Here is a 57,671-nt window from a genome sequence, read left to right on the forward strand (position 1 = left end):
TTAACATCTATACCCAAAATATTGGTGCAAATATGCTTAAATACATATTTTAATCTTGGGGTTATTTTGTGAGTGTAAACTAATAGCATATATAATGTTTAGCTGAGCTTTGTAACTATTTTAATATTTTGGAGTTCTTTTTGGAAACGTTTGCTTTTTTTTAATTTATGTTATAACATGGAGGCATCGGCAAAACTATAGTAAGCCTTTTCTGTTATAATTAAATGATCTAAAACTCTAATATCTATACTTTGAGCTGCCGTTTTTAACTTTTGAGTAATTTGTATATCGGCTTCACTGGGTTTTAAAGTTCCTGAAGGATGATTATGCACCAAAATTAAACCAATTGCTCCAAATTGCAGCGCATTTTTAAGAACTAAACGCACATCGACCAAAGTACCTGTTATACCTCCTTTACTCAATTGATTTTTTTGAATCACTTTATTAGAATTATTCAGATAAATAATCCAAAATTCTTCGTGTTCCAACTCACCTATTATAGGCTGCATCAATTCAAAAACCGATGTACTCGAACTAATTTTATATTTATCTAAAGCCGCCTCACTTCTTCGTCTTCTCCCTAATTCCATGGCTGCAACTACGGTAATAGCTTTAGCTTCGCCAATGCCTTTAAATGCCATTAATTGCTCTACAGACAGTTTACCTAGCTCACTTAAACTATTATTAACACTAGCAAATATGCGTTTGCATAAGGCTACAGCACTTTCTTCCCTATTGCCAGAACCTATTAAAATAGCAAGCAACTCTGCATCGCTTAAAGCAACTTTACCTTTGTGCAGTAATTTTTCACGTGGCTGATCGTCTTGTGCCCAATTTTTAATTGATAATGATGATGATTTCTCTATAGACATGTGATAAATATAATTATTGTAAATTTATAAAATTGTAATAACTATAAATAAATTCTTAAACCCAGTTGAAATATCCACCGAAACACTATCAAGAAAACAATATTAATCACCTAATAACCGTGATTAAAACCTATCCCCTAGCAACGCTAATTTCAGTAGAAAACAAGATGCCGCTAATAACACATTTACCTTTAATTTATAATAAAAAGGGGAAGCTTATTGGTCATATTGATAAAAACAACCCACAAGCAAAATTACTGAAAGACCAAATACCCATTAACGTTATCTTTTCTGGTCCTGACTGCTATATTTCTCCTAATGTTTGCAAAAGCTCTGAGTTGCCGACTTGGAATTACATAAAAGTACATTTAAAAGGCCAAGTAAGCGCCATTAATAGCACAGAAACCCTAAAACAAAGTTTAGTTGATTTGACAACATTTATGGAACATCCAGAACATCAATTCAAATTAGACATAAACCACCCCAAAATGCACAGTTTGATACATTATATACAGGGTTTTGAAATTGATATTACCCATTGGGAAGGAAAATTCAAGCTCTCGCGAGACAAAAACATTACAGACATGAGCCATGCCAAAGAAGAACTTATAAGAGTGCATCAAACGAGTATCAGATCTTTTTTAGACTCCATATTTAGTCGTTAAATACACCTTGATAGGATAAGGCTATATTGGTTTTGCCTAATTAAAAACCCCTATAATTTGAACGCTATTTGAAAAAGCAAGAAATGAGCTTTTAAAAAAACCTATTATTTTGTGTTGTTACTTAGAAACACAGAGAATAATGTCAAGTCTTTATTCACAATTATCTTGTAAATATTTATCATGCCAACCTAGCACTACAAAAAATAAGGTTGACACCAAAGCTTGAAAGAATTAAATGTTAAACTCAAAAAGGATTTAGATGATTCTAAAATAAATCATCTAAATCCCAAATCGCCTTAAAATGGCGCTTGTCCAATTGCAGAAAGATTTTCGTTTATTTCAAAAACCCTGCCTTTTATGTCTGTATATCCAAAGTTTTTTAAACGTTCGGAATGCATTTTAAGATACTGCTCTGCATGTTCTCGAGTGTCGAACATATACACACCACCCGCCATATTCTCTTTCTGGTTCTCCGTCCAAAATTTCCAAATAAAACCAGGTTCTTTAACAATACTTTCTGCAAGATCCTTCATTTGATTTGCCATTTCTTTTCCCCATACATCTTTATGCGGAAAATCTACATACATGATTACTGCCATAATATTTTAGTTCTAAATTAAGCCACAAAGTTATATAGAACACCTTATATTTCTGCAAAGAATACCATAAAATTAAGTACGATGCTTAAAACGATTTAGAACACATTTAAAATCACTAATGTCCGATTAAAAATATTGTGATGCTGTCAATCCTTTTAAAATAAAGAACTTTGCACATTTTTTTAAATGTACCTTGCTTATTTGAAACAATTATTATGATGATTATTCGCTTTATGTCATAAACCTATAAGTTAGTAACTTATGATGACATCTTTCTGCCGACAGGAAAATAAATATTTATTTTTATTCCGCGATAATCTTCGGAATATGCGGGATAATTCTCTCTTATCTATATTTGTTTTCTCGCTGATTTCGCGGATGAACGCAGATTTTTTCGTCGTATGACGAAAAACAGACATACAGATTAAGATTTAAAGGAGATTTTTTTTAATTAAAGTACTTCTGTTTATCAGCTAGTTAGAATCAAGTCTTTGTTCTTAATTCTAAAAGCGAAGCGGTCTTATGTCTGTTATCGGACATTGATGATTTAAAATAGTTATTGCCTAACCGTGTTTTTTAGGTTTAAACCGAGATGACTTCTTATTAGCTTAAAAATTCTTTACTTTTGCAAGACGTAAATCAAACGAAAAAGAAAAATTAAAATCAACACTTTTTATGAAATCTATAAAAATTTTATTTGTTTTTGCCTTAAGCCTATTTGTAACCGATGCTTTTTCTCAAGACGATAAACTAAAGTTTAAAACAAAATGGGATAACGGTTTAAAAATTGAAAGTGAAGATGAACAATTTAAATTAAAATTTGGTGGAAGAATAATGGCCGATTATTCTTTGTTTAATCAAAATAACGACTTAGATAATGCTTTTAATAAGCTAGAAATAACAGAAGCTTTAGAAATTAGAAGATCTCGTTTCTTTTTGTCGGGTTCTATTTACAACAATACAGCCTTTAAATTACAAATAGATTTCACCGATAAAAAAGTATCTCTTAAGGATGTTTACATACACCTCAAAAACATTCCTATTGTAGGAAATTTGCAGGTTGGTCATTTTAAAGAACCTCTTAGACTAGAGTCTCTAACAACCAATAAGTACATTACGTTTATAGAAAGGGCTTTCCCTACAGATTTTACTCCAGAAAGATCGAATGGGATAATGATTTTTAATGATTTTTTAAACCGTAGATTATCGGCGCAATTAGGTTATTTTAAGCCTTCAAACAACAAAGGACGCGCAGTAACAGGCCGAATTACGGGCTTATTAGTAAATAATGAAGCTGATAACAACATACTACATGTTGGTGCAGGATTTAGCCATAGAAATATTGATACCTACTCGATAAGTGCTAAGCCAGCACATCTAGCCCCAGAGTATATTGATACCGGTGATATCTTAAATGTTAAACACGTTAACATGTTAAGTTTAGAGGCCGCATATATAATCAAATCTTTTACACTGCATGGTGAGTATATGTCATCTGATGTTAAAACCGACATAAATAACTATAACTTTTCAAGCTACTTTGGTCAAGCCAGTTATTTTATAACAGGAGAATCTGCTAATATTGCAAGTTCTTATCACGGTTTTGGTAGAGTTAAACCAAACAAAAACCTTGGTGATGGCGATGGGTTAGGTGCTTGGGAATTAGCGTTTCGTTTTACTAGTGCAAACCTAGACTCCAAAAGTATTATTGGAGGACAACAAGAAAACATAAGCATTGGTTTAAACTGGTATTTAAACTCGGCAACCAGAATAAAATTTAATAATGTATTAGCCAATGTAAAAGGAAAAGGGAATGCCAATGTTTTTCAAGTTAGATTTCAAATCGATTTTTAAGTCGTAAAAAGGATTATATTTTGCAGACCTTTAGAATGTAGGTATGTGGGGCTTAAATTTAAAACTAAGGCCTCTGTACCTACATTTTTGTTTTAAAAACCACCTCCTGTAATATCACAATATAAAGCTACTTTTATTTTAAGCCTACCAGCCACTTCTCCATTTTTTTTCTGTTAACAACTATCTTAATAAGATATTTTTCTTTCTAATCTTCAAATAGAATTATTGGTTATGTTTGACCTTGAATTTGGTGCTTTTACAATACCATTATTGTATAGGATTAAAAGGGAATTAGGTGAAAACCCTAAACTGTTCCCGCAGCTGTAAGCTCTAAAACAAGGTTTCACATTCTTTAGTCACTGTCCAATTTACACGGATGGGAAGACGTGAGACTAGAGCGAGTCAGAAGACCTGCCAAATTCGTGAACATGCTAAACTTTCGGGACAAAAGTTACTGGCAGAAAATAGTCTTATGTTGCATAAGCCATAGGTTTCTCAATATAGTTTATAAATCGTAAAAAAGATGGCTGGGTTTACCCTGTTATCTCATTTACACAAAGCCATATCATGTATTATCACAGCCTACAAATAGTGTTACAGGAAGTGCCTGGAGAGGTTAGTATTTGCTTTAGCATTTCAGGTTGCAAGATTCGCTGCCAAGGGTGTCATTCCCCATTTTTGTGGAAAGAAAAAAGCGGAACAGCACTCACACCTTCCTTATACAACGATGTGCTAAATAAATATAAAGGTTTTGCAACCTGCGTGTTATTCATGGGAGGCGAATGGCACAAAAATAGCCTAATTAATTATTTAGAGCTCGCTCAAAAAAAAGGCTATAAAACTTGCCTGTATACTGGTGAAGACCGTATTGACAACAAGATCTTGAAATCTTTAGATTGGGTAAAAACCGGTAAATGGATTGCCCACCTTGGAGGTTTGGAGTCTAAAACAACCAATCAAAAATTTATAGAAGTCAAATCAAACAAAATATTAAATCATTTATTCTTAAAACCTATTGAGTCATGATTAGATTAACCCAAGAACAAGTAAATCAAAAAATTAGTTTTATTAGTAATTATATAAACGCTAATAACGCCGCAGATGGCTCGAAAATGGATGCCAACGCTAATGTATCTTCTAAAAATATTGCCACCCTAGAAGCCGAGCTCAATAAAGACATTAACGTACAAGTAAACCGACAGTTAGTAAAAAACAAAATTGCACAACTTTTTGGAGACGATTTAGCTAACGAATATGTAAGACAAATAGAAAATCATGAGATTTATGTGCACGATGAAACTTCTCTAAAGCCTTATTGCACTTCTATAAGTATGTATCCTTTTTTGTTTGATGGTTTAACAAAATTGGGTGGCGAAAGTAAAGCACCACAGCATTTAGAAAGTTATTGTGGCGAATTTATAAACCTGGTTTTCGCAATTAGTTCTCAATTTGCAGGCGCCCTAGCTACTGTAGAGTTCTTGTTGTACTTTGATTATTTCGCAAAAAAAGATTATGGCGATAACTACCTCATTACCAAATCGTCAACCATAGAAAATCATTTACAACACGTTATCTATTCTATAAACCAACCCGCTGCAGCTAGAGGATATCAATCTGTATTTTGGAATATTTCACTATACGACGAAAAATATTTTAACAGCCTCTTTGGCGATTTTGTTTTTCCAGATAACGCTAAACCTAATTGGGAAACTTTAAAAAAACTACAACAATTCTTTATGACCTGGTTTAATAAAGAAAGGGAAAAAGCGGTATTAACATTTCCTGTAGTTACGGCCGCTATGTTAGTAAAAGAAGGAAAGCCTGTAGACCATGAATTTGCAAATATGTGTGCTAGCGAATTAAGCGAGGGGAACTCTTTCTTTATATACCAGTCGGAAAGTGCCGATAGTTTAGCATCTTGCTGCCGATTAAGAAACGAAATTAGCGATAATACCTTTAGCTATTCGCTTGGTGCTGGTGGTGTTTCTACAGGTTCTATAAATGTGATAACGGTAAACATGAATCGTTTAATTCAACAAGATAAAGACCTTAAAATTGAAATAGACAAAATCCAAAAGTACCAAGTCGCTTACAGAAAGTTAATTGAAGAATACAAAAATGCTGGAATGTTGCCGGTTTACGATGCTGGTTTTATTTCTTTAGACAAGCAATTTTTAACAATTGGCATTAATGGTATGGTTGAAGCTGCCGAAAGCCAGGGCATAAAAGCAGAAAACAGTGAGGCTTACAAAAATTTTGTGTCTAAAAACCTAGAAGTTATTTACAACGCCAATAAAGCGGCAAAAAAAGAATACGGATACATGTTTAACACCGAATTCGTTCCTGCCGAAAACCTAGGCGTAAAAAATGCGAAATGGGATAAAGAAGATGGCCTATTCGTGCCTCGCGATTGTTACAATTCTTATTTCTATCCAGTTGAAGACACCTCAATAAACACATTAGACAAAATCATACTTCATGGCAATGAAACCATTAAATATTTAGACGGAGGTTCTGCACTACATTTAAATTTGGAAGAGGCACCGAATAAAGAAGGGTTTTTAAAACTGATAAATGCCACGGCCTTAGCAGGCTGTAATTACTTTTGTTTTAATATAAAAGTTACTATTTGTAACGATTGTGAAAACATAGATAAACGCACTTTACAACAATGTAGCAAGTGCCATTCTAAAAATATAGATTACGGCACTAGGGTTATAGGGTATTTAAAGCGTATATCTAACTTTAGTTCTGCGAGACAACATGAGCACGATTTAAGATTTTATCACCTTAACAACCCTAAAATATCTGAACCTCAACATTTAGAAACCGAAGTCATACCAAATTAGCCATGTCATGCCGCATATAATTCGTTTACTCACATCTTTCTATTTTATAAATAGGAGTTCGTGATGTGCTTCGCAGTTCTTTTTCGCCCATATTTCGGTATAAAATAAAACCATAACTCAGGCTATGCTTTGATTTTAGCTCACGCTTCTATTATAGTAAAAAAAAGAGTTCGTGAATCTGCGATTTCTATCTCATCTGGACAAAAAATAATTCAAATTAATAAAACGACATTTCAAAACTAAATTGGTATAATACCAAATTAACAATACAACATTTCAAAATTAATTTGGTATAATTTAAAAACACGGAGACCACAACAAATCATATTCTAGTGTTATAGGTTAAGCTAAAAAAACCTTTATAAGTTTGAGAACGTTTATATGTTATAGGCGTTCTCAAATTTGAAATCGCTAAAAGATGGTGTTATTTTTTTCTTTCAATTACATAATTCACCATAAGTTTTAGTGAATTTTTATATGGAGAATCTGGATAAGTTTCTAATAATTCTAGGGCTTCAGCTTGATACCTTTTCATCTTATGCACCGCATAGTCTAAACCCCCATTGTTTTTCACAAAAGCAATAACCTCTTTGACGCGCTTTTTATCTTTATTATGATTTTTTATAGAATTAATTAACCAGCGTTTATCTTGTTTATTAGCATGATTTAGGGCATAAATTAACGGCAAGGTCATTTTTTGCTCCTTAATATCAATACCTGTAGGCTTGCCTATTTGGGTTTCACCATAGTCGAACAAATCGTCTTTTATTTGAAAGGCCATACCTATAAGCTCTCCAAATTTGCGCATTTTTTCTACATCTTCAGATTGTGGTTTAACTGATGCTGCTCCCAAGCTACAACAAGCCGCGATAAGTGTTGCGGTTTTCTGACGGATAATCTCGTAATAAACCTCCTCGGTAATATCTAATTTGCGAGCCTTTTCGATTTGAAGCAGCTCACCCTCACTCATTTCGCGAACGGCAATAGATATAATTTTAAGTAAATCGAAATCGTTATTATCAATAGACAATAACAGGCCTTTTGAGAGCAGATAATCGCCAATTAAAACAGCTATTTTGTTTTTCCACAAGGCGTTTATAGAGAAGAATCCGCGGCGGCGGTTGCTATCGTCCACGACATCGTCGTGAACTAATGTCGCCGTGTGTATAAGTTCTATAACCGATGCGCCTCTATACGTGCGCTCGTTTACCTCGCCGTTAGTTACCATTTTAGACACCAGAAACACAAACATTGGCCGCATTTGCTTCCCTTTACGATTAACAATGTAATGTGTAATGCGATTTAGTAAAGCCACTTTACTAGCCATAGATAATTGAAACTTTTGTTCGAAAAGTTCCATTTCGTCAACTATAGGCTGTTTTATTTGTTCTACTATTTTCATTGAAAAATTAAAGATACCACTTCAAATACAATAGGATATCTAACTTAAAGAAAGTCCTAACTAGGTAAAGATATCGCATTAACTCTTGTTAGCCAATTGCCCACAAGCAGCATCGATGTCTTTACCTCGGCTTCTACGTACGTTAACTACTATTCTATTTTTTTCTAAACTGCTTATATAGTTTTCTAAAGCACTATTGGAAGCCTGTTGGAAGCGCCCATCGTCAATAGGATTATATTCGATAATATTAACTTTACAAGGCACGTGTTTACAAAACTCAATTAAAGCATCGATATCTTTTTTGAGAATCGTTAATATCTTTCCAAACCACATATTCGTAGCTAATTTTACGACCAGTTTTTTGATACCAATACTGTAAGGATTCTTTTAAATCTTTTAACGGAAAAGTTTCGTTAAACGGCATGATAGACGTGCGAACCTCATCGATAGCAGAGTGCAAGGACACGGCTAAATTGAATTTTACCGCATCGTCTGCCATTTTTTTAATTATTTTAGGAACACCAGAGGTTGAAACTGTAATACGTTTGGCCGACATGCCTAGCCCTTCAGGAGAAGTGATTTTATCGATGGCTTTAATAACGTTATTATAATTCATAAGTGGCTCACCCATACCCATAAACACAATATTGCTCAACGGTCTATCGAAATACAATCTACTTTGGTTGTCGATAGCGACAACTTGATCGTAAATTTCGTCTGGGTTTAAATTACGCATACGTTTTAAACGCGCTGTTGCACAAAATTTGCAATCTAAACTACAACCCACTTGACTGGACACACAGGCTGTTGTTCGTGTTGGTGTTGGTATTAAAACCGACTCAACAATTAAATTATCGTGTAAACGTACCGCATTTTTAACTGTACCATCGCTACTGCGCTGCATATTATCAACCTGAATATGGTTAATAACAAAGTTATCTTCAAGCATTTTTCGGGTTTCTTTCGAAACATTGGTCATGTCTTCAAAATTATAAACCGATTTTTGCCAGAGCCACTCGTAGACTTGATTACCTCTAAATGCGTTATCACCTTGCTTTACAAAGAACTCCCGAAGTTGTTCTTTGGTAAAGGCTCGTATGTCTTTTTTCTTAATTTCCATCTCGTTGCAAAAATAGTGAAAGGATTTCGATTGACGCAGTACCGTTAGTACTTTTAATCTATGCTAAGCTTTGCATTAGGGATTGATGCGGCATCCTTTTTAAAACGGTTTAAAACCTAATTCTTTATTAAACCAACAATGGGCCAATAGAACGGTTAACTCCGTTTGGCAATGCCCTTTTTAAAAAGATATAGCGGAAAGCCCGACCCTTTTTAGGGTAATGCCAAAAACATGAATATATTTTTAATTTAAAGCATAAAAAAGCCTTGTAAAAACAAGGCTCTTAACTTTTATATAATTAGCATGGCATCACCATAACTATAAAATTTATATTTTTCTTTAACGGCTTCTTCGTAAGCGCGTTTTGCAAAATCGTATCCAGCAAAAGCCGAAACCATCATTAACAATGTAGATTTTGGTGTATGAAAATTAGTAACCATACAATTTGCAATACTAAAATCGTATGGTGGGAAAATAAACTTATTGGTCCAACCATTAAACTCGTTTAGCTCACCGTTTGTAGATACCGCACTTTCTATAGCGCGCATTGAGGTAGTCCCAACTGCACAAATGCGCTTTTTGTTTTTTAAGGCATTGTTAACAATTTTAGTTGCTTTTTCTTCAATTATTAACTCTTCGCTATCCATTTTGTGTTTAGAAAGATCTTCGACCTCTACAGGATTAAATGTGCCTAATCCTACGTGAAGCGTAACTTCTGCAAAATCGACACCTTTAATTTCTAAGCGTTTTAATAAATGTTTAGAAAAGTGCAAACCTGCCGTTGGAGCAGCAACAGCACCTTCGTTTTTGGCAAAAATAGTCTGGTAACGATCTTCGTCTTCCGGCTCTACCTCTCTCTGGATATATTTTGGGAGTGGTGTTTCGCCCAATTCGGTTAATTTTTTACGGAATTCCGTATACGATCCGTCGTATAAAAACCGAAGAGTACGTCCTCTAGACGTCGTATTATCTATAACCTCGGCAACTAAACTCTCGTCTTCACCAAAATATAGTTTATTTCCAATTCTTATTTTTCTTGCTGGATCTACCAAGACGTCCCATAAACGTTGCTCTTCATTTAATTCTCTTAAAAGAAAGACTTCTATTCTCGCTCCCGTTTTTTCTTTATTTCCAAATAGTCTTGCTGGAAATACTTTGGTGTTATTGAGAATCATAACGTCACCTTCATCAAAATAATCAATGAGATCTTTAAACATTTTGTGTTCGATGGTTTGTTCTTTTCTGTTTAAAACCATTAAACGCGATTCGTCTCTGTTCTCTGCTGGATATTCAGCTAATAACTCGTCTGGTAACTCGAAACCAAATTGTGATAACTTCATGTATATTTATTTAATTAGGCGAAATTGCTTTGTAAGATTGCAAATATACAATCTGCGCATAGGCCTTGTCAAGTATTTCAGTGTATATTATTTAAAATAGCTCTTAATATGGGAAATAATAATCCCATACCCGATAATGTGATTGTTTTTAAAAAGTACAAGAACATCTAAACACCTATGCCATTAGTTCGATGTTATTTTAAACCCCAGTGCTTTTAAATCGTCCCAATACGTGGGATACGATTTCGACACTACCATAGCGTCTTCTATAATAAGCGACTTCTTTAGTGCTAAAGGTGCAAAAGCCATGGCCATTCTATGATCGTGATAGGTGGCAATAGATACCTTATCGTTAATTATGTTTGAAGGGTGTAAATACAAAGTATCGTTTGTAATATCGACTTGCCCCCCTAATTTTTCAATTTCGGTTTTTAAAGCAACTAGTCGATCTGTTTCCTTTATTTTAAGGGTATGAAGACCCTGTAAATCACAGGCCACCCCTAATGCGAAACAAGTTACTGCAATCGTTTGTGCAATATCGGGTGCGTTTATTAAATTGAAGCTTTTGGCTTCTTTATGTTCTGAAACTTTTGTTAGTGTTATGCTGTTGTTAGAAAAACTAGTTTCTACTCCAAATTCTTTATAAATACCCACTAAAGCCGAATCGCCTTGCAAAGAATTTTTGTTATATGAAGACAACATAATTTCTGTTCCCAAATCGCTCAATGCCACTATACTAAAAAAATAGGATGCCGAAGACCAGTCTGATTCCACAGTTAGTTTTTTAGTGATTGGTTTTTTGGTATTCGGTTTTACCGTTATGGTATTGTTAATAAACGTAGACTCTACCCCAATTTGATCCAACAAACTCAAGGTCATTTTTATATAAGGGATAGACGTGATTTCACCTTCTAAAGTTAATTCGATACCGTTTTCGAGTTTTGAAGCGATTAATAATAACGCAGAAATATACTGACTACTCACATTGGCTTGTAAGGTTACTTTGTTTTTAGTCAGTTTTTTTCCTTTTATCTTTAGTGGCGGAAACCCGACCTTTTCTACGTAACTAATGTCTGCTCCCAACTCTTTTAAGGCCTCTACCAAAATTTTAATGGGACGTTCTTTCATCCTATGGGAACCTGTAAGGGTGACTTCTCGGTTGTCTTGAATAGCGAAATAAGCCGTTAAAAATCGCATGGCTGTTCCCGCATGATGAATATCTACAATACTCGATGTGTCGGCCAATGCTTTGGTCATTAATTCACTATCATCAGAGTTTGAAACATTGTTTAATACAAGCTCTGGGTAAAGTGCTTTAAGCAGCAATAGCCGGTTAGATTCACTTTTAGAACCTGTTATGGTGATTTTAGTTTTACGATTTACTAGTTGCGACTTATTAAGGGTAATACTGCTCATTGTAAAAATTTGTAACGAATTAAAGCTGGCTAATTTACTTTAATTTTTCGTTATTATGATGTCTATCGTGGTCTCGTTTTGCTTTCTTATCCATTCTTGCATCGAAGGCTTGTTGTAAATCTACGCCTGTTTGATTTGCTAAACACAGTACTACAAACAACACATCGGCGAGTTCTTCACCTAAATCTTTGTCTTTGTCGCTTTCTTTTTCACTTTGCTCGCCGTAGCGTCGTGCTATAATTCGGGCAACTTCGCCAACCTCTTCGGTTAGTTGTGCCATATTAGTAAGTTCGTTAAAATAGCGCACACCATGCGCTTTAATCCAATTATCTACTATTATTTGTGCGTTTTTGATGTTCATTATTATGGGCATTTAAAGATTGTTATTCTTGGTGTTTGTTTAATAAGATACAAAATGTCAAATGAGAGATTTTCATTCTTTATTTTTTGAATCGATAACAATGGTAACGGGGCCATCGTTAATTAATTCTACTTTCATGTCTGCACCAAACTCACCAGTTTGAACGCGTTTTCCTAATTCAATTTCTAAGGTATTTACAAAGGCTTTGTATAATGGAATCGCCATATCTGGCTTTGCCGCTTTTATATAACTTGGCCGGTTTCCTTTTTTGGTAGAGGCATGTAAAGTAAACTGACTCACTACAATAATATCGCCTTTTACATCTAATAGAGATTTGTTCATTACACAGTTTTCATCATTAAAAATGCGAAGATTTACTGTTTTTTTAGCCAACCATTCTATATCGTTTTGAGTGTCTTCACTAACAATACCCAGCAAAATTAACAATCCGTTTTCTATTGAAGCTACGGTTTCATGTTCAACTTTAACACTTGCTTTTGAAACTCTCTGAATAACTACTTTCATACCATTAAATACCTTAAAGGAAAGACTTTATATATTGTATAGTCGCACTTAAGTAAACGCGTATTTTTTCTTCATCCGTTAAAAAAACCATTACTCGTTATCCCAGTCATCTGTTCTGTAATGTTCATCTTCGCCTTCAAGAATTTGCAAATAACTACGGTAGCGTGAAAAAGCTATTTTGTCTTCATCTAAAGCTTTTTTTACCGCGCAATGAGGCTCTTTAACATGCAAGCAATTATTGAATTTACAATATTGTTTAAGTTCGAAAAATTCTGGAAAATAATCACCAACTTCTTCTTTTTCCATGTCTACAACTCCAAAGCCTTTTATGCCCGGAGTATCTATAATTTTAGCTCCAAAACTTAAATCGAACATTTCGGCAAAAGTTGTGGTGTGCTGCCCTTGCATGTGCTGGGTAGAAATGGCTCTTGTTTTCAAATTTAATGCAGGCTCAATAGTGTTTACAAGGGTAGATTTTCCAACACCCGAATGCCCTGTAAACACGCTTACTTTATCTTGCATTAAAGCCTTTACTTTATCAACGTTTTTACCAGTAGTGGCCGATACCCCAATACATTCGTAACCGATTTTTCTATACACATGAGCTAAATATTTTACCTCGTTTAAAGTGTCTTCATCGTAGGTGTCAATCTTATTAAAAAGTAAAACGGTTTTAATAGAATAAGCTGCAGCGGTTACCAAAAACCTATCGATAAAACTGGTAAATGTTGGTGGATTGTTTATGGTAATCATTAAAAAAACCAAATCTATATTTGAAGCAATAATATGAGTTTGCTTAGAAAGTTTTACCGATTTTCTAACAATATAATTCTTACGGTCGTGGATCTTATAAATAATCCCAGATTCTTGATTATTGTGGGTTTCCAACTCAAAATCTACAATATCTCCTACAGCTATAGGGTTGGTACTTTTAATGTCCTTTAAGCGGAATTTGCCTTTTATACGGCATTGATACGTTTCACCTAACTCGGTTTTAACGGTGTACCAGCTTCCTGTTGATTTATATACGCGTCCTGTCATAGTTTTTTCAAAAGTAACGCTAAAAATATTTTAATTTAAATAAATTTTAATTATTCTTGCTTTTAATTTTAACAAAAATACCAACATGAAAAAATTACTTATTATTTTGGCTGTATGCCTTTTTTCCTTTTTGGATGCAACTGCTCAAGTGGAGTACAAAATTGTAACTAGTGTCGAATCCATTGTTCCTAATGGCCTAGGACGTTCAAGAATGATTAGCGCTAACGACAAAAAAGATTATCAAGAATTCACCACATCACAAACAGAAGAAGACAATTCCCGCAATAAATCTAAACGCGCTGACATTAGGGTTAAAGCATTTGACGAAACTAAACTTTTAAACTTCTACAATTTAGGAGGTATTCGCTTTCAAAACATAGCTGCAAATGATGCCATTATTACTTCTAAAATAAATACTATGATTGAAGAGGGCTGGGATTTAGCTTTTGTTTCAAGTGCTGTAGAAAGCGAAGCTGGAAAAGGAGATGGAAAAGGTATTTTTATTACCAGATACATTTTTAAAAGAAATATACAATAGCATTCATTAATTTTTGATAAGAGATATAAGACCGCTTCGCTTTTAGACATTAGAAGCTAGAATCGATTCTAGCTAATTAACAAAAGTGACTTTATTATTAAAACATCTTATCGAACACTTTATTACTATTTTAGATCATTAAGGTCTCATTTTAAAAGACGCGTAAAGTTTTATATTTAAAAGAGATTGGCGATACTAAGACGTTTTTAGTCGGACATTCATAAATAGTATTAAATAAAAATGCCTCGCAATTGTGAGGCATTTTTATTTTTGTAAACCAATAAATCAATTATCCATTAATTATCTTTTCTTGATGGTTAATCGATTCTTGATGAATGGCTTTAAACATTTTTAAAATAAACTCTTCACTTAGCCCGTGCTCTTGTCCTTCTAAAACCATTTTGCCTAAAATTTCGTTCCAGCGCTTAGACTGCAAAACAGCCACGTTTTTCGACTTTTTAAGCTCTCCAATACCATCGGCCGATTTCATACGCTTGCCAAGCAACTCAATGATTTGATTATCGATAACATCAATTTGTGCTCTTAAATTCTCAAGAGATTTATTGTATTCTGCTTCAGTATCTGTTTCTTTTCTAATTTTTAAATCCTTCATAATTTGAACTAAAGTAGATGGTGTTACTTGTTGCGCGGCATCGCTCCAGGCATTATCTGGGTCGTAATGTGTTTCAATCATCAAGCCATCAAAATTTAAATCTAGTGCTGCTTGAGACACATCAAAAATCATGTCTCTCTTTCCCGTAATGTGCGATGGATCGTTAATTAAAGGAATATCTGGGAATTTATTTTGAAACTCAATAGCTAATTGCCACTCGGGATTATTTCTAAACTTAGACTTCTCGTAGGTAGAAAATCCTCTGTGAATAGCTCCTATGTTTTTAACTCCAGCTTTGTAAATTCTTTCTATACCGCCTAACCATAAAGCCAAATCTGGGTTTACTGGATTTTTTATAAGTACCGGCTTATCTGTACCCTGTAAAGCATCGGCGATTTCTTGCATAATAAACGGACTTACGGTAGAGCGTGCTCCAATCCATAATAAATCGACATCATGCTCTATGGCTAATTTAACATGGGCTGCGTTGGCTACTTCAGTACAAATTTTCATTCCTGTTTCTGCCTTTACTTTTTGCAACCATTTTAAACCCAAAGCTCCAACACCTTCAAACATTCCTGGTCGCGTTCTGGGTTTCCAAATACCCGCTCTAAAATAACTCACATCCGTATCTTTTAGCTCGTGTGCTATTTTTAAAACCTGTTCTTCTGTTTCTGCACTACATGGCCCGGCAATTACTAGTGGATGTTTTAACTTTAAATCATCCAACCAAGTTCTCATTTCTTTTGTGTTTTCCATATCTCTTTTGTGTTTTAGATAGTCTCTTAGAAAGAAAAAGCTATCTTTTAATTACTTTATAGTCGTTTTTAAATTATACGATTACGTTTAAAATATCTTTTATATAGTTGGTATCTTTCATTTCTTTAAATATAGCTTCAAAATCATCTTTTTCCATAAATTCTTTAAATTGTGTGAGGTTGGCAATATAAGCTTCTAATGTTTCGATAACATTAGTTTTGTTTTGCTCGAAAATAGGTGTCCACATTTCTGGTGAGCTTTTAGCTAATCGCACCGTCGATTCGAATCCACTGCCTGCCATATCGAAAATATCACGTTCATTCTTCTCTTTATTAATAACGGTTTTACCTAACATAAAGGAACTGATATGCGATAAATGTGACATATAAGCAATGTGCTTATCATGAGCCTGCGGATTCATATATCGAATACGCATACCAATATCTGCAAACAACTTCAGGGCCTTTTCCTGAAGCTTAAAGGCTGTTTTTTCAACCTCACATATAATGTTTGTTTTACCCACAAACAACTCGGGAATGGCCGCATGAGGTCCAGAATGTTCTGTACCCGCAATAGGGTGCATGGCTAAAAAATTCCTGCGTTTTGGGTGATTTTCTACCACCTTACAAATATCTTCTTTGGTAGAACCAGCATCTACCACTAAGCTTTTATCTGAAATTAAATCTAAAACAGTTGGTAGTAATTTAACCGTGGCATCTACTGGAACCGATAATATAACCAAATCGGCGTTTACAACATCATCTAAAATCGCCTTTTTTTCAATCAGGTTTAATGATAGTGCAATATCTAATGTTTCCTCTTGTCTATCAATACCATGAATTGTAACGTCGGGGTTCTTTTTTTTAATATCTATAGCTAAGCTACCCCCTATTAAACCTACGCCTATTATATATATATTCTTCATTTTATTGCTAGCCCCATGTCGATAAAAGTTGAACTCTTAACTAGACCTATTGAGCGTTTTTTTATTTTTTAATTGGTCACCGTTACAAACAGAACCAATCATCTTCATTTGATTCTTTTAATAGCTTCTTCTAAATCTTCATTTGACGCGCATAACGAAAACCGAATATACCCTTCTCCCTGGCTTCCAAAAACAGTACCTGGTGTGATAAAAACATCCCGTTCTTTAAGAATCGTATCTATAAAGGCTTCTGCTTTTAAACCCTGAGGTAATTTTGCCCATACAAAAAGGCCTGTTGCATGCTCATCATAAGTACAATTTAAAGCATCTGCTAATTGCCAAACTAAATCTCGGCGTTTTTTATACAAGGTATTTAGAGTATCGAACCATGCTTTAGAGCATTGTAACGCCGCTATAGCACCTTTTTGAATGCCATAGAACATTCCCGAATCCATGTTACTTTTTACTTTTAACACATCCTTTATGTATTGGTGGTTTCCTACTAACATACCCACGCGCCAACCCGCCATATTAAAAGTCTTGCTCAGCGAATTAAGCTCTAAGCATACATCTTTAGCGCCTTTAACACTTAAAATACTTTTAGGCGAATTGTTAAGAATAAAGCTATACGGATTGTCGTTGACTATTAAAATATTATGGCGTTTTGCAAAGGCTACCAAATCTTCAAATAGCGTATCTGAAGCTTGAGACCCTGTAGGCATATGCGGATAATTAACCCACATTAATTTTACCCGACTTAAATCCATTTGCTCTAAGCGCTCCAAATCTGGCAACCAATTATTAGCGGCATCTAAATCGTATAAAACCGCCTTTGCTCCTACTAATTTTGTTACCGCTTGGTAGGTTGGATACCCCGGATTAGGAATTAAAACGGCATCGCCTTCATTTAAATACGCCATCGAGATATGCATGATGCCTTCTTTACTTCCCATAAGCGGTAATACCTCTGTTGCTGCCTCTAAGTTTACAGCATAATGGGTGTTATAAAAGCCCACTATAGCTTCACGTAACTCGGGTATTCCTTGATAACTTTGGTACTTATGGGCATGTCCCTCTAATAAACCGGCGGTTAAAGCTTCAACCACTTCTTGTGGTGGCTGTAAATCGGGACTGCCAATACCTAGATTAATAATGGGTTTTCCATTTGCCATAAGTTGGTTTACTTCTCTTAATTTTTTAGAGAAATAATACTCTTCTACTGTATGCAATCTGTTTGCAACTTCAATCATAACTTTGCATTTTTATATTCACCTAAAACTTTAAAATTATCAGCCATAATTTGTATTAAGGACTTTGCTTTTTTAAAATCAGAAAACGCATCAAAAGTAACATCTACAAAAAAGGAATATTTCCATGGCATATCAACAATAGGCAAGGATTGAATTTTTGTTAGATTGAGCTTACAGTCACTCATTACATTTAAAATAGTCGCCAAACTACCTCGTTTGTGATCGCTTACAAATTTTATAGAGGCTTTGTTTATTTGATCTTCAGGAAGTATGTTGTTTGATTTTCTTACAATAGCAAATCGCGTTTCATTATGCTTAATAGTTTGAATGCTGTGCGCTAAAATATTAAGGTCAAAAATATCGGCAGCCATAACACTGGCAATCGCAGCAACTCCTTTTAGTTGATTTTGACTAATACGTTGTGCAACCTCAGCGGTATCTTTATCTTCAATTAATTTAATATGGGGGTATTGTTTAAAAAATGCTTTACACTGCAATAATGCCATGGGGTGAGAATAGACTTCCTTAATATCTTGTATATCTTGATTTTTAAGCGCCATTAAATTGTGCTGAATATCGAGATAATGCTCGCCTACCACATGCAAATTATAATTATCAATTAAAGCATAATTTGGAATAATTGATCCCACAATAGAATTCTCTAATGCCATAATGGCCACATCGCAGGTTCCTGCAACTAGAGCATCTACAACACTATCGAAGGTTAAACACTCAATAGCTTGAACATCCTTATCGAAAAACTGCTGAGAAACAATATGATGGAACGACCCTTTTACGCCCTGAATGGCTACTGTTTTTATCAAAATTTTAATTTTTATATTAGACAACAAATCTTTATTAATGAGGGTTCAACCAAAGTTGAACAAAAAAAAAGTCCCGATTTTCATCGAGACTCATATAAAAATTTATAGTTATAAATTATACATACAACGCCTCGTTCCTTTTGCTAAAAAAGAAATAAAAGAAGTTGTTAAAATAGGTATAAGTTACCATCATCCTAATTATTAAGCTGCTAAAGTAGTTAAATATTTAGCAAATCAAAATTGTCCCTATAGTTTTTTGTTTGTTTATTAAAAGTTTTAAACATTTTACAGTAAAACTATTATAATATTAGATAATCATTATTTTTGAACAAATATTTTAAATATGTCTATAGAAGTTACAGAGGTTTCAAAATTTTTCGGCGATCAAAGTGCTTTAAACAAAGTGTCTTTTAAAGTTGAAAAGCCTGAAATTGTTGGTTTTTTAGGCCCTAATGGCGCGGGGAAATCTACCATGATGAAAATTTTAACCACCTATATTCAACCCACCAGTGGTATGGCTAGAGTAAATGGTTATGATATCGTAGCAGACAAGCAAAAAGTACAGCAAAGTGTGGGCTATTTACCAGAGCACAATCCTTTATACCTAGACTTATACATCAAAGAATATTTAGCCTTTAATGCCCAAATTTACAAGGTATCTAAACAACGTATTGAAGAGGTGATTGCTTTAACGGGTCTGTCGGCAGAAATACACAAGAAAATTGGTCAACTCTCAAAAGGGTATCGCCAGCGTGTAGGTTTAGCCAATGCCCTACTTCATAACCCAGAAGTTTTAATTCTAGACGAGCCTACAACGGGTCTAGACCCCAATCAATTAACAGAAATAAGACAACTTATTAAAACCATTGGCAAAACCAAAACTGTCTTTTTATCTACACATATTATGCAAGAAGTAGAAGCGATGTGCGATCGCGTTATCATCATAAATAAGGGAGAAATAGTAGCCGATAAAAAGCTAGAAGTCCTTCGCGAAAGCAAAGAGCAAACGGTTGTCGTAGAATTCGATTACCGTGTTGAAGAGGCCTTTTTACTAAAACTTCCAAAAGTAGAACGTGTGGTAAATACTTCTGGTTTTGTTTACGAAATCACCTTTAAAACCCAAGAAGATATGCGGTCTAGTGTTTTTGATTTTGCTCACGATAATCAATTAAAGATTCTTCAACTGAATCAAAAAAACGCCAGTTTAGAATCTTTATTTAGAGAGTTAACTACTAATATTAAGTAGATAACAGCTATTACCACCTCTCTTTTGCATCAAATAAAGGCATTTAAGAAATTTAACTTTGAAAAAACAAGCAATAAACTATCTTTGCTCACTATTTAAATACACATGAATAAAGGAATTTATGTAGCTACAGTTGAATCGAATAGCGGTAAATCACTTGCTGTACTGGGTTTAATGCGTATGCTTTTAGGAAAAACAGCCAAAGTAGGTTATTTTAGGCCTCTTATAGACGATGTTCAAGATGGCGAACTAGATAACCATGTAAATACGGTAATTTCGCATTTTGATATTGATCTAGAATACGAACAGGCCTTTGTCTATACCAGAAGTCAAGTATTAGACCTATACAACCAAGGAAAATCGGGGCATGTTATTGACGAAATTATAAAAAAGTACAAATATTTGGAGGAACGCTTCGATTTTGTTCTTGTTGAAGGTACCGATTTCTCACGCGAAAACGTTAGTTTAGAACTAGATATTAATATATTAATTTCTAAAAACTTAGGCTTACCCGTTTTTATTGTCTCGCAAGGCGATGAAAAACAAATTAAAGAAATTGTAGATAATGTACAGTTAACCCACGACAGTTTTAAAGAAGAGGTTGATGTGATTTCTATAATGGTGAATAAAGTTAATCCGGCTGATATTGACGATTTAAAAATAGAATTAAATAATCGCATCAATAACAAAACTACTATTAGTGTTATTCCTAAAATAAAAAATTTAGCGAGTCCGACTTTAAAAGAAATTTTAAACCAACTAGATGGCCGCATTCTTTTTGGCCAAGATATGATTAACGCCAAAATTGATGATTTTAGTGTAGGCGCCATGCAACTTCGCAATTACCTTACCCATTTAAAAGAAAATGCCTTAGTGATTACCCCTGGCGATAGAGCCGATATTGTTTTAGGTGTTCTACAAGCCAATATCTCTAAAAACTACCCGAAATTATCGGGTATTGTTTTAACAGGCGGTATTATACCCGAAGAGCCGATTTTAAAATTACTTGAAGGTCTTACAAGTGTGATACCCGTAATAAGTGTAAAAGAAGGCACGTTCGAGATTACCAATACTATTGGTAAAGTAAAGTCTAAGATATATGCCGATAATACTGATAAAATAACAACATCCATAGCCACGTTTGAGAAACATGTAGATACGGATACACTGTCCGATGATTTAATTACGTTTAAATCTGATATTTTCACACCTAGAATGTTCCAGTATAATTTATTGCAACGTGCTCTAAAAGATAAAAAACACATTGTACTACCAGAAGGTAAAGATGAGCGTGTATTACGTGCTACTGCAAGACTAATTGCTGCCCGCGTGGTCGATATCACTTTAATTGGTGAGGTTGATATCATAAAAGAGAACATAAAAAAACTCAATATTGCGTTAAACATTGAAGACATAAATATTGTTTCTCCAATTACATCTCCACACTTTGAAGATTACGTAAACACCTTCTATGAACTTAGAAAACATAAAAATATAAATCTAGATATGGCGAGAGATACCATGGCCGATGTCTCTTACTTTGCTACCATGATGATTTATAAAGGACATGCCGATGGCATGGTTTCTGGTGCCTTACACACTACGGCACACACCTTGCGTCCAGCTTTACAGTTTATAAAAACAAAACCAGGGGTTAACATTGTCTCATCGGTGTTTTTTATGTGTTTAGAAGATCGCGTTTCTATTTTTGGCGATTGCGCTATTAATCCAAACCCCAATGCTGAGCAATTAGCAGAAATCGCCATTTCGTCTGCACAAACAGCTAGGAATTTTGGAATTGAACCAAAAGTGGCCATGCTATCCTACTCTTCCGGCGCCTCTGGTAAAGGCGAAGAAGTAGATAAAGTTAGAGCAGCTACAGAAATCGCTAAAAAACAAGTTCCAGATTTAAAAATTGAAGGCCCTATTCAATACGATGCCGCCGTAGACATGCGTATTGGTAAAAGCAAACTGCCCGATTCTGATGTTGCAGGACAAGCCAGTGTACTTATTTTTCCAGACTTAAACACAGGAAACAACACCTACAAAGCCGTACAACGAGAAACAGGAGCCTTAGCTATTGGCCCTATGTTGCAAGGCCTTAATAAACCCGTAAACGATTTAAGTCGCGGCTGTACTGCCGACGATATTTATAGTACTGTAATAATAACCGCCATACAAGCACAAGACTTTTAATTCATGCAAGTATTAGTTTTAAACTCTGGAAGTTCCTCATTAAAATTTAAACTCTTTAAAATGCCAGAAGAAACGACCTTGTGTTCTGGTTTAATCGAGCGTATAGGATCTACCGATGCTAAATTTATATTTAGCACCCAGCAAGATACCATCGAGGTTACAAGAGATATTCCTAATCATAGAGTAGGTTTAGAGATTTTAGCCAAAAAACTATTACATAAAGACAGCGGTATTATTAGCTCTACCGACGACATTAATATTGTTGGCCATCGTGTAGTACACGGCGGAAAACTTTTTAGAAACACCACTGAAATAACCCAAGCTGTAAAAGAAAATATCAAGGCGTTATCAACTTTAGCTCCGCTGCATAATCCGCCAAATTTAGAAGGCATTGAAGTTGCCGAAACTATTTTCAAAAAGGCCAAGCAGGTCGCGGTTTTCGATACCGCGTTCCATCAATCTATCCCAGATTATGCCCATAAATATGCCATTCCTTGCGAGTTTTCAGAAAAATACAACATTCGAGTGTATGGCTTTCATGGTACGAGCCATAAATACGTTTCAGAAAAAGCGATTGCGTATTTAGGAAAAAGCCATTCAAAAATAATAACCATTCATTTAGGTAATGGTTGTAGTATTACGGCTATTAAAGACGGAAAAAGTATGGATCACTCCTTAGGTTTTTCGCCAGTTAGCGGCTTAATTATGGGCACGCGCTCTGGAGATATCGATCCTTCGATTATTTTTCATTTAGCCCAAAAATACGGTTATAAGTTAGATGACATTAGTAATTTACTACAAAAGAAAAGTGGGATGCTTGGATTAACAGGTTTTAGTGATTTACGAGATATTATTGCTGAAGCTAAAAAAGGCAATAAGGCTTGCCAATTGGCTTTAGAAATGAATATTTACCGTATCAAGAAATACATAGGCAGTTATGCGGCCATTTTAAATGGACTAGACGCTGTAGTTTTTACAGCAGGTATTGGTGAAAACGCACAACTTATTAGGCAAAAAGTTTGTGAAAACATGGATTTCTTTGGTATCGAATTAGATGAACAAAAGAACAAAACGAGATCCAAAGAAATACATGCCATACATAGCAAAGCATCAAAAGTAAATGTTTTAGTCATTCCTACCAACGAAGAGTTAGAAATAGCTAAACAGGCTGTTAATTTAGTGCATACTTCTGCCACGTAATACGCTTATATCCTCTGTAAAATTAGCTCGTAAAACTGCGAAAAAACACATGCCAGATTTAAGAACAGAAAAAAACACCATAAAAACCTTAAACGATTTAGGTCTTGGTAATAATAACCAAGCCATTTACGATAAGGCAATAATAACCTACATAGACGCACAAGCCTTTTAATTTATGCAAGTATTAGTTTTAAACTCAGGAAGTTCCTCAATAAAATTCAAACTCTTCAAAATGCCAGAAGAAACCAAGTTGTGTGCTGGTTTAATTGAGCGTATTGGCCATAGGGATGCCAAATTCACCTTCAGCACTCAAAAAGAGACGCTTCAGCTTACAAGGGACATCCCTAACCATAAAGTGGGATTAGAAATTTTAGCTAAAAAACTGTTACATAAAGACAGCGGTATTATTAACTCTACAGACGATATTAATATTGTTGGTCATCGTGTAGTTCATGGTGGAAAGCTGTTTAGAGATACTACCGAAATTACACAGGCCGTAAAAGATAAAATCAAATCATTATCAACTTTAGCCCCCTTACATAATCCTCCAAACTTGGAAGGTATAGAGGTTGCCGAAACCATATTCAAAAAAGCAAAACAAGTTGCTGTTTTCGATACGGCATTCCATCAATCTATCCCCGATTATGCTAATAAATATGCCATTCCTATCGATTTTTCAGAGAAACACAGTATTCGTGTTTATGGATTTCATGGTATTAGCCATGAATATGTTTCAGAAAAAGCAATACAGTATTTAGGTAAAAAACATTCCAAAATTATAAGTCTTCATTTAGGAAATGGCTGTAGTATCACCGCCCTTAAAGACGGAAAAAGCATGGATAACTCTCAGGGCTTTTCGCCTATTAATGGTTTAATTATGGGCACACGCTCTGGAGATGTCGATCCTTCCATTATTTTTCACTTAGCTGAAAAATACGATTATAGTATAGACGAAATTAGCACGTTATTACAAAAGAAAAGTGGGATGTTTGGTTTAACAGGCTATAACGACTTAAGAGACATTAAAGCAGAGGCGAAAAAAGGTAATAAAGCTTGCCAGCTTGCTTTAGAAATGAACATCTATCGCATAAAAAAATACATAGGTGCTTATGCTGCTGTTTTAAACGGATTGGATGCGATTGTCTTTACGGCGGGTATTGGTGAAAATTCGAGCTACATGAGACAACATATTTGTGAGGATATGGATTTTTTAGGCATCTCTTTAGATGAAGAAAAGAATAATTTTGATAGCAATACTGGTATAAAAGCCATACATTCTGATACCGCAAAAGTTAAACTACTAGTAATTCCAACCAATGAAGAACTAGAAATTGCAAAACAGGCCTGTGATTTACTCGCTAATAACTTAAATTAACAACAGGTCTAATACCAATTTAACTTTGTAATGTCGTGTTAATAAATTGAATTATTTTTTGATTAATTGAAATGAAAAATAAATAACATAGCAGCGTTACGGTAATTATTTTTGATAAAAAGTAAGCAAAAAAGAAGCTATTTATTACGACATTATATGGTTAAATGGGTATTACAGCTAAAATACAAGCTAAACCCCCATTTGTTGTATTTGTAAGACCTCTTAAAAAAACTTGAATAACAGCACATTGAAAAAAACATTAATAAAAGTATCAATAGCAATTATTTTAATTTTTGTCTTTTTTTACGCCTCAAAAAAAGTGAATTTTAATCCAAATTTTCAAGTAGGACAAAAAATTGACAGTTTAAATGGGGTTTTTGTGTACTTCAATGGCGGCGTTGGAAATGTAGAGGGTCGACAATTATCTCCAGACGGGTATAATATTGGTCTTAAATACCAATGTGTAGAGTTTGTAAAACGGTATTATTACGAGGCATTAAATCATAAAATGCCTGACAGTTATGGCCATGCCAAAGATTTTTTTGATAGCACTATTGCAGACGGACAGCTAAACAAAACACGTAATTTAATACAATTTACCAATGGGAGTAAATCGAAACCAAAAGTAAACGACTTACTGGTTTATGCTCCTACCCTATTAAATAAATATGGACATGTTTCAATCATCTCTAAAGTTACCGAAAAAGACATTGAAATCATTCAACAAAACCCAGGCCCTTTTGGAGATTCTAGAGAAACCTATAAATTAGAATTTGCTCATGGAACATGGCATATTATTAACGATGGGATTTTAGGCTGGTTAAGACAGCAGGAATAGCACATTATCCTAGCTATGTAAATATGTTATACCGTATTAACAATACGACATTTAAAATTAAATTGGTATGAATTAACCACAGTAAAATAAACTACTCAAAAATTAAACGGCCTTTATAAAGTTCTTCAACCTCAATAAGTCCTGGAGTATTTACTGCAATAACATCCCCCACACCATTAATCTTACCCTTTATTTGCTGTATGGGATTCACTATCATATCGTTAGAGCTTCGATTCCATAATTGAATGTTTTGAGCCTCCAAATAACGACCTTCAAAACGCGAGGTTCCAGATGCTAAAGTAATGTTTAAGTTATTGGTTTTGCCCGAAATAAAACAGTTTGACAGATTATTAAAAACCACTGTAAAGCTATTGTTGTCGATTTGCAATTTAAAGTTTGCATTGGTGAAACTGTTTGGCGCACTAAAATCTTCTGATAAAATAGTTAAATCGGGATACCGCAATACACCTTCAGATTTTATATCGTACTGAGTAGAACTCCGTATTTCTCTAATATTTGGTGCGGTTACATACACCTTTGTAATGCCGTAATCTCGCACATAGTTACAAGTATTATTATCGGTAAGAATGAGTTTTCCGCTTAAAACATTTGCCGTGACATCATTTAACAAGTTTTCGCCAGTTTCTATTACGACTTGTTGATCTGTGCCGTCTTTAATTATTAATTCAATATCGCGATTTACTAATATTTTATCAAAACTATCAACTGCTATTTCTTTTTGAATAATAGCGCCAGACTTTTGAAAACAATCGCCAAGATTTTCACCTTCACAGGATAAAATTAAAATAGTTGTAATAAGGTAAAATAGCTTTTTCATTTTATATTAAGTCAATTTGATAAACCATTTCCTCACTATATTGGTTTAAAACTAGTAGCAATTAGAGTACATGGTATTGCAAACATAAGCAGTAAAAGTTTTAAAACACTTGAAGAACAAAAATCATCACCCATTAGTTTTAGTTACCTATACGCGGCTTAAATCAATATCAATTATTTGTTTTAAACCAAATCGCGGAGTCTTTGTGCTGCTTGCTCTGCCGTAATATCGCGCTGTGGCGTTCCAAACATTTCGTAACCTACCATAAATTTCTTTACGGTAGCACTCCTTAATAACGGCGGATAAAAACTCATATGCCAATGCCAGTGCTCGTTGTTTTCGCCGTTTGTTGGTGCTTGATGAATACCACTAGAATACGGAAAAGAACAATCAAACAACGCATCGTAAACCTTTGTTAACACCGAAATAGCTTCGGCGAAAGCCAAACTTTCTTGCTTAGACAATTGCGTAATATCATTACAATGTTTTTTGGGAGCAATCATGGCTTCAAAAGGCCAAATAGCCCAAAATGGCACGAGTACCACAAAATCATCATTTTCAAAAATAAGGCGTTCTTTAATTTCTAATTCTTGTTGTAAATAATCACTTAATAAACTGCTTTTAGTCTTTAAGTAGTACGCCTTTTGTTGGGTATCTTTTTTTTCAACCTCGTTAGGGATTGTAGACTGACTCCAAATTTGACCATGCGGATGCGGATTGCTACAACCCATTACCGCCCCTTTATTTTCGAATATTTGAACGTGATTAATCCCAGCTTGAGCACCTAATAATTTGTATTCTTGTTGCCAAACCTCTACCACTTTATGAATGGCTTCCACTTCCATATCTGCCAAACTTTTAGAGTGGTCTGGACTAAAACAAATGACTTTACAAATGCCTGTTTCACTCTCAGCCTTTAGCAATCCCTTATCCAAAGAAAAGGTTTTCGAGTTGGATTGTAAGGCTGCAAAATCGTTTGTAAATACAAAAACATCTTGATATTCTGGATTAACCTCACCATTAATTCGAGTATTTCCGGCACATAAATAACAGTTGGGGTCGTGTTTGGGTCTTACCTCATGAGAAATCGCCTCGTTTTGACCTTGCCAAGGGCGTTTAGCGCGATGTGGCGACACCAAAACCCATTCGCCCGTTAATATATTATATCTTTTATGTGAGTAATCTTGTAAATTTGTATCCATTTCAAAAAATTGATGTTATTTTACTACATGAGTTCCGTTTGCCAATTGCACAAAATATACTGAGCAGTCTTTATTAAAATGATTTTTGTAAGCTTTAGAAGCAGCTTTAGCAAAAGCTTTCGCTTCGGTTTTAGCCACCAAATTAATAGTACAGCCACCAAAACCGCCGCCCATCATTCTGGCGCCTAGAACTTGTTTATTTTTCTTTGCTTGTTCAACTAGAAAATCCAATTCGTCACAACTCACTTTGTATTTATTTGATAAGCCTTCATGCGATTGGTAGATTAACGCTCCTAAAGTTTCGAGGTCGCCATCTTCAATGGCTTTAGCTGCTTTTAAGGTGCGTTCATTTTCTTGAATAACGTATAATGCTTTTTGGTAATTTTCTGGTGTGACCTTATTTTTTATGGTTTCTAGGTCAGCTTCAGTAGCATCTCTAAGCGCTTTGACGCCAAGTAATTCCGAAATGTTTTCGCAAGCGGCACGTCTATCATTATAAGCACTATCGCTTAAACTGTGTTTTACATTGGTGTTTATTAATAAGAGTTGGTGGTCTTTAAAATCTATTTTATAAGGTACAGAGGTCATGGTTCTGCAATCTAAATGTAAAGCGTGATTTGCCATGCCAAACATACTGGCGTATTGGTCCATAATACCACACTTTACACCTACATAATGATGCTCTGCTTTTTGAGAAATTAAAATCATATCCTGTTTAGATAGCCCTAAATTAAACAAGGTATTCAACCCAAAAACCACACTATTTTCAAGGGCTGCAGAAGAAGACATGCCCGCTCCAAATGGTATATTTCCTTTAAATATCATATTAAAATCGTCAATATCCAGGTTTCTTTTCTTGATTTCGGCGACTACACCTAAAACATAATTCTCCCAGCTCCCTTCTTTTAAAGGCCGTAATGCATCCAAGTCAAAACTAATAGCGCTATCCATATCTATGGCTATAGCGGTGCAATCTCCTGAGTCACTTTTTTGAATAGCCGCAGCTATACCCTTATCTACTGCAGCCGGAAACACAAAACCATCATTATAATCGGTATGTTCTCCTATCAGATTAATACGGCCAGGAGAAAAAACAAGTAAAGGGTTTTGATTAAATATTTCAATAAACTTGGTTTTTACTTCGTTAATTAGTGTGTCACTCATTTTTTATTGGTATTATATCATGTTTAAACGCCATACTATGGTGTAAGATGCGTTAGGTTGTAATGTTTTTAATCCGATTTGGTTATTAAAACTATCGGATACACCGGTTGTTGGCTCAATAGCAATTATATTATCTTTTGGAGGTGTGTAAACTTGTAAATAATTTTGGTCTTCTGAAGATTGCATAAGCAATCGATACTTGGGCGTGTTAAACCTTACGGTATTCCCTTTTAATTCCCAACAATCGTCAAGTTTTTTATCTTCAATATTAAACTTTTTTATGTCTCCAATCGTTTCCATTCCAGTGGCAATATTTCGTTCTCCTAAAACTAGTTTTTTAGTGCTTGAAAATTCTAAATTGCTATGGTGTAAATTATCACTTAAAAAATAAGGATGCCATCCTAAAGTAAAGGGAAAAGCACCTGTACTGGTATTGAGAACTGTGACTTTTAAACTCACCGTATCTAAAGTAAAAACATACTCTAACCGGATGTTGTAAGTAAACGGAAATCCTTTGGACAATTCGTTTTCTTTGTATTCCAATCTCAGTAAAACGTTATCTGTACGGGCTTTGTGCTCAATAATTTCAAAGGTTTTATTATACACTAGACCGTGCAAAGCATTGTTTTCGGCAGTATTATTCGTATCTAATGTATATTGCGTTTTATTAAAAACATAAACCCCATCTTTTACTCTATTTGCAAACGGAAACAGTATAGCAGAAGCATATGTATCGGCATAAACCAAAGGATTTAAATCCACCATAACAGTTGTATTATTAAGCGTTAATTCTTGTAAACTCGCACCTTGGTCTAAATAAATTTTGGCGTAAAATGATTGATTAGAATGTTTTAGCTCTAATGCGTTTGATTCTTTTTGATAGTGAATTTGGAACACCTTGGTTTATTAAAAGTGATTATTGACAAATTTTAAAGACGACTAAATTATTAATCCAGGCGATAAAGATATTCTTTTTACACCAATTAACAAGCGAACATTCATGCTGCACTGGTGTTTATATCAAATCATATTAAAAAAAAATCTATATTTGAGCCCTTAACAAGAACCAAACTAACCTTTTCGATATGACAGCAGGATTTGATACGTGGGATTATATAGTCTTTATTGCTTATGCCATTTTAATTTTAGGCGTAGGTTTGTGGGTATCTCGAGATAAAAAAGGACACCAAAAAAATGCTGAAGATTATTTTTTAGCTAGTAAATCGTTACCTTGGTGGGCTATTGGTGCGTCTCTAATTGCAGCCAATATTTCTGCCGAACAATTTATAGGCATGTCTGGGTCTGGCTTTGCTTTAGGTTTAGCCATTGCCTCTTACGAGTGGATGGCGGCTTTAACTTTAATTATAGTGGGTAAATATTTTTTACCCATCTTTATTGAAAAAGGATTATACACCATACCAGAGTTTGTTGAAAAACGATTTTCAACCAATTTAAAAACCATTCTTGCCGTGTTTTGGTTGGCACTATACGTTTTTGTTAATCTGGCTTCGGTTTTATATTTAGGTGGTTTGGCTATTGAAACCATTATGGGTATAGATATGATGTACGCTATTATAGGTTTAGCACTCTTTGCAGCGGCGTACTCGCTTTACGGCGGCTTATCGGCGGTAGCGTGGACAGATGTTATTCAAGTTGTGTTTTTAGTGCTTGGTGGTTTAGTAACAACATACCTGGCTTTAAACACCGTCTCTGGTGGCGAAGGCGTAATTGCTGGTTTCGCTCAAGTTTGGGAGGCTGCACCCGATAAATTCCATATGATTCTTGATGAAGCTAATGATAACTACGTAAACCTACCTGGTATTTGGGTATTGGTTGGTGGTTTATGGGTGGCCAATTTATATTACTGGGGTTTTAACCAATATATTATCCAGCGTACTCTAGCTGCAAAATCTTTAAAAGAAGCCCAAAAAGGCATATTGTTAGCAGCATTTTTAAAATTAATTATTCCTTTAGTTGTAGTAGTGCCGGGTATTGCGGCTTATGTTATGGTAAACGATCCAGAAATCATGGCCAATTTAGGGGCATCTGGGATGTTAAACGTACCCTCTGCAGAGCAAGCCGATAAAGCTTACCCTTGGTTGTTACAGTTTTTACCAACAGGACTTAAAGGTATTGCGTTTGCGGCACTGGCGGCCGCTATTGTATCGTCTCTGGCGTCGATGCTAAATTCAACATCTACCATTTTTACAATGGATATTTATAAACAATACTTCAATAAAAATGCAAACGACAAAAAAACAGTCAATGTTGGTAGAATTTCTGCAGCAGTTGCGCTAATAATAGCGGTTATTGTGGCACCTCTTTTAGGGGGCATCGATCAAGCTTTCCAGTTTATTCAAGAATATACAGGCATTGTAAGCCCAGGTATTTTAGCCGTATTTATGTTAGGCTTATTCTGGAGAAAAACCACAAATAATGCTGCCATTTGGGGCGCGCTTCTATCCATTCCAATAGCCCTAGCACTTAAGTTTTTACCCATATCAATTTTTGAGCCTTGGATGCATCAAATGGGTATTACAACGTTATTGACTATGTTTGTTATTGTTGTATTAAGTAACCTTCAAAATAAAGGTGCAGATGATGAAAAAGGCATTGTTTTCACAAAAGACTTGTTTAAAACATCGCCATTATTTAATATCGGTGCATTTGCCATTATGATTATTCTAACGGTTTTATATGCTTTATTTTGGTAAGATAAAGCAGTTGTCTAGTCCTAAACAACCAATTACAGATTATTTAGGACTAGTCAATATTACTTTTAGGAATAGGTATTAGGATGCTTTGCAAATTTCAACAGACTCAAAATATTCAGCATATCTGTTTGTTATTGTTATTTTTTACACTCTAATCTAAGTTTAATATTTTAGTTTGTGTCGATACGGAATAATTTAGGTAACAACTGCTAAATCCCACTTTGTTTTTAGCACATCTATACTATTAACAACAGATTTAAAAGATATTGGAGCTCCTTTAGTACATTTTACGTACGTTAGCAAAAGGAAACCATAAACTGTAACATCTTTTAATTGGTATGACAGAATATGAAATTTATGGCATCGCCATACTTGGCGCACTCATTGCGGGTGGCATTAACACCCTTGCAGGCAATGGAAGCGTGATTACCTTAACGATTCTTACCGAAGTATTGGGCTTACCCCCTAATATTGCGAATGGCACCAACCGAATTGGTGTTTTTACCCAATGTGCAGCAACCTCTTGGGTGTTTTATAAAAATGGAAAGCTTAAAATTGCCGATAATAAAAAATATATTATTCCCGTCTTTATTGGCGCCCTTGCTGGAGGTATTTTAGCTGTTACTGTAAGTAATGAGCAGTTTAGAGCAGTATTTAAGTTCATGATGGTATTTATGCTTATTGCCGCCTTAGTAAAACCAAAGCGCTGGCTACAAAAAACAGATTTAAACTTTAAACCCAAATGGTACTTTTATACCCCATTACTTTTTGCTTTGGGTTTTTATGGTGGCTTTATTCAAATGGGGATGGGTGTTTTCTTTCTTATTATTATGGTGCTAGGCATGCGCCACAATATTATTGAAAGCAATGCCCTTAAGAGTTTTGTGATTGGTGTATATACCCTATTACTTATTTTTGTTTTTCATTATCAAGGCCTGATGGATTGGAAAATTGGGGGCATTATGGCTGTTGGGCAAACTATAGGGGGTTACCTTACGGCGCGCTTTGCCAGCAAACATAAAAAAGCCGATGTAATTGCGTATTATTTACTCATTATTGTATTGGTTCTAGCGCTTATAAAATTGTTTTTTAGTTAGATGTATTTTAGAAATTATCCTTGAAATTTTACAGAATTTAGAAACATAAAAAGTTAATATTCAAGATAAAAAAACTAAAATTGAAGGAAGGTTATACCATTAGAGAACAATAGGAAGCATACTTTAAAAGAGCAACTACTAAAGGTTGAATAAATGCCTATAAGACAAGTAAGTTTTTACAAGTAAGTCTCATAATGATATAGACAGTTTAATTGTTTAAGTAAAAAAACAATTAAAGGAATACTTTTACATGACAATTTAATTATATCCCTATTGGAAAGCCTAACTCATTTACAAATCCTGACTAGCACAAGCTTATATTATTTAAAATCATTGCGTTATATGAATGTGATTTTTTATCAATTCTTAATTTTTAGATCTTATTTTAATTAATTATCCTTTAGTCGAGTTACTGAATTTTTTTTGGGATATATGTGGAGTTGTAGATAACTCAATATTGATCAAAAAACGAAAATAACAGAATATGTTCGGTATTAAAATGTGAATTTGAGCATAAAAAACAGACCAAAATCTGACGACTCAAAGCTTGGATGCTTTTGGCGATGTGGTTTCTCAGACGTTACAATCCTTCTTGTATTATACAACGATCAAGAGCTTAATAATTAAATACAATATTTAAAAAAGTTTCATACACTTAAAACGAAAGAAATTTAGCATATTTAGAGCATTTAATCCTAAAAATGTTATATTTGGTCGAACAAACTATTCTTTTTATTTTGTATTTCGCATACATTAAAGAATATTTTATCACTATAATATGGTTAAAAAAACTACTCTAATTTTTATTGTGTGGTTACATATACTCCCACTTACTGCAACTCCAATCTTAAACAAAAAGTATTGTGGGAATAAGACAGAACTAGTCTCTTATAATGATTTAATATCAAATAAATTAGAAGAAAATGAGTTACCTCTTTATTTCAATGAAACCATAACCATTAACCAAAAACTTCTTAAAGCCCCTAAAGTTTCCAATTTTAACCTCCCAAAAGAAAACATTGCAAAACCCTCCACTGATTCAGATTCATTAAACCAAGACAGACAGGAAGCCTCGGGATCTTTCCAAGTCATTGAAGACAACAAGTCGTGGGTCGATAGCTTCTCGAATGAAGACATCCAAGAATTACCAGTAGGTGTAAAACATATTCGAGAGAATATAGAATATGCCATTGGAATCACCCAAGCAACTATAAATAAAGATTATACAGAACTAACTGTTTTTGCAAGGGTAAAACTACCGCAAACCAATAGTAATGGTAACCCTATAGAGCTTTTTTTTGGAGCCAATAATGTAAAACTTTCGCATCAAGGCGGCATTGTAGGCGACGCGAATTTAGTATTGTTAGGCGACCTCAACATACCTTTTAATGCCGGTAAATGGATGCTTACACTAAAAGGTGGGTTTGATTATAAAACGGGAAACGTTCAAAACCTAACCTATGTTACCATTAACTGTGATGGTGTTAAAGAATTAGGGATACAAGGTGTTGTTGAATTTTCAAGAGATTTAATCTTACCTTTAACAGAAGATGGAAAAGTAGATTTACGAGAAAAAATACTAACCCCAATTACAACAGAAAACGGTACACAGACCATTGAAGTGTTTAATAGAGTAAGAGGTGCTTTTAATGTTGTAGCTTCAGACTGGAACGATCTTTTAATAGGTATAGATTTGCAACCTTTTGTATTAACCCAGAAGCGAAACAACAAAGATTATAACGGTAATTTTCAATTTCACGTCAATCAGGCTGTATTGGATTTTAGCGATATTCGTAATGATCCGATGATATCAAATGCTTTTCCAAACTATTATCACGAAAACGGATTACTACTCCCTAACGAAAGAACTTGGAGAGGGGTTTATGTTAATACAGTTCAAGTAAAGCTGCCTACAGAATTTAAAACTAACAACACAATAAATAGAGGTAAAGATGAGCGTGTCACTTTTGGAGCGCATCACTTAATAATTGACAACTACGGTGTGTCGGGTACTTTTTATGCCGATAATGTTTTCACTTTAGATGAAGGCAGAACCAATGATAGTAAAGCGTGGGCATATTCATTAGACCATATTGAAATCTCTCTAGCTGCGAATAACTTTATTGGAGCTGACCTTGAAGGCCGTATATTATTACCTATATCCCAGGCAGAAAATCCTAATAAAACTTCTAACGAGTTAGGTATGGCTTATAAAGGGCTCATTACTGAAGAAGAATACCTATTGAATGTAAAAAACGACTCCATTGTCGATTTCAACCTATGGAATGCCAAAGGCCAATTGCTCCCAAATAGTGCTATAGAACTAGCCGTAAGAGATGGAAGGTTTAGACCCAAAGCCACTTTGCATGGCAATTTAAAAATTAGAGCAAATCAAAAAAAAGAACAAGAAAATAATAACATCAATAAAGAAAATCTCGTTGAATTTGATGGTATTACATTCCAAAATTTAAGATTACAAACCGAAACCCCTCTTTTTGCAGTAGATTATATGGGTTATACTGGTGAAGTAAAATTAGCTAATTTCCCGGTCTCCATATCCGATATTGGAATAAGTGCAAATGAATTTAATGCCAACCTATATTTCGATTTAGCAATTAACCTTATGGGGAAAGATAATGGATTTGCCGCAAAAACAAGCTTGACTATTTTAGGTAAATTTAAAGAGGAAAATTATTTGCAAAAATGGGGATTTGAAGGTGTTGATTTAGATGCTATTGCAGTAGATGCTGATTTAGGTGGCTTTGCTATTTGGGGAAATCTGGAATTAATGAATGACGACCCTGTGTATGGAAATGGTTTTGGTGCTACTCTCGGTGCTCGATTTGACGTCTTACAAACAGAAATAGAAGTGAATGCCATTTTTGGGAAAACCGATTTTAGATATTGGATGGTTGACGCTATGGTAGATTTACCTCCAGCAGTAGGTACAGGTATAATTAATCTATCTGGGTTTGCCGGAGGTGCATCTTACAATATGCGAAGGCAAGATTTTGGTGCTGCCATAAATGGAGACGCATTTACTTACACACCAGATAAAAATTATGGATTAGGCTTAAAAGCAATGGTTTTGCTCAGTTTAGGAGATGGTGCCGTTTTAGAAGGTGGAGTTGGTTTTGAGATCCTGTTTAATGATAGTGGAGGCATTAGCCAATTAGGACTTTATGGACAAGCTTCTATGATGGGGGTTAAAATCAGTGGATTAGATAACATTACCTCAGCATTAAACAAATTTAATGAAAGCGCCACTGCAAAAGCAAAATTCTTAGGTTATAACGAGGACGCCGTTAACAACTCCTTTGTTGGCAGAAATCTATTAGACAAAGCTGAAAACGAAATGATTAAAGTCCCACACGGAGACTTAACAATAAGCACAAAGTTAGGCGTTGTATTTGATTTTGACAATGAAGTTTTACACGGCGAATTAGAAACTTTTGTAAATACTCCCGGCGGCTTTGTTCGTGGCAACGGAGTAAATGGACGGTCGGGATTGTCTGTAATACACCTATCAAAAAAAGAATGGTACCTATACCTAGGGACACCAAATAATCCCCAAGGTTTTAAAATAGGTGTAGGGCCTTTAAATTATAGATCTGAAGGGTATTTTATGGTCGGTTCTATAATACCAGGTTCACCGCCGCCGCCGCCAGAAGTTAGTAGTATTTTAAACTTACCAGAATCTCACTTAGATTATATGCGTGACGAAAATGCTCTAAAAAGTGGAAGAGGCTTTGCCTTTGGATAAAATTTCTCTGTAAGTACGGGCGATTTAAGATTTCTTATTTTTTATGCTAATTTTAGTGCAGGTGCTGGTTTCGATATCATGCTTCGCGACTATGGAGAAGCTAAATGCTCTAACACTGGAGATCAAGTGGGGCTTAATGGTTGGTATGCAAACGGACAAGCCTACGCTTATTTACAAGGCGAGTTAGGCATACGTATTAAATTATTTTTCGTTAAAAAGAAAATCCCCATCATTAAAGGGGGAGCTGCCGTATTGTTACAAGCCAAAGCTCCAAACCCTATTTGGATGCGCGGATATGTGGGCGGTAATTTTAGCGTTTTAGGCGGCCTTGTAAAAGGTAAGTTTAGATTCAAAATCACTATAGGCAAAGAGTGCGTTTTTGAAGATGCTTCACCACTTGGTGGCTTAAAAATTATCACAGATGTAACACCAGACGATGGTATTAGTGACATTGACGTTTTTGCAATACCTCAAGCCGCATTTAGCATGAAGGTTGGTGAACCCATAATCATTCCAGAAGACGATGGCGATAAAACCTATCGTATTGATTTGGAAGCCTTCAAATTACTACACAACGGAGAAGAAATTCCAGGTAATCTAGAGTGGTCCAACTATAAAGATCGCGCCAATTTTGTGTCCTCAGATATTCTACCTCCCCATGAAGAATTAACAGTTCTAGTTGAAGTGAGTTTTAAACAAAAAATAAACGGTATTTTTAAAACCATAATGGTTGATGGTAAACCTGCCAAAGAAATAGAAGAGCGCAGCTTTACAACCGGCGGCGCGCCAAACCACATACCATTACACAATATCACCTATGCATACCCTGTGGTCGATCAAAAATATTTTTTAGAAGACGAGTATAATGAGGGCTATATTCAACTTAAACGCGGGCAAGATTATTTGTTTAATGATGCCGCATGGGAAAGCTATATTAATTACACACAGCAAAATAATGCCAAATCAGTAGAAACAACGTTTAATTATAACACGACAGATAATGTAATTAATTACAGCATACCAAATGTGTTGCAAGAAACACAATACACGATGCAAATAGCTAGTAAACTAAAAGGTGGCTCATCTAATACAAGTACCAATACATCAAGTAACAATAATGCTAAAGATGGAGGTGCTTATGATGCTGGAGTTACAGAAACCAATGTGGAAATTAGAGAGACTAATGCTCAAAATTTATCAAAAGACGGGGAAATAGAGCGTTTAGCTTACGGTTTTGGAACCTCGAAATACAAAACCTTTAAAAGAAAGATAAATTCCTTTAACACAAGTGATTACAATTGGGGTGTTATTTACTCAGATGTCATTTATTTAACCAACCGTGTTAAGGATCATGAACCATTCGATCTTACAGAACTATTAGGCTCTAATTACACAAACAACATACCGCTTGTAAGTATTGAAGCCACTTTAGACGATACTTATTTTAATGCAGACATAAATCCGCCTTTATATTCCAAATACCCATTAGGCGGGCAATACACTTTTAATAATAGGGATGCTGCTGTCTTAGGGACACCTCCAAAATATGCATTGCCCCTATTATCAAATTATCTAAATAATTTAGAACATGAGGTTAATGAGCAAAGTCTAAGAACCACATTCCCGTTCCGTTATAATTTGACTATAACCTATAAAGCCGATTGGATCGATTTGCGATCGCAAATAGTGAACGACCAAGTTGATGGTTTAATACCTAGAGGCAGTCCAGTACTAAATTTTTTAGATGAGAATTACCTTTTTATGCGCTATGGTTTTTATAAAACAAAACTAAGCTATAAACTACCTGGTGGCATAGAAGGCTCAAGTAGTATATATAAATTTAAAAACCCAATCAATTTTAGAAATTAATACAAACAACAATTAAATAATTAAAACCATGAAAACAATGAACAACATTAAAACAGTAATCGTACTAGCAACATTGGTATTTTCCAGTCTATTAACTATGTCGTGCAGCAGTGATGACGATAATCAAGACCCAATAGTAGGCACATGGCTTCAGGTTTCTGAATTGGATGAACGATTTTTAAATGATGTTCCAGACGGGACATTTAATCAAGTAGTAGATGCAAACAATTTTATAAGGGTTACATTTAATGCAGACGGCACATTTACGGAACTGTATTCAGAATCCTTTATTTTAAATGGACAGGAGGTTGTAGAAACAGAGGCTTATTCAGGAACCTACACCATTAGCGGTAGCACACTTACGTGTATAGAGGAAGGCTACCCAGACGATCCCTATATAAGAGAATTTACTTTAAATGGAGATACTCTAACCTTGGTATTTACTGAAGGATATACAGACCAAAATAATGATGTTAGAAGATACGTGACAACAGAAACTTATAGCAGACAATAAAAAACCCAATACTAGTGCGATAAATATCGCACTAGTATAAAAAATATCCCTTTGTTTTGAAATACAAAACGCTTCATATCGCTTTTTTGTTTTGCTTACTAACTGCTTTAGGATGGTCTCAAAACCCCAATATAAAGGATAGTTTACCAACAGTAAAACTCTTATCTCGTGTTCAAGAAAACAAAATTTTGTTGCGTTGGGCTATAGATGACGCTTTGGCGTGGCAAAAAATGAATGCTAACGGTTTTGTGTTAGAAAAATATCTGTTTTCTATTAATGGCGAGCGTTTGCCACAACCAAAACAACTTTGGAGCAAAACGATAAAAGCAGATCCTTTAGAGACCTGGCAAGATATTGTTACAGAGAATGACTATGCCGCTATTATTGCACAAGCTATTTATGGAGAAAGCTTTCAAGTAGATGGCAGTCAAGGCGAACTGGCCGATATTGTAAATTTATCTCAAGAAATAGAACAACGTTTCTCCTTTGCTTTGTTAGCAGCCGACATGAATTTTGAAGCCGCCACAAAAGCAGGTTGGGGATTTACAGACAAGACGGTAAAACAGAATGAACATTATGTCTATAAAATTAAATCAGCATTACCACAAGCGCAATTAAACATTAAAAGCAGCGCTGTAATAGCAGGACTTAAAGATTACGAACCTTTACCTGCGCCCATAGATTTACAAGGTATTTATGGCGATAAAAATGTCATTCTAACTTGGGAATATGAGCTTTTTAAAAGTATTTATACTTCCTATAACCTAGAACGCTCTGAAGACAATAGAACGTTTAAAGCATTAAGTACCGAGCCCTTGGTTAATCTTAATGATAAACCCAATGCGCCCGCCAAACGCATGTATTACATAGATTCTTTAGCACAAAACAACAAAACCTATTACTATCGTGTTAATGGTATTTCAGCATTTGGAGAATACGGCACATATTCCGATACCATTTCTGGACAAGGACACCCTAACTTAACGTTTTCACCTAGTATTTACGATTTTAAATTCACCAACAACCCAAACGAAGCACAAATTATTTGGAAATTCCCAAAAGAAGGTGAAGTTAGCATCAAAAAATTCCAGCTTAATCGCGCAGACAAAGATTCTGGACCATATACAGTCGTAGTCGATAGTATTCCTGTAACACAAAGAGAGTTTACATATTCTAATTTAGAATCTTCTAATTATTTTACCATTACAGCAGTAGGCAAAGCACCAAATCAACAAAGAACATCGTTTAGCACCCTTATTCAGCCAGTGGATTCCATTCCACCCGCAATCCCAATCGAATTACAAGGAAAAATAGATAGCCTAGGCATTGTACGCTTTAGTTGGAAACAAAATGAAGAAAAAGATATTTTAGGCTATCGTGTATTTAGAGGATTTACCGAAAAGGAAGAGCCCTCACAACGCACGGTTTCCCCTATAGTAGCCAATAGGTTTATAGATACGGTTGAAATTAAAAACTTAAACTCGAAAGTATATTACCAAGTAGTAGCGGTCGATAAGCGTTTTAACCACTCTAAAAAATCGGCAGTACTGGTTTTAGAGAAGCCTGATGTTATACCACCAACAGCTCCAGTTTTCTCCAATTACAAACTAAAAAAAGGGCATGTAAGACTCACTTGGATAAATTCTTCAGAAGCTAATGCCACACACATCCTCTCCAGAAAAAACATGAGCGATAACACAGCATGGCAGGAAATATATAAGGTTACCGATACTATTCAAACCTTTACAGATAGCCAAGTAGAAGCCAATAAAAAATACCGTTATACAATAAAGGCCATCGATAAAAGTGGTTTAGAATCTTTACCCTCTGCACCGCTTACCATTAAGGTGGTTAACCTGAGCCCACCCAAGCTTATAAAAGATATTAGTTTTACAGTTTATAGAGCAGATAATTATATAGAATTGTTTTGGCGAGCGGAAGACACTAATATCGCAGAATATACGGTTTACAAACAAATTAATGATAAAGACCCTAGCACTTGGCGTATTGTACCCGTAAACATTAAACGATTGGTGGACGATGCGGTTAATCCCAATCAAGTATATACCTATCACATTCGAGCGACTTTAAAAAACGGAAAGTTTACGCAAGTTAAAAAGGTGGTGATAAAATTTTAAGGTTATGAATATGAAAAAAATTTTTTTTGTTTCCTTTATATTATTTGCTTCTATTTCTAATTCTCAAGAGAAATATCAAATAGAATTCTATAATTTAAATTACAGAATAAATAAAGGTGTAAAAAACAGTACAAATTCTAATATTAATATTAAAATACATTTTGATGATGGTACTGAAGAGACTTTATATTTTCGACCAATTAGAAATAGAGGAGACAATGAAGTTAATTATAAGATTGATCCAATTATTATTAGAAATAAAAGGCCAACCAAAATTAGTTGTTATGTTCATGTAAATTTTAGAACAGGAACAGATGCAAATTCCACTAAAAATATCACAATAAACCCACCATGTAATGAAGGTTTCTTTGATGAAGGTTATTCCCCAAGAATGACAAATGTGAGTTTTAATTATAAAGTACATCCTCTCTTATCCTTAAAACACCCTCCAAATACTTTAATTGGTTTTAACGATGCGTTTACCTTTTCTACCAAAGATGATTCATTAGGTTTTCCAACTTCATTTTACAATTGGCAATATCAAATAGTTGCGAGTGGCTCACCTTTGCCAAATGGTTGGTTTGACATGCCCTACAGCACTCAAGGTGATGCAAACCCTACTATAGTTCCATCTACATTTATAAATAAGGTTCATATTGGAAAACGTATATATTTAAGAGTGGTTTCTTGTAATTACTATACTTCTAATGAAACTATATTTTATGAATTAACCAGATCTGCCCCTCATATCAATAGTGCACAGCCTAAAAAAACAACATGTTATAATGCAATAGATGGAAGTGTAAATTTTAATTTTGATAGAGATTTATTAAATGGAGAGAATTTTAATATTAGCTTAACAAATACTACTTTAAATACAGACCATTCTGAAGAAAATATAGAAAACGATATTATAAATAGAAACTATAAAATTAATAATTTACCTCCAGGGACTTATGTTGCCCAAGTATTTGGGGGAGATATTATTGGCTACGGCGGTGTTCCGTGGAATACTTATGTAGAGTCCGCTGCTCATAAAGCTACTTTCAATATCACAAAACCATCTCCAGTAGAATTTACAGCAACACATACCAATGTTAACTGCAATGAAGGAAGCGATGGGTCTATAACCATAAAAGCTACAGGTGGCACAGGAAATTATAAGTATGTTATTAATGAACAAGCGCCTTTAGCGTTTTCAAATGGCAGTACGCACATAGAAACAGGATTGCCAAATGGATCGTACACCATTAAAGTCCTAGACTCTAATGATTGTTTAGCTCAAAAAATCAGTCGCGACAGTAACGATAATATTATTGGCTCACAGGGCGTTTTAACAGAAACCATCTTAATTACCCAACCCGATGAACCTGTTAGCGTAGAGTTTCCGCTTGATGGTGTTCAAGAACCCACAGCCTTCGGGTTTTCCAATGGAAGCATCACCGCTAAAATAAATGGTGGCACAAAATTTCTTGATGACAGCTATAGTTTCACATGGAAATATTTTGATTCCCAAACAGCAACATGGATTAATTGGTCTACATTTAATTACGATTTTGATACAACAACAAAAGATTGGTTTATCATTTTAAAAAATGCAAAAGCTGGAGACTACAAGCTAACCGTTACCGATGCTAACTATACAAACGCAACAAACACAGCAGGTTGTACCATTATTGATGCACCGTTTACCTTAAAACAACCGCCCTTACTAGAATTAGAAATTATAGAAACCAAAGCCATCTCTTGTAATAATACCAATACCTTTGGAAACCCTTGGAGCGATGGCGAGTTAACAGCTATAGCTACTGGAGGGGTACCATTTAACCCACTAATTAACGGAGAGCACGCCTATAGATATATATGGAAAAAGAAGGATTCCACAGGAGTTTATAAGGTAATTAGTGGAGAAATAAGCAAGGTACTATCCAACATCGATGTTGGCGATTACGCTGTAAATATTATAGATGCTAATGGCATAACTATAGGCACCTCATTAAATAATGTAGTGACTCCTGTAGATGTTTTAACCACTATAAAACAGCCTGATTTATTAGAAGTTACACTAAAAAAAGAAGATGTGTCTTGTGTTTCAGGTAACGATGGCTCAGCAACAGTAAGCATTACGGGAGGAATCCCTCCTTATACCATCCAGTGGGCCAATGGCCAAAACACAGCAACCGCCACAGGATTAACAGCTAACAATCATGTCGTATATGTAACAGATGCCCGTGGTTGTATGGCTACTGGTAATATTACTATTGATCAACCAAATGGAATACAGATTGAAACACTTAAAAAAACTCTTCCTACGTGCTACGGAGGTAATGATGGTAGCATAGAATTGCAAATCACTGGCGGAGAATTGCCATATACCTATTCTTGGAGTACTGGAGAAGCCACCACAAGCATACAAAACCTATCTGAAGGGATCTATACATTTAAATTAACAGATGCTAACGGATGTGTTGCCTTTAAAGAAATTGTTTTGGAAGATCCAAACAAAATCGAAATCGACTTGGATGCCGACAGAACTTTATGTAAAAATCAATACTATAATTTAGATGCTAGCATCGACGATCCTCATGCCACGTATCTATGGACGTCTAACAATGGTTTTAGTTCTACAAATGCTCAAATTAGTGTTACAGAAGCTGGGATTTATGAGGTTACAGCAACAACAGCTTTAGGCTGTACAGCAACAGATAGTGTAATAATAACAACAGACGACATAGAAATAGATGTTGAGTTTTTATTAAGTTCTCAAGCCTATGTAGAGGAGGATGTTATTTTATTTAATGTAAGTGACCCTTTAGGAGAAAACTCTAATTGGGACATCCCTAAAAATGTCACAATTGTTAACCAAACCAAAACTTCCATTACATTGCGTTTCCCAGAAGCAAACACTTATAAAATAGGACTCACATCTACTCAAGGCAGTTGTTATGCCAACCAGTACAAAAATATTGTGGTAGAGGATCGCATTGGCCTACCAAGCTCTGGTGATGCCAAGAATCCATTTATTGAAGCATTTAGCCTTACACCAAATCCAAATACAGGACAGTTTCAAATTGTTATCCATCTCACTGAATCTAGTCCAATAGCCATTCGTGTTTTTGATGTACATGGCGGTTTTGTTTTAGAGCATCTCACACAACATACCGCTAAGGATTATACCATTCCAATGCAGGTTTCTTTGCAAGCAGGTGTTTATTTTGTGGTATTAGAAACGGCCAAAGAAACACAAGTTAAACGTATGATAGCTAAATGATGCATAAACTTTCAAAAACAAATATTAAGCTTTCAATTATCGCTTTAGGTCTTTTACTTACAGCCTTAATTTTTACAAGCTGTTATAAGGAAACTGCTTTACCTGTAGAAGCTGGTTTTAGCACCGTTTTTGTAGAGTCCAATCAATCTGTACCCGTTCAAGTATTTATTAAAAATCAATCGGTTGGAGCAGATAATTACAATTGGACTTTTGAAGGTGCAGAACCTGAAAGTTATTCAAAGGAAAACCCTGGCACCATTGTCTATAAAACCCCTGGCACCTATACCATGACCTTAACAGCTTCAAATATAGATGGAAGCACCGATACTGCCACAAAGTCGATTACCGTCTTTGATGCCATTGCCATTAATTTTTCAACAGAAATAATAGATAGTAACTATCCCCCAGTAGAAGTAGCACTAACAAACACCACCAACGGTGTTGGCTTAACTTATAAGTGGACTTTTGAAGGAGGCACACCAGCGACATCAACAGAACATAATCCTCCAAATGTAACTTTTGAAACTCCGGGCGATCATTCGATTACTTTAGAGGTCTCCAATGGGTTTGAATCTTTTTTAGAAAGCACGATTATTAATGTAGCACCCCATATTGAAGCTATATTTGATTGGGAGGTTGATTATTTTGATGATGATTACCAAGCTCCCGTAAGTATTACCATGACAAACTCAACCATAAGTGCTACGGATTACTCTTGGACATTTCCTAATGGTACACCGGCAACATCAACAGAAAAAACACCAACCGTAACTTTTAATACACCTGGTATTTACACTATTGTTTTAGAAACCGATAATGGAAAACGAACAAGCAGAGCAACTAAAAATATTAGCATTTTACCCAACACCAATATAAGAACCTTTACCAATGTAGAATTAGGCATTAATACCGCACATAACAACAATGTTAAAGGGGCATTTTTTTCAACAACTTTACGAAAGGTGTTTATGGCCAATGAAGTGACATCAGAACATAGTGCCGAGATTGATATAGCTTTTTTTGGGCTCAACAACAGTTTTAGTTTTAATAAATTTATAGCACCAGACATAGCAGGCACTAATGGTTTTGCACCCCTACCAAATGCCACACACACCAAATTTATTAACTCGCAAGAAATTTGCGGTTGCCCTGCAAGTTTAACCGCTACCGAGTTTGATAGCATGACAGACGATACTTTATTAAACGCATTAACCATTACAGAAACCAATAATGGCTTACTAGCATTTAATGATAGTGTGTTACCCCGAATCGTGCTTTTCGAAACACAAGACAACCGTAAAGGGGCTATAAAAATAAAAGATTTTGTTGATAATGGACTTAACTCCTATATTGTTTGCGATATTAAAGTGCAGAAATAAGTTTCAGTAGTTAGACGACATATTAAAGAAAATAATTAAAATGACATATTTTTCTCAACATAAAGGGTTCAGCTTTAAACCAAAAACAATTGGCTTAAAACTCCTGTTACTCTTTTTAATATGTACCGCCAACTTCCAACTAGCCTCTGCCCAACGCTTCCCGGTACAAGTCAACCAATCGCTTATACCGCCCTATAACACCAAACTTAATAGCTATGCAACAAGCACAGACGTTAAGCTACGCTTATTCCTTACCCTTACCGATGTTAATGTGAGCAACCGTCAAGTGCGGTTAAAACTTAAAATACAAGGAAAAGGGCTAAACATACAGTCCGCAGACTTTGTAACAGGCGCCTCCCCTATCTTTTTAAATGGTGGCACGCAGCAGCAGTTTACAAATATAGACTTAGCACCCTATTTTCAGCTAAATAATCTATTGGGAATCACCCCACAACAATACAACCAGCCCCTACCCGATGGCAGCTATAAAATATGCTGGGAGGTTTACGATGCTTTAACCAACCAATTAATTTCTAACACCAACACAGGCTGTTCCAACATCTTTTTGTTATTAAACGACCCACCGTTTTTAAACCTGCCCAATCGGGGCGACCAACTCACAGACATACAGCCCACAAATATTGTTTTCCAATGGACACCACGCCATGCCAACGCCACCAATGTAAGTTACGAATTCGAGATTAGAGAACTCTGGGACAAACAAATAGACCCGCAAGCTGCCTTTCTAGCCTCGCCCCCATTCCATACAGAAACCTCGTTCTCGACCACATTATTGTACAACATTGGCAAGCCAACACTCATACCCGGTCGAACCTACGGTTGGCGCGTACGTGCCAAGTCCACCACAGGCCTTAGCGAAAACTCGGTTTTTAGAAATAACGGCTATAGCGAGATATTTTATTTCACTTTTACAAACCAGTGTTTCCCTCCAACATTCGCCCTTGCTGAACCTTTAGACAAAGGGCGCGTAAAAATAATTTGGCAAACCCATCCAGACCACAACAAATACCACGTGCAGTATAAGCGTGCCGATGTGGCTGATGCCGAATGGTTTGAGGTGTTCTCATACAACAACCAAGTGCAAATAGCAAATTTACAAGACGGTGTAACTTACAATTTTAGGGTTGGTGGCACCTGCCATGCCCTAACCGATTTCGAACAAGGGTTTAGCTATAGTGCTGTTAACCAGTTTACCATGCCAACTGCCGACGAGTCCCTAAGCTACAGCTGCGGTATCGTGCCAGAAATTACAATTACCAATACCAACCCTTTAGACAATATAGGCGTTAACGAAACCTTTACCGCTGGCGATTTTCCCGTAACCATAAAACAAATTGAAGGTGGCAACGGCAATTATAGCGGTACAGGGTTTATTGTCGTGCCTTATCTAGCAGACACCAAAATAGCCGTAGAGTTTAATAATATTAACATCAATACCGACTACCAGCTGTACGATGGTATTATAAGAACTACTTACGACCCTACTTGGAGTGGGGTTGAGAGTGTGGATGGGTTTGTTGATGATGTCGAAGATATTATTGCAAATGTCTTTACTACTAATGACGATGATGACACATCAGACACCTCAATAGATCAAGATAATAACACTAATTCTGATAGTAGTACTGATGATAGTATAAATGAGGACACTAATGATAATTCAAATAATACCGATACTAATACTTCAGACTTTCACAGCTCTGATAATAATAATTCTTCGGCTACAGATGATAACTCAAATAATTCAGATTCAACAAACACAGCTAGCAACACTAGTTCTTCTAATAATGATTCTTCAAATACAGGAGATACAGAAGTTGTAATAGTACACGGGAATAAAAGTTATAAAGATGGCGATGTTATTGAGGTTGATTATCATAGAGAGAAACCTCACTTTGCATTTTTATTAAAAAATCACCCTAAAAATGCTACGTTTAATTGGCAAGTATTAAAGTTAGGAACCGATAATACTTCTGCTTATGTAACCAACGAAACTATACACGATAATTTAGGTATAGATATGAAACAAATACACATTCTAGATGTAGTTGCTAATTATAACAATAAAAAAACACAAGTTACTATAAAACGAAAAACTAAAGAATTTAAATTAGAAGAATTATATGCTTTACATAATGAAAAAAGATTAGCAAAATCTGGGCAAATTTTATATTTAGTGAATCCTTCCTCTGTTACTAACACTAATAAAAAAGTTAAATACGGTTTAAAATTGGACAAAAGCTTAAATGAGGATTTAATATCTCCTAATGCTATACAATGGTCTTTTAATGGTGAAAATCAATATTTTTCAACGGCAAAGACCAATATTACAAGAGATTTAGAGGAAAGTGACAATACTATTACTACTTCCGTTAACGCTGGCAATCCTAATTCACTTGAAAAAAGTGTAGATGTGGAGTGGGTGGATGGTTACTATAAAGAAGTTGACGTAGTCTCACCTGCTGTACAAAACGCTCTAAATGAATTAAGTGATTATGTGAATAAATTGGGTTCAGTATTAGAGAAACTGGATAACTCAGGTGAATTGGAATTTAATATTTCTTTTCACGGAGAAGAGTATTTAGAAGAAGATAGTAATTCAAGGTTTTATAATATAGTTAGAAAAGGTGGCTTTGGAGGTTCAATAGATTTAGAATTTAATGGGTTTTCATATGGTTGGGATTTAAAAGTAGTTACAGCTGAAATAGGTTTAAAGCCAATTTTGAGTGTTTCAGGCAATGGAACAATGGGATATATAAGAAGAAACGATAAAGATTCCTTTACGGAAACCGGAATTGAAATGAGTTTTAGACTAAATGCGGATTTGCAAGTTGTTGGTACTGTTGGTTTTGACCTTTTGGTCGTAAAAGTTAAAGCAGAACCATACGCAGGTATATCATCTTGGGGAGAAGTTAGTTATAGTAATAAGACCAAAAGTATTGAAGGTAGTTTTGGAGTTGGTAAACCTTATGTAGGAATAGTGGGGGAGGTTTTAGTAGCTGACTATAATATTATTCCTACTGGAAATTTAAGGTATACTTGGGAAGAAGTTAAACTTGAATTACCATTTGAATATAATTTAAAAGAATAAATATGAAATTTATAAAAATTATTTGGATAGTATCAGTATTTATTATTATAATTTTCCATATTACTTTTGAAGGATATAAAATTTTTGATTTTCTTTCGAAGAATTACAGTATTAAAACAATGGAAGTTACAGACTATTATTATGATACTTATTCAAGACGCAAATCAATAACTATTAATGGTTTTGTCGACAAAGAAAGGGTTTATTTTACAAGATTTGATGATGAAATAGGGGAATTATTTTCTCTATACCCAGGTATTGCAACGGAAAATAAAGAAATTGAAAAATTGAGTTCTGTTTTTCCAAATACTTTTAAAAATAGTTATAATGATTCTAAAAACATTGAGGTCTTAAAATTCAAAAACACACAGATTGTTATGCTTACAAAAGACAATGAGTTTCAAAGTTGGAAAAGACGTCTGTTTTTATTTTCAATATATTGCTTAACCTCAATTATAATATTAATTTTAATCAAAAAAAAATGAAAGAATTATTTACAATTATATTACTTGGATTATCTTCATTTCTATATTCTCAAATAGAGTTTGAAGCTAATAATATTATTATTCAAAATGAAGCAACAGGGAAATTGATAATTGAGGGATATTCTAATAAAGAAATGTACAAAAAAGAAAAATGTGATTTTTCTAGAAATACGCCAGAACAAAAATTTTGTATTTTTTTCAACTTGGATACTAAAGAAGAACTAACTGTTTTTTTTAATCCATATGAAGCACCTTCTAACTACAATAAGGAAAATTATTTAGATAAAATGAAAGTTTATGACAAAAAAACTAACTTTTACACTTTAGATTCTAAATATATATTTGATTACGGAATAAGTAAAGATGTTTTTATAAAATATATTAATACTAATGAAGTTTTTCCAAAACCGATATATTCAACTTTTTATATGCAAGATTTTTCAAACAAATTGATTATAAAAAATATGGGGGAAAATTTTGATTTAGGATTGTTTTTGATTACAACTAATACAAATAGAACTATTAATTACCTTAACAAATTTAACAAAGAAAAAATAGACATAACATTATTATGTACTAATGTTTTAAATAATATAAAAAACAGACCTAATGAAAATAGTTTTTTTGAATTAATCGATAAAAAATACTCACCTTTTTTTAAAAATAAGGATGAAACTGCTAGTGAAGTAGTCCCCAAAAAAAAAGTTACTTATAATATTAAGAAGACTTTTCACGATATTATTAATGGAGTAGTTTTGAAAAAAAACAAGGTTTCTAAAGAAGAAATCATAGAAAAATATAATATCCCTGTTAAACATTTTGTAAAGGATAGTTTGTCAGTAAAAGAAATAATTAAAGTGAATACATTGAATAAGGACTTTCAAATTATTAAATTCTACGATGCTAAAACAGTAATTAAAACAAATTATCAAACATTAAATAATGATATTGTTAAGGAAAATAATCTATTAACAGTTTTAATAAAGATTAATTTCGAAGTTTTTATTAATTTATATTCTGGTAAAAAGAGCGATAAATTTCCTGAGATAAACAAACTAAAACCACTAATTCAAGATGCTAATGGGAATTTAAATATTGAAAAACTAGTGAAAGTTATCAAAGAAAACAAATCAAGTTTAAGTAAATATCTAGAAGAATAAATACAAAAGAACTACATATAACTATACTATTAATCTTCTTGTTTACTATTAATATGGCAGGACAAGAACGAATTAATATATTTCAAAAAGTTATTACTTTTCCCCCGCTAGCGCGAGCGTCACGCTCGTGCCAGCAACAGTAAGAAACAAAAAGATTAAACAAAACAAATGAGTAAAAATTAGTGTTTATAATGAATTTTATAAAACAAAAAATAGATTACATTCAAAACAATCCAGTAGAACAAGGTTTTGTAACCAACCCTGAAGATAATATTTATCATTTTGCAGTGAGTTGATTAAATCCAAGTTAACACAAGGGTATCGATCTCAGCAGTAACAGTAAGAAAAATAGAATATGAATAGCAAATGTAAACCAAGATATTGAAAAAGGAATTACATCGTATAGCCAATAGTTTTCAGTTTAAAGCAATGAGCTTAAAACTGCTATTACTCTTTTTAATATGTACAGCCAACTTCCAGCTAGCCTCTGCCCAACGCTTCCCGGTACAAGTCAACCAATCGCTTATACCGCCCTACAACACCAAACTTAATAGCTATGCAACAAGCACAGACGTTAAGCTACGCTTATTCCTTACCCTTACCGATGTTAATGTAAGCAACCGCCAAGTGCAATTAAAACTTAAAATACAAGGAAAAGGGCTAAACATACAGTCCGCAGACTTTGTAACAGGTGCCTCCCCTATCTTTTTAAATGGTGGCACGCAGCAGCAGTTTACAAATTTGGACTTAGCACCCTATTTTCGGCTAAATAATCTATTGGGAATCAACCCGCAACAGTACAACCAGCCCCTGCCCGATGGCAGCTATAAAATATGCTGGGAGGTTTACGATGCTTTAACCAACCAATTGATCTCCAACACCAACACAGGCTGTTCCAACATCTTTTTGTTATTAAACGACCCACCGTTTTTAAACTTGCCCAATCGAGGCGACCAACTCACAGACATACAGCCCACAAATATTGTTTTCCAATGGACACCACGCCATGCCAACGCCACCAATGTGAGTTACGAATTCGAGATTAGAGAGCTCTGGGACAAGCAAATAGACCCGCAAGCCGCCTTTCTAGCCTCGCCCCCATTCCATACAGAAACCTCGTTCTCGACCACATTATTGTACAACATTGGCAAGCCAACACTCATACCCGGTCGAACCTACGGTTGGCGCGTACGTGCCAAGTCCACCACAGGCCTTAGCGAAAACTCGGTTTTTAAAAACAACGGCTATAGCGAGATATTTTATTTCACTTTTACAAACCAGTGTTTCCCTCCAACATTCACCCTAGCTGAACCTATAGACAAAAGGCGCGTAAAAATAAATTGGCAAACCCATCCCGACCACAACAGGTACCACGTGCAGTATAAGCGTGCCGATGTGGCAGATGCTGAATGGTTTGAGGCATTCTCATACAACAACCAAGTAGAAATAGCAAATTTACAAGACGGTGTAACCTACAACTTTAGGGTTGGTGGCACCTGCCATGCCCTAACCGATTTCGAACAGGCTTTTAGCTATAGCGCCGTTAACCAGTTTACCATGCCAACTGCCGACGAGTCCCTAAGCTACAGTTGCGGTATCGTACCAGAAATTACAATTACCAACACCAACCCTTTAGACAATATAGGCGTTAACGAAACCTTTACCGCTGGCGATTTTCCAGTAACCATAAAACAAATTGAAGGTGGCAACGGCAATTATAGCGGTACAGGGTTTATTGTTGTGCCTTACCTAGCAGACACCAAAATAGCGGTAGAATTTAATAATATTAAAATCAATACCGACTACCAACTCTACGATGGTATTATAAGAACTACTTACGATCCTACTTGGAGTGGGGTTGAAGATTTCGGTGATTTATTTAATGGTGGTGATGGCCAAGTAAACACAAATGAAGTTAAATTTCCAATAGCCCAAATACTTATAGACCCCAATGGTGATATATTAATTGTAGGTGAAGGTGGTGCTCCTATTGTAGAGCTGCCTGGAGGAGAAGACTATACAATAACAGATAGTAATGGACAAATATGGAGTGTCGACGAACAAGGTAATGTGACATCCATGGGAACGCAGGCTCAAGGCGGAAGCTCTACCGCCAATAATACAAATGGTGTAAATAGCAACGGCGAAGCTACTAGTATTACAGCACAAGAAGTGTTGGTTACATTTACCCAAGCAACAACAGCTAAACACCCTAATAAATATGGTTTTGATGCCTACCAAAACTCCCAACCACAAACCAAAGACCTCTACAAAAGCTTAGGCGACAACTATTATATGCCCTATAAAGCCGTTGCTAAAGGACAAACCGATTATATAATAGCCAACATAAGCATAACTACAGACAGCATACAGCCAAAGGACATTGTCTTTAAAACTAAAGATGGCGTAGCATTAACCAAGGTGGATAGCACAACAACTACTTACACCTTAGCGCTAAAAGGTGTTTTAAGTGATGCTAATATAGAAACCCAAGCCGTTATTAAACAAGACGGCAACTACCAAATTGCGGGTGCATTTATACAGTACCAATCTACAATTAAAAACGTGGACGTGGTATTGGTAAATACCGCAAACGCCAACACAGAAACCATTAAAAACCATCTCAAACGTATTTACCAACAAGCCATGGTAAATCTTAATATTACCGAGATTAACAACTTTACCAGCACATTAAATAACCTAACACCTAACGGTAGCATAGAAAGTGGTGAGAGTGGCTTTTTAGCAAATTATACGCAACAACAGCAAGCCATAAATAGTGCTTTAAAATCTAGACCCGATTATAAACAAAGTGCGTATTATTTAATTCTTACAGATAAAACACCTTCAAAAGCAAACCAAAAAGGACTCATGCCTATTGGTAGACAGTTTGGGTATATTTATAGTGTTAACAGTAAAACAATAGCACACGAGCTGGGCCACGGTGCTTTCCAACTCAAACACCCATTCTCCACACATAGCCTATATAAATGGAACGAGGGCGACACCAACTGGCTTATGGATTACCCAAATAGTGCAACACACTTACCTTATGCCCACTGGAAAAACATACATAACCCTAATATTCGTATTGGTGTTTTTGATGGGGATAGTGAGGGGGAGTTAGCTGGAGGATATGGCTTATCACCTGATTTTAAATTATTTTCTACTTCTACCAACAAAATAATAAGTAATAAAGAAGTTTCAGATCCTTTTATTACTGGTTTTGTACATCTAGAGAAACAGTACAATTGGCGTTCTGTTGATGGTGTACGTGGCTATTATTTAAAAGACAAAGATTCACTATTTAATAATTACAAGACTCAAGTAAATAATGATGCTAAAATATGGCTAACCTACAATAATAACGCCACCTGTTCCCAAAGAGTAGCTGTAAGAACAACTTATGATAAAGTGAAAGATTTTATTATAGCTAAAAATAGGACAGGTTTAGTGAGTTATACAAAAAACACCAACATCCCACCTAAAGATAATAATGACAAAAAGCAAGCAGAATATTATATTAGTTATTGCTCAGGTAGTTCCCAGCCAAGTAGTGGAAGGTGTAAGCAGTTTGATTATTACACAGAAATTCAAGCAAATGACCAAACAAGAGTAAATGAAGCATTACAACAAGCAATTACATCTATTAATAGTAGTAAAAATACACTTGACAGAGATTTAGGTAGCTTTTCGCATATTGTTTTAGCAAAAAACTCTTCAAATAGTAATCCATTGAATAACTTACAAATGGAGATTATTGAGGACAAGCTTCACCTGTTGGCTTACGGTGAGAGCAAGGACAAATACATGGTGGTTACTTTCTTACAGTTGGACGAAAACAATAAAAAATATGACAACGTGCAACTCAGAAACCTAGCTCAAAAAGCTGTAGATGAAGCGCAATCTGATAGCAAAATTGTTCATGTATTAGTAACGTACTCTAATTACGAGTCTATGTTTGGTGTAGGCTTATTTAATAATGATGTTTGTTACAATATAGGGTATGCAGAAAGTGAAATAGGTTTGGTTGGTAATAATCCATTAGATTTAAAACAATCTATTTACCAAAACATCATCAATGTTTTTAAAAGTATAGAGAAGCCTCTAATAGTGACTAAATATTACCAGTACGCTAATGGAAATTTACAAAGCTATAAATATAAAACCAAACAAAATATAAGAGGCTATGGTTTTATAAAACATCTTTCTTTTTACCGCTCAAGAGCATTAGTTAATGCGGTATCAAAGCGACAAGGTTGTTCTGACAAACATAATCAATGTGAGAGTCGTTGTGGTGAGAATGATGGAGGGTGTTACAATCGATGTTCAAACAACTACAATCTATGTATTGATAATATAAAAGTTGTTTTAAACGAGGCTTTAGATAAAGAAATGGCTATAAACGGCCTTGGTAATGAGATTCTTTGGCAGGAGGAAAACATAAGCGATATTGCAACTTTTAGGGAGCTCTACATGGATTTTGATGGGTCTAAAAGCAGCGACGGAGAAATCGATGTAAATACAGATGGCAATATAACATTTCAGTTATGGAAAAAAACTGTAGAATCATGGACTTGGTGGAGTCAAGTAGAGGTGGCTACTGGTTTTGGTACGGTATTAGATAAAAAGAAACATTTTTATGACTTTAAAAGTTTAGCTCTTCTGGATGATGTTGTATATGGTGCCTTAGACGTAGCCAGCTTCATTCCGGGCGCAGATAATGTTACAGACCCTGTTGGTGCCATTTATGCAGGAGTTATTAGAAATGATGCTACTAATTTCACTATTTACTCATTATCTTCAGCGGTTCCTTTTGTAGGCGCAGCGTATATAAAAGGTGGTGCAAAACTAGGTAAAAATGCAGATGAGCTTTGGGGTATTGTAGCCAAAAAAGCCAATAACACCCAAGGTTTTATTCTCGAAAGCAGGAAAATAAAAGATATAAAACCAAACGAGTTTCAAATAACCAGTATTATACACAGTGGTGACAAAAAGGTTATAGACAAAGTAAATGCCACAGCAGCCACCGAAAATTATGTAGATAGTGATTTTGTGCGTAAGCAATTGGATGTGTTGGCTAATGCGGGGGACGACATAACTACTCTACTTTTAAAGAGTGGTGAAGACTTCACAGTACTTACAAATGCAAGAAAATTACCTGGTACTGCAGCGGGTAATGGAAAAAATATTTCAGGCACTTGGTTAAGGGGTACAGAGGGGAATGCAGGTTTGTTTCCTCAATCTATTGCTAATCAATTAAAAAACCAACAATTCTCAACTTTTGATAAATTTAGAGAAGCATTTTGGAAGGCAGTGGCAAATGATTCACATTTGGCGTCTCAATTTAGCTCTTCAAATTTAACACGAATGCAAAATGGGTTCGCTCCATTTGTTAAACAATCTCAACAATTAGGAGGTCAAACTAAGTACATACTTCATCATAAGACTCCAATAAATCAAGGTGGTGCTGTTTATAATATGGATAACTTGTATATCGTTACCCCAAAATATCATAAAGAAATATTAGACCCTGCCTATCATTATGGGTATGGTTATTAATTTAAAACTAAGAAATGACTAGAGAAGAATTAGAAATATTAGTAAAAAATATTGTTGAAATAAATGGTAAATCGGAAAAGGAAATAGATGGTATGATTGAAAAACTCAAATCAAATGTTCCTCATCCTTCTGTTACTGATTTGATTTATTATGAAAATCTAACACCAAAAGAAATTGTGGAAAAAGCACTGTCATACAAGCCTATTCAACTCTAAAGCGTAGCAACATTTTTATTAAAGAAGTCTTTAAATTTTTTAGTGGCAAGCATTTTGTCTTAAATCGAGTTAACTCCCTTTTGTTTTTCAATTGAAGAAAAAAAACCCGCTAGCGCGAGCGTCACGCTCGTGCCAGCAGAAGTAAGAAACAAAAAGATTAAACAAAACAAATGAGTATAAACTAGTGTTTATGATGCATTTTATAAAAACAAAATATAAGCTTACTGGCTCCTAGCTCGGGACTTTAAGAGCAATTAAGACCTAAACAATAAGCAGACAAACACAAAACCTATAATGTAAAGCTTTAATAATCAATCATAATAAACTAACTTTACTAAACAAAGGAAAAAAACATAAAACCCCATTTGATATTTAATTGTTGCATAACAACATTAAATATATCACAAAAAAGATTAGAATAGTATTGAATAAAAAAGCGCCATTATTTTTAATTTTTAAAGCTCATTTGCTAATCCCCCTACTTCTACTTTGCGTGTTAACACCAATGTCTATAACCGCACAAGACTTAGAGAATATTGGTAGTCGAACCGTAGATAAAATAAAAAACAGCCCTTTAAAAATAAATGGTGGTATCTCTGCAAATAGTATATTTTATAACTCCAATGGGCGTAGTGCCCGCAAGCCATTTACTTATTTCTTACAGGGTAATTTAAACGTAAGTTGGCTAACCTTTAGTATGCCTTTAAGCTACAGCTTTACTAACACAGGTAACCAATTAGGTTACCAAACGCCATTTAAATTTAACAGACTTAGCATACACCCCAAATATAAATGGATACAAAGCCATATTGGTGATGTAGCCATGACGTTTTCGCCCTATACCTTAAGCGGCCACCAATTTACAGGAGCAGGTGTAGAATTAACACCAAACGGCCCTTTTAATATTAGTGCCATGTATGGGCGTTTGCTAAAAGCCACAGAGGATGATGGACAACAACAAACCCTCCCTGCCTTTAAGCGTATAGGATATGGTAGCAAATTAGGTTGGGAAAAAGAAAATTACAAAATTGGTCTTATTGGTTTTTATGCCAAAGATGACATCCATTCTATTGCAGCAGTTCCAGATGACAGAAACATTACCCCTAAAGAAAATTTAGTGGTTGGTTTGGATGGCGAGGCAACCATTGCAGAACATTTTATTATTAAAGCAGAGTATGCCTCTACAGCAATTACCCAAGACACCAGAGCCGAAAATACAAATGAAAAAGGAACAGGCTTAGCAAGTTTACTTTTTAACAGTAAAGGTTCTACCGAGTACTACAATGCTTATAAAATTGGTTTAGATTATGAATTAGACAAAATGAAAGTAGGTTTAGCCTACGAACCCCCGCTAGCGCGAGCGTCACGCTCGTGCCAGCA

General features: G+C 34.9%; 42 protein-coding genes, 1 pseudogene and 1 riboswitch (2 of these 44 only partly in view). Of the genes and pseudogenes, 25 read left to right on the forward strand and 18 right to left on the reverse strand.

The features are described 5' to 3' along the window. On the reverse strand, window positions 1-89 hold the 5' portion of the coding sequence (locus tag FEZ18_RS03165; RefSeq protein ID WP_153266981.1) for a polysaccharide deacetylase family protein. The gene continues 1,207 nt to the left of window position 1, outside the view; 89 of the gene's 1,296 nt are visible here — the first part of the coding sequence; its start codon is at window positions 87-89; its stop codon lies beyond the left edge, outside the window. An 81-nt stretch (window positions 90-170) separates the two neighbouring features. Continuing rightward, complete coding sequence (radC, locus tag FEZ18_RS03170) at window positions 171-872, reverse strand: RadC family protein (RefSeq protein ID WP_153266982.1); 702 nt, start codon at window positions 870-872, stop codon at window positions 171-173. A gap of 65 nt (window positions 873-937) precedes the next feature. Between radC and FEZ18_RS03175 the strand changes: the two genes are divergently transcribed. Further along, a complete protein-coding gene (locus FEZ18_RS03175) occupies window positions 938-1,537 on the forward strand; it encodes an FMN-binding negative transcriptional regulator (protein WP_153266983.1) in 600 nt (199 codons plus the stop codon). 296 nt (window positions 1,538-1,833) lie between these two features. Here the strand turns inward: FEZ18_RS03175 and FEZ18_RS03180 are convergent, their stop codons facing one another. Then, window positions 1,834-2,136 carry a monooxygenase gene (locus FEZ18_RS03180; RefSeq protein WP_153266984.1) on the reverse strand — a complete coding sequence of 101 codons (303 nt, stop codon included), beginning with the start codon at window positions 2,134-2,136 and terminating at the stop codon, window positions 1,834-1,836. Between the two features lie 675 nt (window positions 2,137-2,811). Here FEZ18_RS03180 and FEZ18_RS03185 point away from each other — a divergent pair. The 3 genes from FEZ18_RS03185 to nrdD all read left to right on the forward strand — a co-directional run bounded on the left by FEZ18_RS03185 (window position 2,812) and on the right by nrdD (window position 6,839). Next, on the forward strand, window positions 2,812-3,990 hold the full coding sequence (locus FEZ18_RS03185; protein WP_153266985.1) for an OprO/OprP family phosphate-selective porin: 1,179 nt from the start codon (window positions 2,812-2,814) through the stop codon (window positions 3,988-3,990). A gap of 231 nt (window positions 3,991-4,221) precedes the next feature. After that, a riboswitch (cobalamin riboswitch) is annotated at window positions 4,222-4,424 on the forward strand. A gap of 133 nt (window positions 4,425-4,557) precedes the next feature. Then, window positions 4,558-5,016, forward strand: a complete 459-nt coding sequence (gene nrdG, locus FEZ18_RS03190) for an anaerobic ribonucleoside-triphosphate reductase activating protein (RefSeq protein ID WP_153266986.1) — start codon at window positions 4,558-4,560, stop codon at window positions 5,014-5,016. Then, window positions 5,013-6,839: an anaerobic ribonucleoside-triphosphate reductase gene (nrdD, locus tag FEZ18_RS03195; protein WP_153266987.1), complete on the forward strand. Its 1,827-nt coding sequence runs from the start codon at window positions 5,013-5,015 to the stop codon at window positions 6,837-6,839. The genes nrdG and nrdD overlap by 4 nt, the downstream gene beginning before the upstream one ends. Window positions 6,840-7,263: 424 nt before the next feature. Here the strand turns inward: nrdD and FEZ18_RS03200 are convergent, their stop codons facing one another. The 7 genes and pseudogenes from FEZ18_RS03200 to rsgA form a co-directional block, all read right to left on the reverse strand. After that, entirely contained in the window at window positions 7,264-8,241 is a 978-nt protein-coding gene (locus tag FEZ18_RS03200; protein ID WP_153266988.1) for a polyprenyl synthetase family protein, read from the reverse strand. A 78-nt stretch (window positions 8,242-8,319) separates the two neighbouring features. Next, window positions 8,320-9,361 (reverse strand): annotated as a pseudogene (gene rlmN / locus FEZ18_RS03205) (23S rRNA (adenine(2503)-C(2))-methyltransferase RlmN). Window positions 9,362-9,651: 290 nt separating this feature from the next. Further along, window positions 9,652-10,701 carry a tRNA preQ1(34) S-adenosylmethionine ribosyltransferase-isomerase QueA gene (gene queA / locus FEZ18_RS03210; protein ID WP_153266989.1) on the reverse strand — a complete coding sequence of 350 codons (1,050 nt, stop codon included), beginning with the start codon at window positions 10,699-10,701 and terminating at the stop codon, window positions 9,652-9,654. Window positions 10,702-10,884: 183 nt separating this feature from the next. Then, on the reverse strand, window positions 10,885-12,117 hold the full coding sequence (locus tag FEZ18_RS03215; protein WP_153266990.1) for a 3-phosphoshikimate 1-carboxyvinyltransferase: 1,233 nt from the start codon (window positions 12,115-12,117) through the stop codon (window positions 10,885-10,887). Between the two features lie 34 nt (window positions 12,118-12,151). After that, complete coding sequence (locus FEZ18_RS03220) at window positions 12,152-12,478, reverse strand: nucleotide pyrophosphohydrolase (RefSeq protein WP_153266991.1); 327 nt, start codon at window positions 12,476-12,478, stop codon at window positions 12,152-12,154. A 72-nt stretch (window positions 12,479-12,550) separates the two neighbouring features. Continuing rightward, on the reverse strand, window positions 12,551-13,003 hold the full coding sequence (dtd, locus tag FEZ18_RS03225; protein WP_153266992.1) for a D-aminoacyl-tRNA deacylase: 453 nt from the start codon (window positions 13,001-13,003) through the stop codon (window positions 12,551-12,553). 90 nt (window positions 13,004-13,093) lie between these two features. Next, window positions 13,094-14,044, reverse strand: coding sequence for a ribosome small subunit-dependent GTPase A (rsgA, locus tag FEZ18_RS03230; RefSeq protein WP_153266993.1), 951 nt, complete (start codon window positions 14,042-14,044; stop codon window positions 13,094-13,096). 85 nt (window positions 14,045-14,129) lie between these two features. On the opposite strand from rsgA, the gene FEZ18_RS03235 reads away from it, so the two are divergent. Then, on the forward strand, window positions 14,130-14,582 hold the full coding sequence (locus tag FEZ18_RS03235) for a hypothetical protein (protein ID WP_153266994.1): 453 nt from the start codon (window positions 14,130-14,132) through the stop codon (window positions 14,580-14,582). A 289-nt stretch (window positions 14,583-14,871) separates the two neighbouring features. Here the strand turns inward: FEZ18_RS03235 and FEZ18_RS03240 are convergent, their stop codons facing one another. The 4 genes from FEZ18_RS03240 to FEZ18_RS03255 all read right to left on the reverse strand — a co-directional run bounded on the left by FEZ18_RS03240 (window position 14,872) and on the right by FEZ18_RS03255 (window position 18,953). Continuing rightward, on the reverse strand, window positions 14,872-15,954 hold the full coding sequence (locus FEZ18_RS03240; protein WP_153266995.1) for a bifunctional 3-deoxy-7-phosphoheptulonate synthase/chorismate mutase type II: 1,083 nt from the start codon (window positions 15,952-15,954) through the stop codon (window positions 14,872-14,874). A 73-nt stretch (window positions 15,955-16,027) separates the two neighbouring features. Then, the gene (locus FEZ18_RS03245; protein WP_153266996.1) at window positions 16,028-16,879 is read right to left on the reverse strand and encodes a prephenate dehydrogenase; all 852 of its coding nucleotides are present in this window, start codon (window positions 16,877-16,879) and stop codon (window positions 16,028-16,030) included. Window positions 16,880-16,983: 104 nt separating this feature from the next. Beyond that, window positions 16,984-18,129, reverse strand: coding sequence for a pyridoxal phosphate-dependent aminotransferase (locus FEZ18_RS03250; RefSeq protein WP_153266997.1), 1,146 nt, complete (start codon window positions 18,127-18,129; stop codon window positions 16,984-16,986). Next, entirely contained in the window at window positions 18,126-18,953 is an 828-nt protein-coding gene (locus tag FEZ18_RS03255) for a prephenate dehydratase (RefSeq protein WP_153266998.1), read from the reverse strand. The genes FEZ18_RS03250 and FEZ18_RS03255 overlap by 4 nt, the downstream gene beginning before the upstream one ends. Before the next feature lie 343 nt (window positions 18,954-19,296). On the opposite strand from FEZ18_RS03255, the gene gldA reads away from it, so the two are divergent. From gldA to FEZ18_RS03280, 6 genes are all read left to right on the forward strand, one after another. Next, on the forward strand, window positions 19,297-20,199 hold the full coding sequence (gene gldA, locus FEZ18_RS03260) for a gliding motility-associated ABC transporter ATP-binding subunit GldA (RefSeq protein ID WP_153266999.1): 903 nt from the start codon (window positions 19,297-19,299) through the stop codon (window positions 20,197-20,199). Between the two features lie 105 nt (window positions 20,200-20,304). Continuing rightward, complete coding sequence (pta, locus tag FEZ18_RS03265) at window positions 20,305-22,395, forward strand: phosphate acetyltransferase (RefSeq protein ID WP_153267000.1); 2,091 nt, start codon at window positions 20,305-20,307, stop codon at window positions 22,393-22,395. Window positions 22,396-22,398: 3 nt separating this feature from the next. Continuing rightward, window positions 22,399-23,595, forward strand: coding sequence for an acetate/propionate family kinase (locus FEZ18_RS03270; protein ID WP_153267001.1), 1,197 nt, complete (start codon window positions 22,399-22,401; stop codon window positions 23,593-23,595). A gap of 49 nt (window positions 23,596-23,644) precedes the next feature. Continuing rightward, window positions 23,645-23,767 carry a hypothetical protein gene (locus tag FEZ18_RS14815; protein WP_255473334.1) on the forward strand — a complete coding sequence of 41 codons (123 nt, stop codon included), beginning with the start codon at window positions 23,645-23,647 and terminating at the stop codon, window positions 23,765-23,767. 3 nt (window positions 23,768-23,770) lie between these two features. Further along, a complete protein-coding gene (locus FEZ18_RS03275; RefSeq protein WP_153267002.1) occupies window positions 23,771-24,970 on the forward strand; it encodes an acetate/propionate family kinase in 1,200 nt (399 codons plus the stop codon). Between the two features lie 319 nt (window positions 24,971-25,289). Next, a complete protein-coding gene (locus FEZ18_RS03280) occupies window positions 25,290-25,808 on the forward strand; it encodes a CHAP domain-containing protein (protein WP_228122832.1) in 519 nt (172 codons plus the stop codon). Between the two features lie 91 nt (window positions 25,809-25,899). Here the strand turns inward: FEZ18_RS03280 and FEZ18_RS03285 are convergent, their stop codons facing one another. The 4 genes from FEZ18_RS03285 to FEZ18_RS03300 form a co-directional block, all read right to left on the reverse strand. Then, the gene (locus FEZ18_RS03285) at window positions 25,900-26,646 is read right to left on the reverse strand and encodes a head GIN domain-containing protein (RefSeq protein ID WP_153267004.1); all 747 of its coding nucleotides are present in this window, start codon (window positions 26,644-26,646) and stop codon (window positions 25,900-25,902) included. Between the two features lie 182 nt (window positions 26,647-26,828). Continuing rightward, a complete protein-coding gene (locus tag FEZ18_RS03290; RefSeq protein WP_153267005.1) occupies window positions 26,829-27,848 on the reverse strand; it encodes a UDP-glucose--hexose-1-phosphate uridylyltransferase in 1,020 nt (339 codons plus the stop codon). A 15-nt stretch (window positions 27,849-27,863) separates the two neighbouring features. After that, on the reverse strand, window positions 27,864-29,012 hold the full coding sequence (gene galK, locus FEZ18_RS03295; RefSeq protein ID WP_153267006.1) for a galactokinase: 1,149 nt from the start codon (window positions 29,010-29,012) through the stop codon (window positions 27,864-27,866). 12 nt (window positions 29,013-29,024) lie between these two features. Then, complete coding sequence (locus FEZ18_RS03300) at window positions 29,025-29,909, reverse strand: aldose 1-epimerase (RefSeq protein WP_153267007.1); 885 nt, start codon at window positions 29,907-29,909, stop codon at window positions 29,025-29,027. A 188-nt stretch (window positions 29,910-30,097) separates the two neighbouring features. Between FEZ18_RS03300 and FEZ18_RS03305 the strand changes: the two genes are divergently transcribed. The 14 genes from FEZ18_RS03305 to FEZ18_RS03370 all read left to right on the forward strand — a co-directional run. Continuing rightward, complete coding sequence (locus FEZ18_RS03305) at window positions 30,098-31,726, forward strand: sodium/sugar symporter (protein ID WP_153267008.1); 1,629 nt, start codon at window positions 30,098-30,100, stop codon at window positions 31,724-31,726. A gap of 338 nt (window positions 31,727-32,064) precedes the next feature. Continuing rightward, window positions 32,065-32,823, forward strand: a complete 759-nt coding sequence (locus FEZ18_RS03310; RefSeq protein ID WP_153267009.1) for a sulfite exporter TauE/SafE family protein — start codon at window positions 32,065-32,067, stop codon at window positions 32,821-32,823. A gap of 778 nt (window positions 32,824-33,601) precedes the next feature. Continuing rightward, entirely contained in the window at window positions 33,602-36,586 is a 2,985-nt protein-coding gene (locus FEZ18_RS03315; RefSeq protein WP_153267010.1) for a hypothetical protein, read from the forward strand. 78 nt (window positions 36,587-36,664) lie between these two features. Then, entirely contained in the window at window positions 36,665-38,455 is a 1,791-nt protein-coding gene (locus FEZ18_RS03320) for a hypothetical protein (RefSeq protein WP_153267011.1), read from the forward strand. Between the two features lie 37 nt (window positions 38,456-38,492). Next, window positions 38,493-38,969 (forward strand): lipocalin family protein, encoded by a 477-nt coding sequence (locus FEZ18_RS03325; RefSeq protein WP_194269511.1) that lies wholly within the window; start codon window positions 38,493-38,495, stop codon window positions 38,967-38,969. Window positions 38,970-39,025: 56 nt separating this feature from the next. Beyond that, window positions 39,026-41,107, forward strand: coding sequence for a fibronectin type III domain-containing protein (locus FEZ18_RS03330; RefSeq protein ID WP_153267013.1), 2,082 nt, complete (start codon window positions 39,026-39,028; stop codon window positions 41,105-41,107). Window positions 41,108-41,117: 10 nt separating this feature from the next. Then, window positions 41,118-44,378 carry a T9SS type A sorting domain-containing protein gene (locus FEZ18_RS03335; protein WP_194269512.1) on the forward strand — a complete coding sequence of 1,087 codons (3,261 nt, stop codon included), beginning with the start codon at window positions 41,118-41,120 and terminating at the stop codon, window positions 44,376-44,378. Further along, entirely contained in the window at window positions 44,375-45,757 is a 1,383-nt protein-coding gene (locus tag FEZ18_RS03340; protein WP_153267015.1) for a PKD domain-containing protein, read from the forward strand. Before FEZ18_RS03335 ends, FEZ18_RS03340 begins: the two co-directional genes overlap by 4 nt. A 40-nt stretch (window positions 45,758-45,797) precedes the next feature. Further along, entirely contained in the window at window positions 45,798-48,869 is a 3,072-nt protein-coding gene (locus tag FEZ18_RS03345; protein ID WP_153267016.1) for a hypothetical protein, read from the forward strand. Window positions 48,870-48,871: 2 nt separating this feature from the next. Beyond that, on the forward strand, window positions 48,872-49,354 hold the full coding sequence (locus FEZ18_RS03350) for a hypothetical protein (RefSeq protein WP_153267017.1): 483 nt from the start codon (window positions 48,872-48,874) through the stop codon (window positions 49,352-49,354). Beyond that, window positions 49,351-50,514, forward strand: coding sequence for a hypothetical protein (locus FEZ18_RS03355; RefSeq protein ID WP_153267018.1), 1,164 nt, complete (start codon window positions 49,351-49,353; stop codon window positions 50,512-50,514). Before FEZ18_RS03350 ends, FEZ18_RS03355 begins: the two co-directional genes overlap by 4 nt. Window positions 50,515-50,895: 381 nt before the next feature. Then, window positions 50,896-56,076: a hypothetical protein gene (locus tag FEZ18_RS03360; RefSeq protein ID WP_153267019.1), complete on the forward strand. Its 5,181-nt coding sequence runs from the start codon at window positions 50,896-50,898 to the stop codon at window positions 56,074-56,076. Between the two features lie 14 nt (window positions 56,077-56,090). Then, window positions 56,091-56,291 carry a bacteriocin immunity protein gene (locus tag FEZ18_RS03365; RefSeq protein ID WP_153267020.1) on the forward strand — a complete coding sequence of 67 codons (201 nt, stop codon included), beginning with the start codon at window positions 56,091-56,093 and terminating at the stop codon, window positions 56,289-56,291. A 505-nt stretch (window positions 56,292-56,796) separates the two neighbouring features. Then, window positions 56,797-57,671, forward strand: the 5' portion of a protein-coding gene (locus tag FEZ18_RS03370) for a hypothetical protein (RefSeq protein ID WP_153267021.1). The gene runs 7 nt beyond the window's last position; the window shows 875 of its 882 coding nt (coding positions 1-875); it begins with the start codon at window positions 56,797-56,799; its stop codon lies off the right edge, out of view.

It is taken from the genome of Oceanihabitans sp. IOP_32, from assembly GCF_009498295.1.
Classification (GTDB): Bacteria; Bacteroidota; Bacteroidia; order Flavobacteriales; family Flavobacteriaceae; genus Wocania; species Wocania indica.

Bases quoted from the DNA above. Each gene is read 5' to 3' on its own strand.
- radC (WP_153266982.1), bottom strand. From the start codon at position 872: ATGTCTATAGAGAAATCATCATCATTATCAATTAAAAATTGGGCACAA.
- FEZ18_RS03180 (WP_153266984.1), bottom strand. From the start codon at position 2,136: ATGGCAGTAATCATGTATGTAGATTTTCCGCATAAAGATGTATGGGGA.
- FEZ18_RS03185 (WP_153266985.1), top strand. From the start codon at position 2,812: ATGAAATCTATAAAAATTTTATTTGTTTTTGCCTTAAGCCTATTTGTA.
- nrdG (WP_153266986.1), top strand. From the start codon at position 4,558: ATGTATTATCACAGCCTACAAATAGTGTTACAGGAAGTGCCTGGAGAG.
- nrdD (WP_153266987.1), top strand. From the start codon at position 5,013: ATGATTAGATTAACCCAAGAACAAGTAAATCAAAAAATTAGTTTTATT.
- FEZ18_RS03200 (WP_153266988.1), bottom strand. From the start codon at position 8,241: ATGAAAATAGTAGAACAAATAAAACAGCCTATAGTTGACGAAATGGAA.
- queA (WP_153266989.1), bottom strand. From the start codon at position 10,701: ATGAAGTTATCACAATTTGGTTTCGAGTTACCAGACGAGTTATTAGCT.
- FEZ18_RS03215 (WP_153266990.1), bottom strand. From the start codon at position 12,117: ATGAGCAGTATTACCCTTAATAAGTCGCAACTAGTAAATCGTAAAACT.
- FEZ18_RS03220 (WP_153266991.1), bottom strand. From the start codon at position 12,478: ATGAACATCAAAAACGCACAAATAATAGTAGATAATTGGATTAAAGCG.
- dtd (WP_153266992.1), bottom strand. From the start codon at position 13,003: ATGAAAGTAGTTATTCAGAGAGTTTCAAAAGCAAGTGTTAAAGTTGAA.
- rsgA (WP_153266993.1), bottom strand. From the start codon at position 14,044: ATGACAGGACGCGTATATAAATCAACAGGAAGCTGGTACACCGTTAAA.
- FEZ18_RS03235 (WP_153266994.1), top strand. From the start codon at position 14,130: ATGAAAAAATTACTTATTATTTTGGCTGTATGCCTTTTTTCCTTTTTG.
- FEZ18_RS03240 (WP_153266995.1), bottom strand. From the start codon at position 15,954: ATGGAAAACACAAAAGAAATGAGAACTTGGTTGGATGATTTAAAGTTA.
- FEZ18_RS03245 (WP_153266996.1), bottom strand. From the start codon at position 16,879: ATGAAGAATATATATATAATAGGCGTAGGTTTAATAGGGGGTAGCTTA.
- FEZ18_RS03250 (WP_153266997.1), bottom strand. From the start codon at position 18,129: ATGATTGAAGTTGCAAACAGATTGCATACAGTAGAAGAGTATTATTTC.
- gldA (WP_153266999.1), top strand. From the start codon at position 19,297: ATGTCTATAGAAGTTACAGAGGTTTCAAAATTTTTCGGCGATCAAAGT.
- pta (WP_153267000.1), top strand. From the start codon at position 20,305: ATGAATAAAGGAATTTATGTAGCTACAGTTGAATCGAATAGCGGTAAA.
- FEZ18_RS03270 (WP_153267001.1), top strand. From the start codon at position 22,399: ATGCAAGTATTAGTTTTAAACTCTGGAAGTTCCTCATTAAAATTTAAA.
- FEZ18_RS14815 (WP_255473334.1), top strand. From the start codon at position 23,645: ATGCCAGATTTAAGAACAGAAAAAAACACCATAAAAACCTTAAACGAT.
- FEZ18_RS03275 (WP_153267002.1), top strand. From the start codon at position 23,771: ATGCAAGTATTAGTTTTAAACTCAGGAAGTTCCTCAATAAAATTCAAA.
- FEZ18_RS03285 (WP_153267004.1), bottom strand. From the start codon at position 26,646: ATGAAAAAGCTATTTTACCTTATTACAACTATTTTAATTTTATCCTGT.
- FEZ18_RS03290 (WP_153267005.1), bottom strand. From the start codon at position 27,848: ATGGATACAAATTTACAAGATTACTCACATAAAAGATATAATATATTA.
- galK (WP_153267006.1), bottom strand. From the start codon at position 29,012: ATGAGTGACACACTAATTAACGAAGTAAAAACCAAGTTTATTGAAATA.
- FEZ18_RS03305 (WP_153267008.1), top strand. From the start codon at position 30,098: ATGACAGCAGGATTTGATACGTGGGATTATATAGTCTTTATTGCTTAT.
- FEZ18_RS03310 (WP_153267009.1), top strand. From the start codon at position 32,065: ATGACAGAATATGAAATTTATGGCATCGCCATACTTGGCGCACTCATT.
- FEZ18_RS03315 (WP_153267010.1), top strand. From the start codon at position 33,602: ATGGTTAAAAAAACTACTCTAATTTTTATTGTGTGGTTACATATACTC.
- FEZ18_RS03320 (WP_153267011.1), top strand. From the start codon at position 36,665: ATGCTTCGCGACTATGGAGAAGCTAAATGCTCTAACACTGGAGATCAA.
- FEZ18_RS03325 (WP_194269511.1), top strand. From the start codon at position 38,493: ATGAACAACATTAAAACAGTAATCGTACTAGCAACATTGGTATTTTCC.
- FEZ18_RS03335 (WP_194269512.1), top strand. From the start codon at position 41,118: ATGAAAAAAATTTTTTTTGTTTCCTTTATATTATTTGCTTCTATTTCT.
- FEZ18_RS03340 (WP_153267015.1), top strand. From the start codon at position 44,375: ATGATGCATAAACTTTCAAAAACAAATATTAAGCTTTCAATTATCGCT.
- FEZ18_RS03345 (WP_153267016.1), top strand. From the start codon at position 45,798: ATGACATATTTTTCTCAACATAAAGGGTTCAGCTTTAAACCAAAAACA.
- FEZ18_RS03350 (WP_153267017.1), top strand. From the start codon at position 48,872: ATGAAATTTATAAAAATTATTTGGATAGTATCAGTATTTATTATTATA.
- FEZ18_RS03355 (WP_153267018.1), top strand. From the start codon at position 49,351: ATGAAAGAATTATTTACAATTATATTACTTGGATTATCTTCATTTCTA.
- FEZ18_RS03365 (WP_153267020.1), top strand. From the start codon at position 56,091: ATGACTAGAGAAGAATTAGAAATATTAGTAAAAAATATTGTTGAAATA.